Origin of the sequence: Bradyrhizobium sp. 41S5, from assembly GCF_011516665.3 — a bacterium.
In the GTDB taxonomy this organism is placed as follows: domain Bacteria; phylum Pseudomonadota; class Alphaproteobacteria; order Rhizobiales; family Xanthobacteraceae; genus Bradyrhizobium; species Bradyrhizobium quebecense.
Genome location: NZ_CP083721.1, coordinates 6737139 through 6794460 on the forward strand (window position 1 = coordinate 6737139; position 57322 = coordinate 6794460).

General features: G+C 63.8%; 53 protein-coding genes (2 of these 53 only partly in view). 25 read left to right on the forward strand and 28 right to left on the reverse strand.

Going from position 1 to position 57322, the window contains the following annotated elements; translation table 11 throughout:
- A protein-coding gene (locus HAP47_RS32385) for a response regulator transcription factor (RefSeq protein WP_021075850.1) crosses the window boundary here: on the reverse strand, positions 1-251 show its start. It extends 442 nt beyond the left edge of the window; the window shows 251 of its 693 coding nt (coding positions 1-251); its start codon is at positions 249-251; its stop codon lies off the left edge, out of view.
- 146 nt (positions 252-397) lie between these two features.
- A complete protein-coding gene (locus HAP47_RS32390) occupies positions 398-919 on the reverse strand; it encodes a hypothetical protein (RefSeq protein WP_173641084.1) in 522 nt (173 codons plus the stop codon).
- A 394-nt stretch (positions 920-1313) separates the two neighbouring features.
- On the opposite strand from HAP47_RS32390, the gene ppk2 reads away from it, so the two are divergent.
- On the forward strand, positions 1314-2435 hold the full coding sequence (gene ppk2 / locus HAP47_RS32395) for a polyphosphate kinase 2 (protein ID WP_210285612.1): 1122 nt from the start codon (positions 1314-1316) through the stop codon (positions 2433-2435).
- A gap of 107 nt (positions 2436-2542) precedes the next feature.
- Here ppk2 and HAP47_RS32400 read toward each other — a convergent pair whose 3' ends face one another.
- The 3 genes from HAP47_RS32400 to HAP47_RS32410 all read right to left on the reverse strand — a co-directional run bounded on the left by HAP47_RS32400 (position 2543) and on the right by HAP47_RS32410 (position 6896).
- Positions 2543-4882, reverse strand: coding sequence for a Tex family protein (locus HAP47_RS32400; RefSeq protein WP_173641083.1), 2340 nt, complete (start codon positions 4880-4882; stop codon positions 2543-2545).
- A 119-nt stretch (positions 4883-5001) separates the two neighbouring features.
- Positions 5002-5856: an amidohydrolase family protein gene (locus HAP47_RS32405; protein WP_173641082.1), complete on the reverse strand. Its 855-nt coding sequence runs from the start codon at positions 5854-5856 to the stop codon at positions 5002-5004.
- The gene (locus HAP47_RS32410; RefSeq protein ID WP_173641081.1) at positions 5853-6896 is read right to left on the reverse strand and encodes an aldo/keto reductase; all 1044 of its coding nucleotides are present in this window, start codon (positions 6894-6896) and stop codon (positions 5853-5855) included. Before HAP47_RS32410 ends, HAP47_RS32405 begins: the two co-directional genes overlap by 4 nt.
- 352 nt (positions 6897-7248) lie before the next feature.
- On the opposite strand from HAP47_RS32410, the gene HAP47_RS32415 reads away from it, so the two are divergent.
- A complete protein-coding gene (locus HAP47_RS32415) occupies positions 7249-8379 on the forward strand; it encodes a hypothetical protein (RefSeq protein ID WP_173641080.1) in 1131 nt (376 codons plus the stop codon).
- A 27-nt stretch (positions 8380-8406) separates the two neighbouring features.
- On the opposite strand, the gene HAP47_RS32420 is transcribed toward HAP47_RS32415, so the two are convergent.
- A complete protein-coding gene (locus HAP47_RS32420) occupies positions 8407-8721 on the reverse strand; it encodes a monooxygenase (RefSeq protein ID WP_173641079.1) in 315 nt (104 codons plus the stop codon).
- 89 nt (positions 8722-8810) lie between these two features.
- On the opposite strand from HAP47_RS32420, the gene HAP47_RS32425 reads away from it, so the two are divergent.
- Positions 8811-9380 (forward strand): TetR/AcrR family transcriptional regulator, encoded by a 570-nt coding sequence (locus HAP47_RS32425; RefSeq protein WP_231168515.1) that lies wholly within the window; start codon positions 8811-8813, stop codon positions 9378-9380.
- 9 nt (positions 9381-9389) lie between these two features.
- On the opposite strand, the gene HAP47_RS32430 is transcribed toward HAP47_RS32425, so the two are convergent.
- Positions 9390-9590 carry a hypothetical protein gene (locus tag HAP47_RS32430; RefSeq protein ID WP_173641077.1) on the reverse strand — a complete coding sequence of 67 codons (201 nt, stop codon included), beginning with the start codon at positions 9588-9590 and terminating at the stop codon, positions 9390-9392.
- Between the two features lie 305 nt (positions 9591-9895).
- Between HAP47_RS32430 and paaG the strand changes: the two genes are divergently transcribed.
- On the forward strand, positions 9896-10687 hold the full coding sequence (gene paaG, locus HAP47_RS32435) for a 2-(1,2-epoxy-1,2-dihydrophenyl)acetyl-CoA isomerase PaaG (RefSeq protein WP_173641076.1): 792 nt from the start codon (positions 9896-9898) through the stop codon (positions 10685-10687).
- Between the two features lie 116 nt (positions 10688-10803).
- On the forward strand, positions 10804-12831 hold the full coding sequence (paaZ, locus tag HAP47_RS32440; protein ID WP_173643014.1) for a phenylacetic acid degradation bifunctional protein PaaZ: 2028 nt from the start codon (positions 10804-10806) through the stop codon (positions 12829-12831).
- 8 nt (positions 12832-12839) lie between these two features.
- Here the strand turns inward: paaZ and HAP47_RS32445 are convergent, their stop codons facing one another.
- A complete protein-coding gene (locus HAP47_RS32445; RefSeq protein ID WP_173641075.1) occupies positions 12840-13493 on the reverse strand; it encodes a TetR/AcrR family transcriptional regulator in 654 nt (217 codons plus the stop codon).
- 150 nt (positions 13494-13643) lie between these two features.
- Between HAP47_RS32445 and HAP47_RS32450 the strand changes: the two genes are divergently transcribed.
- Positions 13644-13946 (forward strand): hypothetical protein, encoded by a 303-nt coding sequence (locus tag HAP47_RS32450; RefSeq protein ID WP_173641074.1) that lies wholly within the window; start codon positions 13644-13646, stop codon positions 13944-13946.
- A gap of 46 nt (positions 13947-13992) precedes the next feature.
- On the opposite strand, the gene HAP47_RS32455 is transcribed toward HAP47_RS32450, so the two are convergent.
- Positions 13993-14751, reverse strand: coding sequence for an SDR family NAD(P)-dependent oxidoreductase (locus HAP47_RS32455; protein ID WP_092124364.1), 759 nt, complete (start codon positions 14749-14751; stop codon positions 13993-13995).
- Positions 14752-14830: 79 nt separating this feature from the next.
- On the reverse strand, positions 14831-16102 hold the full coding sequence (locus tag HAP47_RS32460; protein ID WP_173641073.1) for an ROK family protein: 1272 nt from the start codon (positions 16100-16102) through the stop codon (positions 14831-14833).
- A 241-nt stretch (positions 16103-16343) separates the two neighbouring features.
- Between HAP47_RS32460 and HAP47_RS32465 the strand changes: the two genes are divergently transcribed.
- The 7 genes from HAP47_RS32465 to HAP47_RS32495 all read left to right on the forward strand — a co-directional run bounded on the left by HAP47_RS32465 (position 16344) and on the right by HAP47_RS32495 (position 24519).
- A complete protein-coding gene (locus tag HAP47_RS32465) occupies positions 16344-17309 on the forward strand; it encodes a sugar-binding protein (protein WP_173641072.1) in 966 nt (321 codons plus the stop codon).
- Between the two features lie 63 nt (positions 17310-17372).
- Positions 17373-18899, forward strand: coding sequence for a sugar ABC transporter ATP-binding protein (locus tag HAP47_RS32470; RefSeq protein WP_176396276.1), 1527 nt, complete (start codon positions 17373-17375; stop codon positions 18897-18899).
- Complete coding sequence (locus HAP47_RS32475; RefSeq protein ID WP_173641071.1) at positions 18896-19954, forward strand: ABC transporter permease; 1059 nt, start codon at positions 18896-18898, stop codon at positions 19952-19954. The genes HAP47_RS32470 and HAP47_RS32475 overlap by 4 nt, the downstream gene beginning before the upstream one ends.
- A gap of 306 nt (positions 19955-20260) precedes the next feature.
- A complete protein-coding gene (locus tag HAP47_RS32480) occupies positions 20261-21610 on the forward strand; it encodes a carbohydrate porin (RefSeq protein WP_173641070.1) in 1350 nt (449 codons plus the stop codon).
- A gap of 40 nt (positions 21611-21650) precedes the next feature.
- A complete protein-coding gene (locus tag HAP47_RS32485) occupies positions 21651-22415 on the forward strand; it encodes an ATP-binding cassette domain-containing protein (protein WP_173641069.1) in 765 nt (254 codons plus the stop codon).
- Positions 22415-23497 (forward strand): ABC transporter permease, encoded by a 1083-nt coding sequence (locus tag HAP47_RS32490; protein ID WP_173641068.1) that lies wholly within the window; start codon positions 22415-22417, stop codon positions 23495-23497. The genes HAP47_RS32485 and HAP47_RS32490 overlap by 1 nt, the downstream gene beginning before the upstream one ends.
- A gap of 89 nt (positions 23498-23586) precedes the next feature.
- The gene (locus HAP47_RS32495) at positions 23587-24519 is read left to right on the forward strand and encodes a sugar-binding protein (protein WP_173641067.1); all 933 of its coding nucleotides are present in this window, start codon (positions 23587-23589) and stop codon (positions 24517-24519) included.
- Positions 24520-24919: 400 nt separating this feature from the next.
- Here HAP47_RS32495 and HAP47_RS32500 read toward each other — a convergent pair whose 3' ends face one another.
- The 4 genes from HAP47_RS32500 to HAP47_RS32515 are packed head-to-tail and all read right to left on the reverse strand — an operon-like array spanning position 24920 to position 28634.
- Positions 24920-25363: a hypothetical protein gene (locus HAP47_RS32500; protein WP_173641066.1), complete on the reverse strand. Its 444-nt coding sequence runs from the start codon at positions 25361-25363 to the stop codon at positions 24920-24922.
- 36 nt (positions 25364-25399) lie between these two features.
- Positions 25400-27058, reverse strand: coding sequence for a cation/acetate symporter ActP (gene actP, locus HAP47_RS32505; RefSeq protein ID WP_210285322.1), 1659 nt, complete (start codon positions 27056-27058; stop codon positions 25400-25402).
- Complete coding sequence (locus HAP47_RS32510; RefSeq protein WP_173641065.1) at positions 27055-27354, reverse strand: DUF485 domain-containing protein; 300 nt, start codon at positions 27352-27354, stop codon at positions 27055-27057. Before HAP47_RS32510 ends, actP begins: the two co-directional genes overlap by 4 nt.
- A gap of 29 nt (positions 27355-27383) precedes the next feature.
- Entirely contained in the window at positions 27384-28634 is a 1251-nt protein-coding gene (locus tag HAP47_RS32515) for an FAD binding domain-containing protein (RefSeq protein WP_173641064.1), read from the reverse strand.
- Positions 28635-28832: 198 nt separating this feature from the next.
- On the opposite strand from HAP47_RS32515, the gene HAP47_RS32520 reads away from it, so the two are divergent.
- Positions 28833-29504 carry a TetR/AcrR family transcriptional regulator gene (locus HAP47_RS32520; RefSeq protein WP_173641063.1) on the forward strand — a complete coding sequence of 224 codons (672 nt, stop codon included), beginning with the start codon at positions 28833-28835 and terminating at the stop codon, positions 29502-29504.
- A gap of 16 nt (positions 29505-29520) precedes the next feature.
- On the opposite strand, the gene HAP47_RS32525 is transcribed toward HAP47_RS32520, so the two are convergent.
- Genes HAP47_RS32525 through HAP47_RS32535 form a run of 3 tightly spaced genes read right to left on the reverse strand, consistent with a single transcriptional unit; the run spans position 29521 to position 33584 of the window.
- Positions 29521-31749 carry a xanthine dehydrogenase family protein molybdopterin-binding subunit gene (locus HAP47_RS32525; protein WP_173641062.1) on the reverse strand — a complete coding sequence of 743 codons (2229 nt, stop codon included), beginning with the start codon at positions 31747-31749 and terminating at the stop codon, positions 29521-29523.
- On the reverse strand, positions 31746-32234 hold the full coding sequence (locus tag HAP47_RS32530) for a (2Fe-2S)-binding protein (protein ID WP_173641061.1): 489 nt from the start codon (positions 32232-32234) through the stop codon (positions 31746-31748). Before HAP47_RS32530 ends, HAP47_RS32525 begins: the two co-directional genes overlap by 4 nt.
- A 42-nt stretch (positions 32235-32276) precedes the next feature.
- Complete coding sequence (locus HAP47_RS32535; protein WP_173641060.1) at positions 32277-33584, reverse strand: cytochrome c; 1308 nt, start codon at positions 33582-33584, stop codon at positions 32277-32279.
- A 419-nt stretch (positions 33585-34003) separates the two neighbouring features.
- On the opposite strand from HAP47_RS32535, the gene HAP47_RS32540 reads away from it, so the two are divergent.
- From HAP47_RS32540 to HAP47_RS32550, 3 genes are all read left to right on the forward strand, one after another.
- Positions 34004-35206 carry an MFS transporter gene (locus HAP47_RS32540; protein ID WP_173641059.1) on the forward strand — a complete coding sequence of 401 codons (1203 nt, stop codon included), beginning with the start codon at positions 34004-34006 and terminating at the stop codon, positions 35204-35206.
- A 76-nt stretch (positions 35207-35282) separates the two neighbouring features.
- Positions 35283-36356 (forward strand): FAD binding domain-containing protein, encoded by a 1074-nt coding sequence (locus HAP47_RS32545; protein ID WP_371821691.1) that lies wholly within the window; start codon positions 35283-35285, stop codon positions 36354-36356.
- Positions 36357-36395: 39 nt separating this feature from the next.
- On the forward strand, positions 36396-37544 hold the full coding sequence (locus HAP47_RS32550) for an FAD binding domain-containing protein (protein WP_173641058.1): 1149 nt from the start codon (positions 36396-36398) through the stop codon (positions 37542-37544).
- A 7-nt stretch (positions 37545-37551) separates the two neighbouring features.
- On the opposite strand, the gene HAP47_RS32555 is transcribed toward HAP47_RS32550, so the two are convergent.
- A complete protein-coding gene (locus HAP47_RS32555; protein WP_173641057.1) occupies positions 37552-38445 on the reverse strand; it encodes a LysR family transcriptional regulator in 894 nt (297 codons plus the stop codon).
- Positions 38446-38568: 123 nt separating this feature from the next.
- Here HAP47_RS32555 and HAP47_RS32560 point away from each other — a divergent pair, with 123 nt between their 5' ends.
- Positions 38569-39507 (forward strand): ring-cleaving dioxygenase, encoded by a 939-nt coding sequence (locus HAP47_RS32560; protein WP_173641056.1) that lies wholly within the window; start codon positions 38569-38571, stop codon positions 39505-39507.
- Positions 39504-40133 (forward strand): alpha/beta hydrolase, encoded by a 630-nt coding sequence (locus HAP47_RS32565; RefSeq protein WP_173641055.1) that lies wholly within the window; start codon positions 39504-39506, stop codon positions 40131-40133. Before HAP47_RS32560 ends, HAP47_RS32565 begins: the two co-directional genes overlap by 4 nt.
- A 59-nt stretch (positions 40134-40192) precedes the next feature.
- Here HAP47_RS32565 and HAP47_RS32570 read toward each other — a convergent pair whose 3' ends face one another.
- The 8 genes from HAP47_RS32570 to HAP47_RS32605 all read right to left on the reverse strand — a co-directional run bounded on the left by HAP47_RS32570 (position 40193) and on the right by HAP47_RS32605 (position 48278).
- On the reverse strand, positions 40193-41794 hold the full coding sequence (locus HAP47_RS32570; protein ID WP_173641054.1) for a Na+/H+ antiporter: 1602 nt from the start codon (positions 41792-41794) through the stop codon (positions 40193-40195).
- A gap of 6 nt (positions 41795-41800) precedes the next feature.
- Positions 41801-42496 (reverse strand): YoaK family protein, encoded by a 696-nt coding sequence (locus HAP47_RS32575; protein ID WP_173641053.1) that lies wholly within the window; start codon positions 42494-42496, stop codon positions 41801-41803.
- Between the two features lies 1 nt (position 42497).
- The gene (locus HAP47_RS32580; RefSeq protein ID WP_371821692.1) at positions 42498-43928 is read right to left on the reverse strand and encodes an alginate export family protein; all 1431 of its coding nucleotides are present in this window, start codon (positions 43926-43928) and stop codon (positions 42498-42500) included.
- Positions 43928-44881 carry a glyoxalase gene (locus tag HAP47_RS32585; protein WP_173641051.1) on the reverse strand — a complete coding sequence of 318 codons (954 nt, stop codon included), beginning with the start codon at positions 44879-44881 and terminating at the stop codon, positions 43928-43930. Before HAP47_RS32585 ends, HAP47_RS32580 begins: the two co-directional genes overlap by 1 nt.
- 25 nt (positions 44882-44906) lie before the next feature.
- Positions 44907-45347 carry a DoxX family protein gene (locus tag HAP47_RS32590; RefSeq protein ID WP_173641050.1) on the reverse strand — a complete coding sequence of 147 codons (441 nt, stop codon included), beginning with the start codon at positions 45345-45347 and terminating at the stop codon, positions 44907-44909.
- A 1-nt stretch (position 45348) separates the two neighbouring features.
- Entirely contained in the window at positions 45349-47226 is a 1878-nt protein-coding gene (locus HAP47_RS32595) for an amidohydrolase (protein ID WP_173641049.1), read from the reverse strand.
- The gene (locus HAP47_RS32600; protein WP_173641048.1) at positions 47223-47507 is read right to left on the reverse strand and encodes a XapX domain-containing protein; all 285 of its coding nucleotides are present in this window, start codon (positions 47505-47507) and stop codon (positions 47223-47225) included. The genes HAP47_RS32595 and HAP47_RS32600 overlap by 4 nt, the downstream gene beginning before the upstream one ends.
- Before the next feature lie 132 nt (positions 47508-47639).
- The gene (locus HAP47_RS32605; RefSeq protein WP_173641047.1) at positions 47640-48278 is read right to left on the reverse strand and encodes a hydrolase; all 639 of its coding nucleotides are present in this window, start codon (positions 48276-48278) and stop codon (positions 47640-47642) included.
- A 344-nt stretch (positions 48279-48622) separates the two neighbouring features.
- On the opposite strand from HAP47_RS32605, the gene HAP47_RS32610 reads away from it, so the two are divergent.
- Both HAP47_RS32610 and HAP47_RS32615 read left to right on the forward strand, forming a co-directional pair.
- The gene (locus HAP47_RS32610; protein WP_173641046.1) at positions 48623-49438 is read left to right on the forward strand and encodes an alpha/beta fold hydrolase; all 816 of its coding nucleotides are present in this window, start codon (positions 48623-48625) and stop codon (positions 49436-49438) included.
- 14 nt (positions 49439-49452) lie between these two features.
- Positions 49453-50079: a hydrolase gene (locus tag HAP47_RS32615; protein WP_173641045.1), complete on the forward strand. Its 627-nt coding sequence runs from the start codon at positions 49453-49455 to the stop codon at positions 50077-50079.
- A 17-nt stretch (positions 50080-50096) separates the two neighbouring features.
- Here the strand turns inward: HAP47_RS32615 and HAP47_RS32620 are convergent, their stop codons facing one another.
- On the reverse strand, positions 50097-51020 hold the full coding sequence (locus tag HAP47_RS32620; protein WP_173641044.1) for a helix-turn-helix domain-containing protein: 924 nt from the start codon (positions 51018-51020) through the stop codon (positions 50097-50099).
- 189 nt (positions 51021-51209) lie between these two features.
- Between HAP47_RS32620 and HAP47_RS32625 the strand changes: the two genes are divergently transcribed.
- On the forward strand, positions 51210-51641 hold the full coding sequence (locus HAP47_RS32625) for a hypothetical protein (RefSeq protein WP_173641043.1): 432 nt from the start codon (positions 51210-51212) through the stop codon (positions 51639-51641).
- 91 nt (positions 51642-51732) lie between these two features.
- The gene (locus HAP47_RS32630; RefSeq protein WP_173641042.1) at positions 51733-54594 is read left to right on the forward strand and encodes an ATP-binding protein; all 2862 of its coding nucleotides are present in this window, start codon (positions 51733-51735) and stop codon (positions 54592-54594) included.
- On the opposite strand, the gene HAP47_RS32635 is transcribed toward HAP47_RS32630, so the two are convergent.
- Complete coding sequence (locus HAP47_RS32635; protein ID WP_173641041.1) at positions 54591-55532, reverse strand: ring-cleaving dioxygenase; 942 nt, start codon at positions 55530-55532, stop codon at positions 54591-54593. The genes HAP47_RS32630 and HAP47_RS32635 overlap by 4 nt on opposite strands.
- 440 nt (positions 55533-55972) lie before the next feature.
- On the opposite strand from HAP47_RS32635, the gene HAP47_RS32640 reads away from it, so the two are divergent.
- Positions 55973-56842 (forward strand): alpha/beta fold hydrolase, encoded by an 870-nt coding sequence (locus HAP47_RS32640; protein ID WP_173641040.1) that lies wholly within the window; start codon positions 55973-55975, stop codon positions 56840-56842.
- 24 nt (positions 56843-56866) lie between these two features.
- Positions 56867-57322: the 5' portion of an MBL fold metallo-hydrolase gene (locus HAP47_RS32645; RefSeq protein WP_210285320.1), read on the forward strand. 552 nt of this gene lie beyond the right edge of the window; only the first 456 of its 1008 coding nucleotides appear in the window; its start codon is at positions 56867-56869; the stop codon falls past the right edge of the window.

A 57322-nucleotide genomic window follows, 5' to 3' on the forward strand; every position in this document is an offset into this window, starting at 1 on the left:
CTGATGATCAGGAACGGCACCGCGATGCCGTCATCGCGCATCTGGCGCATCACCGTGATACCGTCGATGTCGGGCAGCATGCGATCGATCGTGATCACGGCATAGTCGCGCGCCGCCCCCTGGCTCAGCGCCTCGCGGCCGTTCGCCGCCAGATCCACGTCATAACCGCTGGTGGTGAGCTCCTCGACGAGCTGACCCGCGGTTTCCGGATCGTCCTCGACGACGAGAATGCGGCGGTGAGCTCCGGTCATGTTCTTGAACTCTCCGAGTTGTCCTGAACTCCCCGAGTTCTCAAACTCTCCGAGCGCCCCGCAACGGTCGCCGCCAGACTATCCCATTCCGGGGCTGGATGGAACGCCTGGCGACGACCGCGACAACGGTGCGGTCGGTTGGGCGATCACCAATAGTCGCCGCACACATTGACCCATTGCAGACCGTAAGACGTCCATACCCTGCGCCAGCAGCCGTCATAGTAATCGGCATAGACGACGGGCCCGCCGAAGAAAGCGAAGCGATGGAAGCGGTGGTGGTGGAATAAGCCGCCATGATGGAAGAAGTGCGAGCCGTGGAATCCGGCGCCGGCGAATCGCGGGCCGAACGCCGGTGCACCGGCAAAGCGCGCGCCGCCAAAATGCCCACCGACAAAATGTCCGCCGCCGCCCATGGCGGCAAACGCCATGCCTCCACCGCGCATGCCGCCACCGAAACCACCGCCATGCATTCCGCCACCAAAGCCGCCACCGTGCATGCCGCCGCCCATGGCGCCACCAAAACCGCCGCCATGGCCGCCGCCGAAGCCACCGCCACCGCCGTGCCCACCACCGCCACCGCCGCCACCTCTGGCGAAGGCTACGGGTGCAAGCGCAACGCTGACAGCGAGCGTCGCCGTCGTGAGAAACGTGAAGAGCCTGCTCGTCATGAAATCCTCCCTGATTGGGACCGCGGCGAACCTCTCATCGCCGCATGCAGAGGATGACCAAAAGACGCAAGCACGAGGCCGACTTCAACTGACAAATGCGCCAGATTCTGACGCGGGATTTAAGATTGGCGAGGGGCCCTTTGCTTTGCGTAGCCAGCTTTCGAGTCCGGATCACGCGCGAGGGTGTCGGCTCATACGGAGAAAAACCAGGCGACGCCCGTCCTGGGTCCAGAAGCCGACTTCGGCGGACGAAGAAAGGACGTCGTTGCGCGATACAACGGCAGCCACCCGCGCCTCGCAGGCGATCGCGGGATGCGTGTTTGATCTGGCTCAAGTAAGGAGGCAGGTAACGCAGGATATCATGGCCGGAATTTGGGGCCAGAAGAAAACCTGCATGACACTGAATAGAAAGAAATCGAAGCGAAAGGCCGGCAATGCACGCACGGCAACGCTGACTAGGCGTGGAGAGACTGTTGTGGCCAGCGATAGCCTCACTCCAATCGAGCGCTCGCTGGCCAAGGAGTCCGCGGAGAGCGCTGTAGAGAGCGAACTAGCCGCGCTTGATACGATCCTCAAAGGACCTCCGCGACTCGCCGCGACCAGCGCCCCGGTGAAGGCGATGCTGACGGGAGCCTCACCGGATGACGCTAAGCGCTTGGAAGCTTTGCTGGCCGGTAAGGAAGCCAAGCGTGCCAAGCACACCAGCGATGAACTGGCCGATGACTGGCGATTCGGCGCCTATCCTTACAAGTTTCGGATGTTCCGGACAGACTACGAGGAGCAGAAATTCGGTCTGCAGACCGAACTTCTGAAGGTGCAGAACTGGATGAAGGAAGCGCGCCAAAGGCTGGTGTTGTTGTTCGAGGGACGCGATGCCGCCGGAAAGGGCGGCGCTATCAAGCGCTTTATGGAGCATCTCAACCCGCGCGGAGCTCGCGTCGTCGCGCTGGACAAGCCGAGCGACGTCGAGCGCGGTCAGTGGTATTTCCAGCGTTATGTGGAACACCTGCCCACCGCAGGCGAAATCGTTCTGTTCGACCGAAGCTGGTACAATCGCGCCGGCGTGGAGCGGGTGATGAGTTTCTGCTCGCAAGCGGAGTATGACGAATTCCTTCGTCAGGTTCCGGAGTTCGAACGAAACCTTGTTCGCAGCGGCATCCACCTCATAAAGTTCTGGTTCTCTGTTAGTCGCGAGGAGCAGCGGCGGCGTTTCAAGGAACGCGAGGCTCATCCTCTCAAGCAATGGAAATTATCGCCGGTCGATCTGGCGTCGCTCGACAAGTGGGAGGATTACACCCGGGCCAAGGAAGCTATGTTCTTCCATACGGACACCGCGGACTGTCCTTGGATCGTCATCAAGTCCGATGACAAGAAGCGGGCGCGGCTGAATGCGATGCGCTACGTGCTGCATGCGATGCCCTACGCAGGAAAGGATACGACGCGCGTCGGCCCAGTCGACGACCTGCTCGTCGGTCGCGCGAATGTAATTCACGAGCGGGAGGAGCACGCTCAATAGATAGGGCGAATGGGTGCCAGGCGCGACCTATCCAAGTTCCGAATGCCCTCGGCGGTTGCTCCGCCTACGGCGCGAAAGCCGACACTTTTTATTCCATGAACACAGCCTCAGGTCGGCTTGCCGCGCCCGCTCTTCTCGGCCGCGCGGCGCAGCGCCTCGGCGAGCGCGCCGCCGCCGGACTGCTCCTGCGGACGGCGCGGAGCCGACGACGTCATCTTGGCCGAGCCGCGCGAGAAATCGCGCGACGGGCCAGCGTTGTCCTTCTTCGGACCGATCTCGTCGTCGAGCCGCAGCGTCAGCGCGATGCGCTTGCGCGCGACCTCGACGTCCAGAACCTTGACCTTGACGATGTCGCCCGGCTTCACCACTTCGCGCGGGTCCTTGATGAAATTCCTCGACATCGCCGAGATGTGCACCAGGCCATCCTGGTGCACGCCGATATCGACGAAAGCGCCGAAGGCGGCGACGTTGGTCACGGTGCCCTCGAGGATCATGCCCTTCTTGAGGTCCTTGACCTCTTCGACGCCGTCCTTGAACACCGCCGCCTTGAACGCCGGACGCGGGTCACGGCCGGGCTTTTCCAGCTCGCGCAGAATGTCGGTGACGGTCGGCAAACCGAACGTGTCGTCGACGAAGGATTGCGGCCTGAGCCCGCGCACCACGTCGGCGTTGCCGATCAGCGCCTTGATGTCGCTCTTAGTCGCCTCGAGGATGCGGCGCACGACGGGATAGGCTTCGGGATGCACGCCGGATGAATCGAGCGGATCCTCGCCGTTGCTGATGCGCAGGAAGCCGGCGCATTGCTCGAACGCCTTCGGCCCGAGCCGCGGCACCTCCTTCAGCGCCTTGCGCGACTTGAACGGGCCGTTGGCGTCGCGATGCTGCACGATGCTCTGTGCAAGCCCCTGCCCGATGCCCGACACCCGCGAGAGCAGCGGCACCGAGGCGGTATTGGCATCGACGCCGACCGCGTTCACGCAGTCTTCCACCACGGCATCGAGCGAGCGCGCCAGCTTGGCCTCGCCGAGATCGTGCTGGTACTGGCCGACGCCGATCGCCTTCGGATCGATCTTGACGAGCTCGGCCAGCGGATCCTGCAGGCGCCGCGCGATCGAGACCGCGCCGCGAATGGTGACGTCGAGGTCGGGCAATTCGTTCGAGGCGAAGGCGGAGGCCGAGTAGACCGACGCGCCGGCTTCGGAGACCACGATCTTGGTCATCTTGCGCTCGGGCAGCCGCTTCACGAGCTCGGCGGCGAGCTTGTCGGTCTCGCGCGAGGCCGTGCCGTTGCCGATCGCGATCAGCTCGACGCCATGCTCGATCGCGAGCTTGCCGAGGATGGCCAGTGCCTCATCCCAGCGCCGTTGCGGCTCGTGCGGAAAGATCGCCGTATGCGCCACCACCTTGCCGGTGGCATCGATCACCGCGACCTTGACGCCGGTGCGATAGCCGGGGTCGAGCCCCATGGTGGCACGCGGGCCGGCCGGCGCCGCCAGCAGCAGGTCGCGCAAGTTCGACGCGAACACGCGCACCGCCTCGGTCTCGGCCGCGGTCCACAGCCGCATCCGCAGGTCGATGTTGAGATGGATCTGGATCTTGGTGCGCCAGGCCCAGCGCACCGTCTCCGTCAGCCACTTGTCGCCCTTGCGGCCCTGGTTGGAGATCGCAAAGCGGTTCATGATCCGGAGCTCGTAGAGGCCGGGCACGCCGACCACAGGCTCCTGCGCCTCCGGCTTGATCGCGAGGTCGAGGATCTCTTCCTTCTCGCCGCGGAACAGCGCCAGGATGCGATGCGACGGCAGCTTCGGCAGCGGCTCGGAGAAATCGAAATAGTCCTTGAACTTCTCGCCTTCGGTCTTCTTGCCGGTGCGGACGGTCGAGGCCATGATGCCGTTCGACCACATCTCCTCGCGCAGCGCGCCGATCAGGTCGGCATCCTCGGCGAAGCGCTCGACCAGGATCGCGCGCGCGCCGTCCAGCGCGGCGGCGACGTCGGCGACCTGCTTTTCGGCATTGACGAAGGGAGCAGCGGCCTCGTTCGGATCGTTCTGCGGCTGGGTCAAGAGGAGATCGGCGAGCGGCTCCAGGCCGGCCTCCTTGGCGATCTCGGCCTTGGTGCGGCGCTTCGGCTTGTACGGCAGATAGATGTCTTCGAGGCGCCCCTTGCTGTCGGCAGCCATGATCTGGGCTTCGAGCGCGGCGTCGAGCTTGCCCTGCTCGCGAATCGAGTTGAGCACCGCGGTGCGACGTTCCTCGAGCTCGCGCAGATAGGTCAGCCGCTCTTCCAGTGTGCGCAGCTGGGCGTCATCGAGCGCACCGGTGAGCTCCTTGCGGTATCGCGCGATGAACGGCACCGTGGCGCCGCCGTCGAGCAGCGTCACCGCCGCCTCGACCTGCTCGTCGCGAACTCCCAGCTCCTGCGCAATCTGATGATGGATCTTTGCCACGCTTGTCTCTCTCACCCCGTTGCGCCGCCAAATCACCGATGGCGCGGACGCCGCTTATGGACCATCCCGGAATGATTCATCAAGGCGCGCTGTGGATCAAATTTGGCGCGCCGCACGCGCTATTTCCGGGATGTTGGCCGTCCGCGGCTTGACAAATAGACCCGCGCCGCATTGCCGCCGAAAATCGCAGCTCTTGCCTCACTTGACAAATCAGCAAGCAAGGCCTCTGCCGCCGCGAACCATTGTGCATAGCCGCCGGCAAGATTGACGACGGGCCAATCGCTGCCCCACAGCATCCGCTGCGGCCCGAAACATGCCAGTGCATGATCCACGGCCTCGCGCAAATCGGCGACCTGCCAGTTCGGCGCGGCCTCAGTCGCAAGGCCCGACAGCTTGCAGACGACGTTGGACCGCGCGGCCAAGCTTGCGATGTCGTTCTTCCAGACCGAGATGTCGCCGGTCGCGAGTTGCGGCTTGCCGAAATGGTCGAGCACGAATAGCAGGTCCGGATGGCGATCAACCACCTGAACAAGCCGTGGCAAATGGCGCGGCAGCGCCAGCGCGTCGAAGACCAGATCATGCCGCACCATGGCCTCGAGCGGCGCCGCCAGTTCCGGCCGCAGCAGCCAGTCGTCATCGGCGATGTCCTGCACCATCGGCCGCAGGCCGACCAGCAGTTCGCGATCGGCGATCGCATCGATCCGCGCCGCGGCATCGGCGGCATCGAAATCGATCCAGCCGACCACGCCGCGCACCAGCTCCGAGCCTTTGGCGACGTCGAGCATGAACGCCGTCTCCGCCTCGGTCGGTGCCGCCTGCACCAGGATCGTGCCCTCGATGGCAGCCGCGGCGAGATGCGGCATCAGGTCGGCCAGGCCGAAGTCGCGGTAGATCGGCCCGCGTTCAGGCGTCAGCCAGCCGTAATCGGCGCGCGCCAAGGTCCACACATGGTGATGGGCATCGATCCGCATCATGCCGGCACCGGCGCGTGCAGATCGAGCAGCCCCTCGGCCTTCAGGTCACGCCACAGCGTGGCGGGGATGGACGACGACAAGGCGGCGGCGTTGCGCTCGACCTCCTGCGGCGTCTGTGCGCCGAGCACGACACTCGCGACCGCCGGATGGCCCAGCGCGAAATGCAGCGCGGCGGTCGCGAGCGCCACGCCGTTGATACGGCAGACGCGCTCGATCGCCGCCACCTTCTGCATCACGTCGGGCGGCGCGTCCTTGTAATTGTACTTGGCGCCAGCAACCACGCCTGTCGCCAGGATGCCGGAGTTGAACACGCCGCCGAGCATCACGCCGATGCCCTGGGCCTCAGCGAGCGGCAGGAATTCGGCAAGCGCGGGCTGCTCCAGCAGCGAGTAACGGCCGGCGAGCAGCATGGTGTCGAACCTGCCGGCCCTGGCGAAGCGCACGCACATCTCGGCCTCGTTGACGCCGATGCCGATGCCCTTGACCACGCGCTCGGCGCGCAATTTGTCGAGCGCGACATAGGCGCCCTCCATCGCCTCGCGGAACCTGGCTTCGATCGCATCGGCACCATGGGTCCAAACGTCGACGTCGTGGATCAGCAGCAAGTCGATATGATCGGTACCGAGCCGCAGCAGCGACTGCTCGACCGAGCGCATCGTGCCGTCATAGGAGTAATCGACCACCGCCCGATGCGGCTGGCCGCCGACGAAGTTCGAGCCGTCGCCGCGGCCATGGAACGGGTCCATGCAGCGCCCGACCTTGGTGCAGACGACGATGTCGTCACGCGCCACGCGGCGCAGCGCGGTGCCGCAGCGATGCTCGGCGAGGCCATGCCCATAGAGCGGTGAGGAATCGAGCAGGTTCACACCCAGTGCGAACGCCCGCTCCGCCGCCGCGATCGCGGTGGCGTCGTCGAGCCGCGCGAAGAGATCGCCGAGCGGCGCGGTGCCGAAGCCGAGAATGGAGACATCGAGCCCGGTGCCGCCGAGCCTGCGGCGTGGCAGCGGGGAACCTGGACCGGAGGGTTGTTGTTGGGTCATTGGAGTTTCCCACCTACGTTTCTTGTTAGCCCCTCTGACAAGACTAGCGTCGTTGACCGGGATCGTGAAGAGACCTTGGTCACCAACTTCGCGGTGAGACTCATCGCACACAGGACGTATCGCTGAAATGCGATCGACAACTTCACGTTGCCTATTGGCAGGAAATGGGCTATGGGAGCGCTCCGCAATTCCAATGGAGGAGGCGATGATGTTCAGGTCTGCACGCTTCCCGGGTTCGCCGCGCGATATTTGACGCGCGTCCCGGGATCGAATCCCGGGTGAAATCGCAACACTCATACGCAATCTAGTCTGCCGCGGGCCATACGGCTCCGCGCTTGCGGAAGCCATTGTCATGACCTTGCCGCTTCTGGTGGCCTCTCGTCGGGAGGCCAAACGCTCTGCGCTGCTCGAACGACAGCTGCGGAGATATCACCCGCACGTTCAGGGAAAAATCCGCGCGCTCGCCATGCGGCACACGCGTCTTGCCGACCTTGCCGCAAGCTTTCCTGCTCTGCTGCTTGCGCTGGCCGTGCCGCGGACCGCGCTCGATCCTGCGCGTGCAATCACACGCGTCATCGATGGCCAATCCCTCGCGGATGCCGCAGCCGCGGCAGGCATTCCGCTTTGGCTGCGAAGGCTGCCTCCGGAAGCGTTCACACGTCCGATCACGGAGCTACCCGATGACGAGCTGTTTCGCCGACAGATCGCGAACCACCTGCCACAATTGCCCAGGCTCGCGCCGATCTGGCTGCAATCCGTCGCCACGGTTGCCGAACTCGCACATGCACCGGCAGCCGTCTGGATCGCGCGCGAGCTGGTCCGGGTGCCGCCGCGTACCGATCCTGCGCGACTGCGGCTCGTCAGTCTGTGGACGTGGTTCTCCACCCAGCCGACCACGCTGGGGCATACGCTGATCGACCGGAGATGGACACCGAACATGCAGATCGGCTCGGCGCTCGCGGCCGCCAACGCGTGGCGCACAATGGTTGCGCTGCATGTCAGCCTCGGCTCTCAGCCGATCGCAGATATGTGGCTGCAGCCAGGTCACGTTGCCGGTTACCACTTTATCCCACTGAATTCGACGGCGGATATCGCAGAGGAAGCCGAGGCCATGCAGAATTGCCTCCGCACTTACGGCTCCAATCTCGCTCACAATCGCTCGCGGCTCTGGAGCGTCAGGCGTTGTGGACAACGCGTCGCCACCCTCAGGATTGCGGTCCAGTTTGCGGATCCACTGCCAAGCATCGTCGAGCTCAATGGAATCCGAAACACCGCCGTCCCGCGCGAGGTTTGGTGGGCAGCGCGCCAATGGCTGCATGCGCACGACCTGTTGCGGATCGACATAGCGCAACGCAAATGGGGCACTGCGCCACTCGACCGCCCAACCTGGCGCGCAATCTGGCGGCCATACTGGCTCGCCAAGCGACAGATTCCGGAATGGCTCCCGCTCGCTCCGTCGCGCAGAGTGCTCAATGCGCTGTGATGCGCTTCCGTCGCCGCTGCGTTGTTGCTACCGGTCGGCAACAATCTGCTCGGCGACATTGTCGACCACGACGGGGCTCTCGAAATATGTGACCGTCGGATCCGCGCCGTATTTCTCGCGGGCGCGGGCCCGCCACGCAGCGGTGTACAGCGCTTCCGCCTCACCCCTCGAGTTCCAGAAATAGATGCCGCCGGCCGTCATGCCGTCCTCGGACAGCACATAGGTCTTGCGAAACAGCCCCGGCACGTCGCGATAGAGCGGTGCGGTGCTCAGGAAGATGCTGCGCGCTTCCTCGCGCGTGACCGGCTTCGGCAATCTGAACGTCGTGACGGCGGTGATCATTTGGACCTCATGGGCATCATTCTTGACATGATTGTCAATCTTGACGATAGTGTCAACAATGGTCTGCTGGAGCAAACCGAATGGTAGGCATGCGTCAGTTTGACGAGGACGAGGTGATCGCAACCGCGCTCGACGTGTTCTGGCGCAAGGGGCTGCACGACGCGACCATGCAGGACCTCGCCGCGGCGACCGGCGTGCAGCGCGGCAGCCTCTACAACGCCTATGGCGACAAGGAAGCGATCTTTCTGCGCGCCTTCGATCAGTATACCGGGCAGTTCCTGGAGGCGGCCGGCAACGCGTTGTCCCACGGCGACGCCGCGGCGGGGCTGAGGCGCTTCTTCGACATGATCATCGTCAACATGACCGCCGGTTCGCCGCCACGCGGCTGCCTGACCACGCGCACGGCGCTCGACGCGGCCATTTCAAGCACGGATGTGCGTCAGCGGGTGCAGGATGTGCTCACGCGGCTCGAACAGCTGATCGGCAAGGCCATCGGTACGGCGCCGGGTAAGCGCAGCGCGGCCGATGCGAACCGGCTGGCGCGCGTCATCGTGACGTACACGCGCGGGCTGGCCGTGATGGAGCGCGCCGGATACAGCCGCAAGCAGTTGAGAGAATTGGCCACGACGTTCATCGACGCGGTCGTCGGTAACGCCTGAGATCGCGGTTCAGCCCGGCCGCCGCCGCGACCATGCGCCGACGAAGGTCGGCAGCGCAAAAACGCCCTGCGTGGCGACCACCTCCCTGCGCAGGCGCTCGGCAAAACTGTCCAGCGCACGATCCGCTTCCGTGGCAACGCCGAGCTTGACGGCGGTCGCCGTCCACATGCGGCTGATTTGTGGCGGCGCACAGCGCAGCATGGGCGCCATGCAGCACGGCTGCAAACATGAACCTTTCGCGGGTTCCGCCGATGGCTCGATCTGACAAATGTCAAGCATCGCGCATGAGCTGCGCAAATACGCAGCCAGGTGCAGCGCCCGCAAAAATTCCTTCGATCTTGATGCGTTTGTCGCGACCGAGTTCGCGACCGGGACTAAAATTGTCCTCGCTCGATAAGCCGGAAGACGCCGCCTGCATTGGAACGCGAATTAAATTGACTGACCGGACGGTCAATAGTAATCCAGACGCAGGTCACGCGACCTTCGGTCATCAGAAGCCGCAACGGGAGGTAATCATGGTCAGCGATTTGGTGTTGACCGATATCCGCGACGGATATCGCGTCCTGACGCTGAACAGGCCCGATCGCCTGAATTCATTCAGCGCCGAACTGCACACCGCCTTGCTCACCGCGTTGACGGACGCCGAGCAAGACAGATCCTGCCGCGCGCTGATCCTGACCGGGGCCGGACGCAGATTCTGCGCCGGGCAGGATCTTTCGGACGGCGTGTTCACGCCGGGAGAAACGCCTGATCTCTCAGCGCCGATCGAGAAATACTACAACCCGCTGGTGCGCAAGCTGCGCAGCATCCCGATGCCGGTCGTGTGCGCGGTCAACGGCGTCGCGGCAGGCGCCGGCGCCAATGTCGCCTTTGCCTGCGACATCGTGATCGCCGCGCGGTCGGCCAAGTTCATTCAGGCCTTCGCCAAGCTCGGCCTGGTCCCGGATTCCGGTGGCACCTGGTTCCTGCCGCGGCTGGTCGGGCCGGCGCGGGCGCGCGCTCTGACCCTACTGGCCGAGCCGGTCAACGCGGAGCAGGCGCAGTCATGGGGCATGATCTGGAAGATGGTTGAGGATGCGGATCTGTTGACCGAGGCTCACGCCCTCGCCGCCAACCTCGCGACGCAACCCACGGATGGCCTCGCGCTGATCAAGCAGGCGCTCGATGCGTCCGAGACCAACACGCTCGATGCGCAGCTCGACCTCGAGCGGGATTTCCAGGGCCGCGCCGGGCGGACGCCGGATTTCGCTGAAGGAGTTACGGCCTTTCTCGAGAAACGCGCGCCGCGGTTCGTCGGACGCGCTTAAGGCGCAGAATTGAACATTCCGCCGCCAAGGCAAGACGCAACATCGATCACAGGTCAAAGGGTTCGATTTCAATGACACAGCCTCCATCCGGCAGCCCGCGAACGGGAGAGTCCGTCATAAAGCTCAATAGCTTCGTCCGTGGACATTGGACCGGTTCCGGCGAACCGGCCGCCGAAATTCACAGCGCAGTCACCGGCGATGTGGTGGCGCTCGCGACCAGGAGCGATCTCGACATGCGCGAGATCCTCGCCTATGGCCGCGCGGTCGGCGGCAAGAATCTCCGCAAGCTGTCGTTCCATCAGCGTGCGGGCCTGCTGAAGACACTGGCCGACTATCTGAGCCAGCACAAGGACCGGCTCTACAAACTGTCGCTCCATGCGGGCGCAACCCGCACCGACGCCATGATCGACGTCGATGGCGGCATCGGCACGCTGTTCGCCTATGCCAGCAAGGGACGCCGCGAACTTCCGAACACCAGGTACCTGCTCGACGGCAACGTCGAGGGGCTCTCCAAGGGCGGCGCATTCGCCGGTCAGCACATCGTAACGCCATTGCACGGCATTGCAGTGCATATCAACGCGTTCAACTTCCCGTGCTGGGGCATGCTGGAGAAGCTGGCGCCCGCGCTGCTCGCCGGCGTTCCCGTCATCACCAAGCCCGCGACCGTCACCTCCTATGTCGCCTACGAACTGGTGCGGATGATCACCGAATCCGGAGCACTGCCGGAAGGCGTCCTGCAGTTCGTCGTCGGATCGACCGGCGACCTGTTCGACCATCTCACCTGCCAGGATGTGGTGTCGTTCACGGGCTCGGCCGACACATCGCAGAAGCTGCAGCGGCATCCGGTCATCGCGCGCGAGGCGGTCCGCTTCATCGCCGAGCGGGATTCGCTCAATGCCGCAATCCTCGCGCCGGACGCCGTGCCGGGAAGTCCAGAGTTCGACCTCTTCATCAAGGAGGTGGCGAAGGAGATGACGGTCAAGGCCGGCCAGAAATGCACCGCGATCCGCCGCGCGCTGGCCCCGGTGGCGCAGCTCGATGCCGTCATCACGGCTCTGCGCGAGCGTCTCGCCAAGGTCACGATCGGCAATCCCGAGAACGAGAAGGTCAGGATGGGACCGCTGGTCGGACTTGCCCAGCGCAGCGATGTGCTTGCTCACGTGGCGAGGCTTCGCACCGAGGCCGAACTGGTGGCCGGCGATCCCGACAACTTCCCGCTCGTCGACGCCGACGCCAAACGCGGCGCCTTCGTCCCGCCGCTGCTGCTGCATTGCCCCAAGCCGCTCACCGCAACCGCGGTGCACGAGATCGAGGCGTTCGGACCGGTCTGCACCGTGATGGGCTATGACGATCTGGACCAGGCCATCGCGCTGACCAATCGCGGCGGCGGCAGCCTGGTCGCATCGGTCTACACCCACGACATTCCGACCGCGACCGAGCTCACGTTCGGCATCGGTAGCTTTCACGGCCGTGTCGCGATCATCGACCGCGACTGCGCGACCGAGCATACCGGGCACGGCTCGCCGATGCCGCAGATGGTTCACGGCGGACCGGGCCGTGCCGGCGGCGGCGAGGAACTCGGCGGCATCCGCAGTCTCCAGCACTACATGCAGCGCACCGCGTTGCAGGGCTCGCCTCGCGTGCTGAGCGGCGTCACCGGCCGCTGGTTCAAAGGCAGCCCGATGCTCGAAGGTGATCTGCACCCGTTCCGCTATCACTACGACGATCTCGAGATCGGCCGCACGCTGGTCTCGAGGGCACGGCAGATCACGCTCGACGACATCGAGCACTTCGCGCATTTCACGGGCGACACCTTCTACGCTCATATGGACGAAGAAGCGACCAAGGGACATCCGTTCTTCCCGGGCCGCGTCGCGCATGGCTATCTGCTGCTGTCGTTCGCGGCCGGCCTGTTCGTCGATCCCGACTACGGACCGGTGCTGGCAAATTACGGCCTCGACTCGCTGCGCTTCGTCAAACCGGTCCAGCCGGGCGAACAGATCCAGGTGCGGCTGACCGCGAAGGAGAAGACGCCGCGCAACAAGCAGTATGGCGAGGTGCGCTGGGACGTCGAGATCACCACCGGGACCGGCGAGACCGCGGCAACATATGAACTTCTGACGATGAATGCGATGCGGGCGTAACGCGCAGCTCAGAGCAACGCGGCCTGCCGGCTTCGGCCGGCGGGCCTTGCCTTGCTGCGCGGCCGGGTGGCGACGGCATCCGCGGCACCCGCCAACACCAGTTGCGCGACGAAGTCGGCGTACTCGGCGCGGGTCATCGGTCCGCCCTCGCGAAACCACATATAATGCCAGTTCAGCATGCCGAAGACGCTCATTGTCAGCGGCTTGAGGACGCGCTTCTGCTTCGCCGCCGGCACGGCCGCGGCGAGCGCATCCGACATCATTGCGACGAGAATCCGCTCGCTGGCGAGCAGCGGCTGCTGCTTGTCCTTCGGCAACAGCTTGAGACTGGCAATCTGGACCTGATGCTCGGCGTCGGCATGCCGGTAGAGCTCGAGCAGGGTCGCCACGATCGTCCTGAAGCGCTCGACCGGATCGCCGGCCTGCGCGCTCGCCTTCCGCACCGCCGCCACGAGCTTCTCGATATGCGACGACAGGATGTCGAACAGGATCGCCTCCTTGTCGGGATAATAGTGATAGAGCAGCGCCTTCGAGACGCCGCATGCATCCGCGATCGTGTTCATCGACGTGCCGACATAGCCCGATGCGGCAAACAGCTCGGCCGAGCGATGCAGCATCATGAGGCGCTTGTCGTCATAGTCCTTGGCGCGCGATCGGGCCATGTCCTATCCGTTCCACCAGCCGGCTATTCGGCTCTCGTCTTTAGGTGCAAACTACGAGTCCAGCGCAAACATCCCTGCGCACCCACAGGGCCACGTCCGGGACGCCCATTCATTGACCATCCGGTCGGACAATTCTACGACATATACGGAATGGGCCGCGGCGTTGCAATCCAGCCGTTGCAGTCCTGGCCCGCGGGAACATGGCGGCACGTTGCCGATGTGATCGCGCACGGCGGTCGGCTGATCGCCGGAAACTGCGGCCCTCCGACCGCAGCGAACGAACGGCAGGTCGGAGTCCATCTGACCGACAGCGGCAAGGCGATGCAATCGCGCACCGGCTGCCTGACCGATACCTTGCTGGAGCGGTCCGGCCTGACCGTCGACGAACTCATCTCACTTAACAAGCGCGTCCAGGCGCTTCGCAACGCGCTGGCTGCTTCGAGCGACGACTAGTCTCATCGACGAGGGCCGTCGCTCCGAGTTGCGGCGCGATCGCTAGCTAGACCCAGCCCCCGTCGACGATATGGCTCTGGTTGGTGCAGGCGCCGCTGTCATCAGCGGCGAAAAAGAGGACGACGCGGGCGATGTCGTCAGGCACGAGCTTGCGCTTGAGGCATTGGCGCTGCATCAGCTCGGCCACGCCTTCGGGCGTCAACCACAGATCCTGCTGCCGCCGGGTCATGATCCATCCGGGCAGGATGGAGTTGACCCGCACGTTGTGCGGCCCGAGATCGCGGGCCAGCGCCCGGGTGAGGCCCTGAACCGCTGATTTCGCCGTGGTGTAGCAGGGCATGTTGCCCTGACCGATCACCCAGCTCACCGAGCCGATGTTGACGATCGAACCGCCCCCCGCCTGTTTCATGTCGGGTGCGACCGCCTGGGCGCTGAAGAACTGATGCTTCAGGTTGACGGCGATCCGCTCGTCCCAGAATTCCGGCGTCACGTCCTCGATCGCGTGACGGTCGTCGCGCGCCGCATTGTTGACCAGGATGGTGATCGGCCCGAGCGCCTCGCGGATGCCGGCAACCGCGCGTCGCAGTGCGGCGATGTCGCGCAGGTCGGCGTGCTCGAAGTGCACGCGGGCATGCGCTCCCAAATCGGACAGCAGCTGCTCCGAGGACGTCACATCGATGTCGATGAATCCGACCCGTGCGCCCTGGCTGATGAACTGGCGGACGATGGCCTCGCCGATGCCGGAACCGCCACCGGTCACTAGGACGGTCCGGTCCTTGAGGCTTGGATAGATGGCACCCTGCATTGGCATTCTCTCGCTTTGGCGCCTGAAGCGCGTCGGTTGCGTTGCTGCGGCTCCAGCCAAGAGCCACGGCTCCCGAGGTTCACTCGGTCGTCTCCATGTGGTTTCGGTCCACGACCCGCAGCGTCCGCCGCACCATGCCGTCGACAATCGTCGCCGACTCGCTTGGACGCACATGGATCGCGGTAGACTTGAGCAGCCACGGCAACACTGCCCGCTCGAGCCGCTCCTCATAGGCACTGCGCATCATGTCGAATGCCTGCAGGCCCGGACCCGCGAGGATGATGTGATGCGGGCGCAGCACCGATATCGTCGTGGCGACCGCATCGGCAAGCGCGTGGCCTGCCTGCCGGAATAACTGCTCGAGACGGGGATCGCCGGCGCGCGCCCGCGCGCGCAGCAGAGCCATCTGCGCCTCGGACGGCTGCTGCGACACCGCCGGCGGCAGGTCGAGAAAGGTACGCGCGTCGCGGTAGAGCGCATAGTCGGCGAGATGGGCCTCGATGCAGCCGCGCTGACCGCAGCGGCATTGCGGACCGTTCGGCGCCAGCTTGACATGGCCGATCTCACTGCCTGCGCCGGCACCGTCGCGCGCTTCACCGTCGACAACGACGCCCATGCCGACGCCGTGGCCGACCATGATCGTGGCCGTGAGGCCCTGCGCCAGCGCCGGTTCGGCGGCTGCGAGGGCCAGCGCAACCGCAACCGCGTCGTTCGCCGTCACGACTTCGACGCCGAATGCCTGGCGGACCGGCGTCGCCAGATCGACGTCGGTGATCGACAGCGCCGGGCTCCACAGATGCCGGCCGGTGTCGGAGTCAACGATGCCCTGCAACGCAATCCCGATTCCCAACAGCCGATGTCGCGGCGTGGCCGTCGCATCAAGCATGGCGTCGATCTGCGCGATCACGAGATCACACAACGCGGCTGCATCGAGCGCGCGTGTCGTCAGCTCAAGTCGCGACTGCGCCAGGGCAGAGCCGCTGAAATCGGCGATCAATGTCTCGATCAGATTCATGCGCAGCGAGACGGCAATGATGCGGCCAAACTCGGGGTTCAGGGTCAGCAAGACCGCCGGCCGGCCGCGGCGGCGGCCGTTCAGGCCATCCGTATCCTCTTCGTCGGTATCGTCGGGCCACAATGTCGCCGTCTCAGTCACGGCTTCGCACAGCAGGTCTTCCGCCATCAGTTTCGATGTGATGGCCGATATGGCCGGGAAGCTCAGCCCCGTGCTGCGGGCAAGTTCGACGCGCGGCAATGGCCCCTGACGCCGCAAGACTTCGACGAGCCGGCCGCGGTTCGATCCGCGGGCCAAACTCGAAGCGCGCCTCAGCGGTTCGGGCTGTTCATTCATATCGGCTTCTTTAATTCGATTAATGAAATTATTCAACGCGAGTAACTCATATAATGACCAAAAGGCGCCTGTCGTGGCAACAATACATCACCAAAACACTATTATTGCTTGAAGGTACGGGCAACAACATCCTTGACTGGACATTTTGCCGCGCTAATTTATTAGTTACGTGAATAAAATAAGGCGTGAAAAGCGCCGAGCGTGAAAACCCCTCACCAGGGGTGTCGACAGGGAGGTCCATATGAGTGACTCAATGAGAAGATTGATCGTGCCGCTGTTGGCGGGCGCGGCCGCGCTCGCGATGGCCACAGGGATAGCACAGGCACAGCAGAAAAAGACCATCGCGCTGGTGACCAATGTCGCGGCCGACTTCTGGACCATCGCGGGCCGCGGGCTCGAGAAGGCGCAGAAGGAGCACCCGGAATACAATATCGAGCTGATCGTCACCAACGAAGGCACTGCGGCTGGCCAGCGGCGCGAGTTGGACGACCTCTTGGTGCGCGGCGTCGCCGGCATCTCGATCTCGGTCGACGATGCGCCGCATGCAACCGAAGAACTCAACAAGGTCGCGGCCAAGACCGTGCTGATTACGACGGACAGCGACGCGCCGCAGAGCAACCGTCTCGCCTATATCGGTACCGACAACGTTGCGGCCGGGCGGCAGGCCGGCGAGGAGATCAAGAAGGCACTGCCGAACGGCGGCAAGATCGCGCTGTTCGTCGGAACGATGGACGCCGACAATGCCCGCGAGCGCGTACAGGGCATCAAGGAATCGATCGCCGGCACCAAGGTCGAGCTGGTCGACGTGTTCACCGACCAGGTGGACTTTGCCAAGGCCAAGGCGAACATGGAGAATGTGCTCGTCAAATATCCCGACATCGCGCTGCTCTCCGGCCTGTGGAGCTACGAGACCCCGCTGATCTATGACGCGGTGAAGGCCGCGGGCAAGGCCGGCAAGGTGAAGATCGTCGGCTTCGACGAGGACCAGCGGACGCTGCGGGGCATTTCCGACGGCACGATCGAATCCACGGTCGTGCAGCAGCCCTACGAGTTCGGCTATCTCTCCGCCACCAACATCATCAAGACGTTGAACGGCGACAAGTCCTGGATTCCGAAGGACAGCAAACTGATCGTGCCGACCAAGGTGATCAGCAAGACCAACGTCGCCGAGTTCGCCGGGCAACTGAAGGAACTGCTGAAGAAGTAACTTCAGTCGACTTCGCCGCCCGGCCGCCACAGGCCGCCGGCGGGATGCAGGAGGACATGCCGAATGCCGGAGACGCTGCTCGAACTCAGCGGTATCAGCAAGACCTATCCCGGCGTCAGGGCGCTCGACGACGTCAATCTGCACGTCCGCCGCGGCGAGGTGCTGGGCCTGATCGGCGAGAACGGCGCCGGCAAGTCGACGCTGATGCGCGTGCTGGCCGGCGTGATCGCACCGAGCGCGGGCGTGATCCGCATCGGCGGCAACGACCACGCAAGGATGACGGTGAACGAGGCGACCCTCGCCGGCATCGCCTTTGTGCACCAGGAGCTGAACCTGTTCGAGAATCTCGACGTCGCGGCCAATGTCTTCATCGGGCGCGAGAAGCTCGCCGGCGGCCCGCTGAAGCTGGTGGACAACGCGGAGATGCGCGCCCGCGTGATGCCGCTGCTGCAACGGCTGGGCGCCGATTTCGCGCCGAACACGCTGGTCGACAATTTGTCGATCGCGGAGCGTCAGATGGTGGAGATCGCCAAGGCGCTCTCGATCGATGCCCGCGTGATCATCATGGATGAGCCGACCTCCAGCCTGACGATTTCGGAGACGGAGCGGTTGCTGGAGGTGATCGCCGACCTGAAGGCCCACGGCATCTCGGTGATCTACATCTCGCACCGGCTCGGCGAGATCATGAGCTGCGCCGATCGTGTCGTGGTGCTGCGCGACGGGCGCACGGTGGGCGAACTGGCGCGGGACGAGCTGAGCCATGCCGCGATGATCCGGCTGATGATCGGCCGCGACCTGAAGGCGCTGTACACGCCGCCGGCACGCTCGCCGCAGCCGGGCGGCTGCGATATCGCCGGCGTCGTGACGACCGCCTTTCCAGACCGGCAGATTGACCTTTCCGTGCGGCGCGGCGAGATCCTCGGCCTCGCCGGACTCGTCGGCGCCGGCCGCACCTCCCTTGCCCGCGCGGTGTTCGGCGTTGACCCGCTGCTGGGGGGCGAGATCAGGATCGACAACGAACCGGTCGGGGTCTCCTCGCCGCGCGATGCGATCAGGCAAGGAATCTATCTGGTGCCGGAGGACCGCAAGAAGTCCGGGCTGGTGCTGGAATTGCCGATCCGGGAGAACGTGACGCTCGCGAGCCTGCTGGATCACGCGCGGATGTGGCTGGTCAACGGCGCGGCCGAACGCAAGATCGCGAAGGAACAAGCTCGGAGCCTCTCGATCAAGACGCCGAGCATCGACATCGAAGCCGTAACGCTCTCCGGCGGCAACCAGCAAAAGGTGGTGCTGGGCAAGTGGCTTTCCATGCAGCCGCGCGTGATGTTCTTCGACGAACCGACCCGCGGCATCGATGTCGGCGCCAAGAGCGAGATCTACGCGCTGATGCGCAGCCTCGCCGACCGGGGCGTCGCGATCGTGATGATCTCCTCGGACATGGAGGAAGTCATCGGCGTCTCCGACCGCGTCGCGGTGATGCATGAAGGCAGCGTCAGCGGCGTGCTCGAGCGCGACCAGTTCAGCGAATACAACGTGTTGAGGCTGGCGGTCGGCCAAGCGCTCGAAACCCTGGAGGCCGCTGCGCCATGATTAAGAAGGAACTCGGCCTGTTCTTGCTGCTGGCGGTGATCTCCGCCATCACCGGCGCGATCAATCCGGCCTTCCTGTCGTTCGTTAACTTGCTGAACATGGCCAATCTGATCGGCCTGTTCGGCGTGTTCGCACTGGGCGAAGGTCTCGTCATCATAACCGGAGGCATCGATCTTTCGCTCGGCTCGATGTTCGCGCTGCTCGGCGTCGTCTTCATCGACCTTCTGACGACGTATCAGGTGCCCTGGCCCATCGCGCTGTTGCTGGTCCTGATGGGCGGGTTGGCGCTGGGCGGCATCCAGGGTTTCCTGATCACGCGGCTGAAAATGCAGCCCTTCATCGTGACGCTGTGCGGGTTGCTGATCTATCGCGGCGCCGCGCGCTACTACACCAGCGATTCGACACGCGGCTTCGGCTATGGTGACGAGGCCAGCACGCTGGGCAACATCGCCTCCGGCAATATCGCGGGCATTCCGAACACCTTCATCTTCCTGATCATCCTGGCGCTGATCCTCGGCGTGCTGCTGCATCGTTCGGTCTACGGACGCTGGCTTTATGCCGTGGGCAAGAACGAGGAAGCGGCGCGCTTCTCCGGTATCAACACAAATGTCGTGATCGCGACCGCCTATGTCATCAGCGGCGGCCTCGCCGGCGTTTCGACCGTGATGTTCGTCTTCTACACCAACTCGGTCTCTCCGAGTTCCTTCGGCAATTTCTACGAACTCTATGCGATCGCGGCTGCCGTCCTCGGCGGCTGCAGCCTGCGCGGCGGCGAAGGCTCGATTCTCGGCATCGTGCTGGGCACAGCGCTGCTGCAGGTGTTGCAGAACCTCGTGAACATCCTCGGCATTCCGAACTCCCTGAACTTCGCGGTGATGGGGACCGTGATTTTGATCGGCGTTCTGGCGGATCAGCAATTGCAGGTCCGGCGGCGGCGCAAGGCGGCGCTGGCCGGCCTCGCCCGCACGGCGCCTCGAGCAAAGGAAACCACAATTCTGCAAAGCGCTGCGCACGGCGCGACGGCGCTGCCGACGAGCGCGGGCGATCAAGCGTGACTCGACTGCGACGAACCACGATCGGGAATATAGCCACGGCGACTCGAGTAGAGGACAAGGGGAAGAGTTCGATGCGTAAGACTGATCAAGCATCCGAGGCTCACGTCCACGTTGGCGCCGCAGGTCGCGCCTGGCCGGGCCGCTGGCAGACCCTCACCCCAGTCCTCAAGGGCTTTGGTGCGCGTGAATTTTCTATCTCAAGTTGACGGATCGCTACACTGAAAGGAGCGCGTTCCATGCTGAAGGGCTTTGGGCGGGAACGCGACACAAAAATGGACAAAGCCGGGGACGCTGGGAGTGCAGAAAATGTCACTTTGGTCTGTGAACACCGCGCGTGCATGCGGCGTGGGGATCGCTTTGTTATCTCTGTTCAACGGCGGCGCGCATGCGGCCGATCTTCTGACCAAGGCGCCGCCTGTGCCTTACATGGAGACCGACGATTTCTGGACAAGACCGTATCTGTTCGGCGATCTCGGCAGGACGCAGCTAAAGGAGCGGGGTATCTCGCTGGCCCTGACGCTGGGTGACGAAGCCGTCGGCAATCTGTCGGGCGGCAACAGGAACACCGCGACCCAAGCCGGACAGCTGTTCTTTCAAGCCAAGTTCGACATGGCGAAGCTTGCCGGCATCCAGGGCGGCCTGGTCGGCCTCACGCTGGTCGACCGCTTCGGCCACAACCTGAATGACGAGGCGGGTATTCCGGCGTTGCAGCTGACCAACGAAGTGTTCGGCCGCGGCAGTATTCTTCGCCTGACCGAACTCTACTACTCGCAGAAGCTGTTCGATGACCGCCTTGAACTCAAGGGCGGCCGTCTTCCGGTCGGCTCCGACTTCTTCTTCGGCCTGTGCGAGTTCATCAATCTGACCTTCTGCGGCGGCCAGCCCGGCAACATCCAGGGCGGCTACATCTACAACTGGCCAGTGAGCCAATGGGCCGGTGTCGCACACTACAACTTCGCTAAGGAATGGCAGCTTTCGGTCGGCGTCTACGACGCCAATCCGAACTATCTGACGACGTCGGACTCCGCGACCTACTTCCTGCCGGGCGTCCCCGGCTCGAGCCGGGCCTCCGGCGTGCTGGTGCCGGTCGAGCTGGTCTGGGCGCCGAGCGGTCCCCTGAACGGTACCTGGCGATTCGGCGGCTGGTATGACAGCGCGTCGACGATCGACGGTGGCCTTCCGGGTATCATCGCGATCGCCCCGGGCATCGGCGGCGTCTCGGACCAGAATCTGGGCGATCAACGCGGCCGCTATGGCGTCTATGAGTCGATCCTGCAGCGGCTGACCGTTGAGGGTGCAAAGGCACAGGGTTGGTACATGTTCCTCAATACGACGGTCGCCGATCACCGGACGTCGTATCAGGACTACCAGGTCGCCCTGGGCTTCCGGCACACCGGAACGTTCTCCTGGCGTCCGGAAGACGAAGTCGGTTTCGCAGTGGGCACGACCCACGTGAATTCGGCCGCGCTCACCCTGAATGCGGGCGGAAACGAAGTTCCGATCGAAGCCTGGTACGGCTGGCAGGCGACCGGCTGGATGAACCTCAAGTTCGACGCCCAGTACGTGATCAATCCCGGCGGGCGTGGCTATAATGCCGCCGGCATCAAGACCGAGAATGCCTGGGTCCTCGGTCTGCGCACGCTGGTGCACTTCTGAGCCGAAGGTGGTTTGCCAGCATGCCTGAGCGAGACCAGCCATGGTAACCCCTCACGACGCCGGGCTCGCCGTCCTGGAGTTGAAGGGCATCGGCAAGGAGTTCGGCGCCATTCGCGCGTTGCATGGCGTCGACCTGCGCGTTTCTCCCGGCGAGGTGGTCGGCCTGATGGGAGACAACGGCGCCGGCAAGTCGACGCTCGTCAAGATCATCGCCGGCAACTTCCCGCCAAGTCACGGCGAGATCCGCTTTGACGGCAAGCCGGTTCATTTCGCCCGGCCGATCGATGCCCGCGCGGTCGGAATCGAAGTAGTCTATCAGGACCTCGCGCTCGCCGACAATCTCACGGCAGCGGCCAATGTCTTCCTCGGCCGTGAGCTCAAGCGCAAGCTTGGTCCGTTCGCGTTTCTCGACCACAAGGCGATGGCAGCCCGCGCGCTGGAGCTGTTCGGCGAGCTGCGTTCGGAGACCCGACCGCACGATCTCGTCAAGCAGATGTCGGGCGGCCAGCGTCAGGCGGTCGCGATCGCACGGACTCGGCTGTCCAATGCCAAACTCGTGATGATGGACGAGCCGACGGCCGCGATCTCGGTCCGCCAGGTCGAGCAGGTGCTGGGCCTGATCCATCGCCTGAAGGAACAGGGCGTCGCGGTGATGCTGATCTCGCACCGCATGCCCGACGTGTTCGCGGTCTGCGACCGCGTCGTCGTGATGCGCCGCGGCGAAAAACGTGCCGACAAGGCGATCGGCGACACCAGCCCCGAGGAAGTCACCTCCCTCATCACGGGAGCGAGAGAGGCTGCGTAATGGCCACGCCCCTGGAATCTCCCATCACCTTCACCAATGTCGGCAAGACCAAATGGTGGCAGAGCGGCTTCTTTGCCTCGCAGACCGGGTACGTCCTGCTCGCGCTGGTGGCGCTGTTCGTAGTGATGAGCTTCGCCAGCCCCTACTTTCTCACCGAGGGCAATATGCAGAATGTGGCGAAGAACTTTTCCTTCATCGCCATCGCCACGCTCGGCGTGACCTTCGTCATCATCACGGGCGGCATCGACCTCTCGGTGGGCTCGGTGATGTGCTTTTCCGCGATGATCACCTCGATGGTCATGACGCAAATCTCGACACCCGGCATGCCCGGCGCGGAGTGGTTCGTGCATTTGGCCGACGACGGCAAAACCGTGATCGCAAATGTGCCCGGCTTGATCCTGCTCGTATCGGTCCTTGTGGGGCTCGGCGTCGCGCTGATCGTCGGTCTCGTCAATGGCTTCTGCATCGCGGTGCTCGGGCTGTCGCCTTTCGTCACCACGCTCGGCATGCTTTCGATCGTGCGCGGCCTCGGTTACGTCGTCTCCAACGGCCGCGGCAGCTTTCCCAGCGGCCCCGAAGCCGATTATCTCTACGCGTTGACATCCGGCGTCGTATTCGGCATGCCGACGCCGTTCGTCTATCTCGTGGTTCTTGCGGTGGCGATGGCGATCGTGCTGCATCACACCGGTTTCGGCCGCCACGTCTTTGCCGTCGGCGGCAACGAGAAGGCGGCCGCGCTGACCGGCATTCCGGTCGTACGGGTGAAGATCGAGATCTATGTGATCTGCGCGCTCGCCGCGGGCCTGCAGGGCATCATCATCTCGGGCTGGCTGGGATCGGCGCCGGCAAACATGGCGACGTCCTACGAGCTCAACGTGATTGCAGCCGCCGTTATCGGCGGCGCCAATCTCGCCGGCGGCGCCGGCGGCCCGCTCGGGGCGATCGTCGGCTGCGTGCTGCTCGAGGTGATCCGCAACGGCCTCGTGCTCGCGCAGATCAACTCCTACTGGCAGCAGACCTTGGTGGGCGTGATCATCATCGCAGCGGTGCTGGTCGATCGTCTTCGCTCGCGCATGGCCTGAGTTCGTCCTGGAGGATCATAATGTCCGCCTATCCGCCTTCGGGAGCCGCTGATTTCAAGGGATAGGCACAAAGAATGTGGAGGGAAACAATGAAGAAGGCACTTCTTGCCGCCGCGGTCCTCGCCATGATGACGACACCCGGCTTCGCCCAGAGCTACAAATTCGTGATCGTGCCCAAAGCGATGAACAATCCGTTCTTCGACTTCGCGCGCGACGGTTGCCAAAAGCGCGCCAAGGAACTCGGCAACATCGAATGCATCTACAAAGGTCCCGTCGAGCACGAGCCGGCGACGCAAGCGCAGATCATCCAGGATTTCATCACCCAGAAGGTGGACGGCCTGGCTATCTCGGTCGCCGACGTCGCGGCCATGACCAAGTCGATCGAGGCGGCAAATGCGGCCAGCATTCCCGTCATCACGTTTGACGCGGACGCGCCGGGCTCGAAGCGGATTGGCTATATCGGCACCGACAACAAGGAGTTCGGCGTCGCGCTCGGCAAGCAGTTGCTGAAGCTCCGGCCCGATGGCGGCAAGTACGCGATGGTCTCCGGCGGGCCGGGTGCGAAGAACCTGGCCGAGCGCGTCGATGGCGTCCGCGAAGCGCTCAAAGGCTCGAAGTGGACCGAAGTCGGGGGATCGCCGACGTTCTGCAACGACGACCCCGCGCTGGGTGTTCAGCAGATGACCGATCTGCGCACCGCTGTTCCCGATCTCGCTGCGATCATCCCGGTCGGCGGCTGGCCGATGTTCGCCCCGGAAGGCTTCAAGGCGTTCGCCAGCAAGAGCAAGAAGGACCTCGACGCCGGCAAGTTCACGCTCGTCGTGGCCGATACCCTCAAGATGCAGCTTGAACTTCTGAACGAGGGCTATGTAAACGCACTGATCGGCCAGCGTCCGCTCGAGATGGGCGAGAAAGCGATGGATACGCTGCTTGCCATCAAGAAGGGCCAGAAGGTGCCGGAGATCATCCACACCGGTCTCGACGTCGTGACAAGGGACAACGTCGCGGCGATGCTGAAATAGCAGCGTGCGCAACCCGCGGGCAACGGCGCTCTTCGTGGAAAATTGCGGCTCGGCGCACGAAATCGGGACCCTTGGTGACGGGGGAAGGCTACCGCGCCTTTCCCCACACCGACCGAGCCTACGATATCTTATCCAATCCCTTGCATAGTCCGACGCCGAATTCGACGGCCGTGAAGGTAGCGGGGGGGCGCTACAGTCCGAAACCCGCTATCGCTGCGGCCCTGTTTTCTTATCGCAGGGCAGCCTGACTTGGGGCGTAGCATCCTGATGGTCCGCCAAAAGCTGCCGTTCATCCGTACCCCCATCGTTCTGCGGACGGAGCGTCGCAACGATGCCAGGGCCTCCATGGCTCCCGGGATCTCACGCAGACAGCCTGTGCCTCGGCTGCAGTTTAGCTCCCTCAGGAATCGCCCCGTTCGGAGGAAGTTTCGCGCTCGCGCATGCGGCCAAGCTCCAAGGGCGCATTTGCGCTGTCGAGGAACTCAACCGTGGTGAACCACAGGTCGGTATCGCCGACGTTTTCGAGGTCGTGGATCTTGTATTCACCCTTTCCGTAGACGAAGTGACGCGTCTCGCCGGCCGAGTAGACCGCTTCGACGATCGTCCCGTCCTCGGCATGCGATTGCGCCCGGCCCGGCGTTACTGCGGTCCAGAAGTAGTCCAGCACGTGACGATGGAATCCGATGCGCTCACCTGGAGCAAGCCGGATTTCCCAGACGCGCACGCGCTTGGCTTCGGACAGGAGCCGCGTCCCGACCCGCCCGTTGAGCTGATTGGTATCGAACTCCTTGCGAATGGCGTCGGGCCAGGCGGCCCTACCCTTTTCGGTCACGTCGGTGTTCATTGTTGCGCCTCCTTGGGATGAATGATCCACGCTGCGTTACTCGACGCCGAGCCCGGTCTGGGCTCGGACGTGCTGCGCGCCGAACGATGCGCGGACAGAAGCCGCCGCCGCACTGCGGTCCAGCACCGACACCGCCCATGATACGGCGAAGGCGAGAGGAACCGAGACCAGGGCCGGATTGTCGTAAGGGAATGGTGCAGGCCCGAGCTTCAATGCCGCGGTCCATACGCCCGGGCTGAGGGCGACCAGTCCCACCGATGCCAGCAGGCCGGCGAGCGACCCGCTCACGGCGCCGCGCGTCGTCAGGTCAGGCCAGACGATCGAGAGAAGGATCACCGGGAAGTTCGCACTCGCCGCGATCGCAAAGACCAGTCCGACCATGAATGCGATGTTCTGGTTCTCGAACAAGACACCCAGACCCATCGCAATCAGGCTGATCGCAACCGCGGCAGCCTTCGAGACAAACACTTCCTCATGCTCGCTCGCACGGCCCCGGCGGATCACGCGGGCATAGAGGTCGTGGCTCGCCGCCGAGGCTCCTGCGAGCGTCAACCCTGATACGACAGCGAGGATCGTCGCGAACGCCACCGCCGAGATGAACCCGAGCAGCAGCGATCCGCCGACGGCATCGGCCAGGTGCAGAGCCACCATGTTGACGCCGCCAACGAGCCCGCCCGACGCATCCCGAAACTGCGGGTTGGCCGAAACGATCGCGATGGCGCCGAAGCCGAGCACGAACAACAGGCTGTAGAAGATGGAGATGAACCCGGTCGCAACCAGCACCGATGTACGCGCCTGGCGGGCATCGCTCACGGTGAAGAAGCGCATCAGGATGTGCGGCAACCCGGCCGTGCCGAAAATCAGGGCTAGTCCGAGGGAGATCGCCGATACAGGATCCTTGACAAGTCCGCCCGGCGCCATGATGGCGTCGGCCTTCGGATGCAATGTCACGGCTTCACGGAACAGCGCCTCCAGACTGAAGCCGAAGTGCCCGAGGATCAGGATCGACATCAGGACCGAACCCGACATCAGCAGGATGGCCTTGATGATCTGCACCCAGGTCGTCGCGAGCATGCCTCCGACCGTCACATAGATCATCATCAGCACGCCGACGATGCCGACCGCGTAGATGTAGGGAAGCCCGAACAACAGCTGGATCAGCTTGCCGGCCCCCACCAGCTGCGCAATCAGATAGAAGACCACGATCACGAGCGTGTTGACGCCAGCGACGGCCCTCACCGGGACTTCGGCCAACCGATATGCCGCGACGTCGGCAAAGGTGTAACGGCCGAGATTGCGCAACGGCTCGGCAATCAGGAACAGAATCATCGGAAAGCCGACGAGGAAGCCGATCGCATAGATCATGCCGTCGTAGCCCGAGGTATAGACGAGCGCCGTGACGCCCAGGAATGTCGCAGCCGACGTGTAATCACCGGCGATCGCGAGTCCGTTCTCGACACCCTTGAGACCGCCGCCGGCGGCGTAGAAATCCTTGGCCGTGCTCGTACCACGCCGGGCAGCCCACCATGTGATGCCAAGACTGATCGCGACGAAGCCGAGGAACATGGCGATCGCCGTCGCGTTCAACGGTTGCCGCGTGCCTGTCGCCGATGTCAGCGCGTCGGCTGCCGCAGGCTCTGAAAGCAGGACGAACGCAGTTGCAAACAAGGCTGCGCAAGCCGGACGTGACGTCATCGGAGATCCTCCAGAAGCAGCTGATTGAGGCTGTCGAAACGGGAATTGGCGCGCCGCACGTAGACCGCCGTTAACAGGAAGCCGAGCGCGATCAGGCCGACGCCGACCAACACGCCCCAGGTGATCACGGTGCCGCTCCACAACGGATACCCGAGCAGCCGGGGCCAGAACGCGATAGTCAGGATGTAGGTGAAGTAGGCAGCGGCCATGACGATCGACATCGCAACGCCAAGGCGTGCGCGCTCGCTCGCAAGCTGTCTGAATGTCGGATGCTGCTGGATGGTTTGCAGGTCCATGGGTGATTGTCCTCCCTCGTTGAATTCGCCTAGGCGGCAATGCCGGTTGCCACCGCGGTCTCCGCCATCACCGCCTCGGGGCTGCGATGCCGCTCTGCAATCGCCCGTTCCTCGGCCGTGGCGATTTGCGCCTGCATGTACGCGCCGAGATGGCGGGCGCGCCGCACGACTGCGGCCCCAAACGGAAGCCGGCTCGATTCGAATTTCGCGAGCGCCGCCGGCAGATCGGCCGGAAGGGCCCGCAACGCATCGACCAGAGCCGCCGCATCCGCCGCGGCTTTCGTCACGCCCATGCCGACATGGGGCCTCGCCACGAACGCAGCATCGCCAAGGATGACGGTGCGGGATCCGAGCGCCATGCGCGGTGTCTCGAGATCAAGGATGGCCTGGATGAAGGGCTGAGACGTGAGGTGAACGACCTCGGCGAATTGCGGCGCCAGCAGCCGCTCCGCGTCCTGGCGCATCGCGGCAATCACATTGGATCGAATCCTGGTCGGCGGAATCGACAATGGCTGCCTGACACCGTCGATATCCGTCAGCAGATCCGCCAGTCCTTGGTCGGTGTCGGCCGGGCGATACCAGACGAAATTGAACCGGCGCTCGCCGACATCCATCTCTTCGTTGGCCCCGGCAACGGGATAGCCGAGCATCTGCTCCCCGGGAGGCAGGCTGAAGGCGAACCAGTCGCACAATTCCGCCCGCGTCCGAGCTGACAGGTCCCGCTCGTTGACGAGGCCCCGCCAGGCGACGTAACCGGCGTATTTGGGCTGGACGTTGGCCGCGAGCTGCGTCCTGACGCTCGAGAATATCCCGTCGGCGCCGACCAGCAGGTCTCCCGACGCTTCGGTGCCGTCGGAAAAGCGCGCCACCACCCGGTCGCCGAGCTCCGCAACATCCTCGAGGCTCTTGCCGTGATGGTAGTGTTGCGGCGGCAACGCCGCCTTCAACAGCCCGTAGAGGTGTCCCCAGGACGTCAGCACTTGCCGCAACCCGAGCTCGCCTGCGATACGGCCACTCCGGTCCAGCACGCGCCGCCCCGGAACGACGACCCCGACCGCCGCGGCCGCGGTATCGATGCCGGCCCGGCCCAAGACGTCGAACAATTCCGAATGCGTGACGATGCCCGCGCCTCGGCCCGCGAGCTCCGCACCGATGCGCTCATAGACGTCGACGTTCCAGCCTTCCCGCCGCAACAGCAACGCGGCGAACAGGCCGGCCATCGATCCGCCGATCACAAGTGCCTTCGGCGGCACTGCACGCTTCCAGCGGTCGTCGCTCATGAGCATCCTCCTTTCGCTGATCGGTTCGCGCGAACTGACGTTTATTTATCAATTGATCAATTAATGGCATGGCATTGATCCAAGTCAATAGCTATTTATCAAATGATAAACAAAAGGTGATGGCGCCGCTTGCGGTCGGCCCTGGCGGCAAATCGGTGTATGAAGGCACGAAAGTGCCCTCTAACCGACGAATCAGACGTGAAGCAGGCCAGAAGAGCGCGTCTTCCGACGCCGATCCGAGAACAGCAGAGGCTGGACCCGTCCGAGCGGGAAGCCATCATCGCGCGAGAAGCCGTGTCGTTTTTCGCCGAGCACGGGTTCGAGGGACAGACCCGCGAACTCGCAAAGCGGCTTCGCATCACCCAGCCCCTGCTCTATCGCTATTTTCCAAGCAAGGAAGCTCTGATCGAGCGGGTCTATCAGGAAGTTTTTGTCGGACGCTGGAAACCGTCCTGGGAAAAGATCATCACCGATCGCTCGATCCCCCTGAAGGCCAGGCTGATCCAGTTCTATCGCGAATACGCCGAGGTCATCCTCACCTACGAATGGATTCGCCTGTTCATGTTCGCAGGCCTCAGGGACCTCGGACTGAACGCCCGTTATCTCAAGATGCTGCGCGAACGTGCGTTCGAAAGGGTGATCGAGGAGATCAGGTTCGAATACGGACGTCCCTCGACCGATGAGCTGCCGACCACCGATATCGAAGTCGAGATGGTATGGGGCCTGCACGCCGCGATCTTCTATCTCGGGGTTCGCCAGTTCATCTACTCGATGCCGCTGGAAACCGATGTCAATTCGATCATCGATGCAAAGGTGACGACGTTCCTGGGCGGCGTTCGCTTCGTCCTCCCGGCGAAGGCGATCGCCTAGATCCTGCTCCCTCGAGTTACGCGCCAATCGCCTTCCTGATGCGGGCGGGATTGAACGGGAGGTCATGCATCCGAACGCCGGTTGCATCTCTGATCGCGTTCGCAATCGCGGCTCCCGTCGGCCCTTGCGCGGCCTCGGCGACACCATAGAAGCCATCGCCGGGCCGATCTATCAGGTGAACGTCAACCGCGCCCGGAGCGCTGTCGAACCGCATGATGGGATAGGCGGACCAATCGACCGACGTGACACGGGTGCGATCGAACGTGACCTGCTCGAACAGCGTCCAGCTGATCGATTGCAGGATACCGCCCTCGATCTGGTTACGGACACCGTCCGGGTTCACGACCTGCCCCGTATCCACCGCCGCCACGACGCGACGGACACGAACGGCGCCGCTGAGGCGCACGACCTCGATCTCGACGGCCACCGCGCACCAGGCTTCGAGGTTCTTGTAGCGTGCAAAGCCGAAGCCGAATCCGGTGCTGTCCGAGCGCTTGACCCGCGCTGCCCAGCCGAATCGGGATGCCGCCGTTTCGATGACGTCGCGCGCGCGGGGATCGACCGTATGGCGAAGCCGAAACGCGACGGAATCCTGCCCCGAGCGCGCCGCCAACTCGTCCAACATGCTCTCAATCGAAAGCACGTTGAGGTACCCGCCCAGCGAGCGCATGGAGGAGCCACGCAAGGGCATGTCGGGCAGAAAGTGACTGATCACCTTGCAGTTCGGGATTGCATAGAGCGGAATTGCATTGCGATCGCCGCCGCCCTCGGGCTGCGCCAGTGCAACCGGCGGCGCGGGGGGAGAAGCGTCGGACTTCAGTCGGGCGGCCGTCAGCGTTCCCGGAGGTCCGGGCCGCATCATGTGCGACTGGCTCCAGACCTCGTAGTGCCAATCCGCGATCGCACCGTCCGGTCCGACCGCGGCGCGGAGCTTGACCACCATGCCAGGGCCGAATGGATCCCAGGCGTGCTCCTGTTCCCGCATCAGCTGGACCCTGATCGGCCGGCCTGGCATCGCCACGGCGAGCATCGCTGCATCGGCCGCGGCGTCGTCGGCGCCATTGTGACCGTAGCAACCGGCCCCTTCCGCATGAATGCAGCGAACGTTTTCGGCAGGCATGCGCAGCATGCCGGCAATCGCATCGCGAAGGAAGAAAACGCCCTGCGTGTGCGTCCAAACCGTGAGCATCCCGTCCTGGAATTGCGCTATCGCACAGGACGGCCCGATCGATCCGTGGGTGAGATAAGGCCGGCTGAAGGTCGCTTCGACCGCAATTCCCGGCTTGCCCGGACGTCCCTCATCGTGAATCGTCGTGTCGCGCGAAGGCAGGTTGATCAGGGCACCCGGCAGGTCCGCGCTATCAGGCAGAGCTTGCTGTTCGATCCAGGTCGTGGTCGCAGCGAGCGTTCGCATTCCCTGAACGGCGGTCCACTCCCGGTCTGCGATCACGCCGAGGAAATTGCCGTCACGCACGACCTTGGCGATCCCGTTCATCCGCTCGACAGGCGCGACATCGAGATCGCGCAGGATCGCCCCGTAACTCGGGGGACGGACCACACGACCGTGCAGCATCCCATCGGGGCGCAGATCCTGAACATAGGCGCTACCGCCGCTCACCTTGGCCGGAATATCGATCCGCAAAACCGGCTGGTTCATCACCGTGAAGTCTGACGGCGAGGTGAGATGCGACGCTGTGCTCGCTTCCACAGATAACAGTTGATCGCGAACCAGCTCGCCATAGGCCAGGCGAGCGCCGTGCGGGCCGAACACCGCGCCGTTGCGGACCTGGAGCGAGGCCGCCGGCACGCCAAACCTGCGGGCGGCCTCGTCACGGAGGATCTCGCGCGCCTGAGCCGCGGCGTGCCGGATTGCGGTTCCGGAGTCCTGCATCGAATGGCTTGCGGCCGTATAGCCTTCATTCGGCGTCCGTGCGGTATCTGCCGTGACGAGCGATAGCCGATCGAACGGCACCTTGAGCTCCTCGGCTGCGACCTGGAGCAGTGCCGTCTTGAGACCCTGGCCGAGTTCGGCCTTTCCCGTGAGGATCGTCACCGCGCCCGACGCATCGACGCGAATCCAGGCGTCGATGTTTGGCGTGTCGTCGAGACTTCCGGGAAGACCGTGCTTCGAGGGGCCTCCACCGGTCCCGGTTTCGGTCTGCGCGCGCGCTCCGGAGAATTGTAAGGCGACAATGAGCGCGCCGGCACCCGCCAATACGCTCCGTCGAGAGACAGCATGCGTCATCGCTCCGCCCTCACCTCGGCAGATTTCTTCTTCAACTCGTCGGCGGCACGGCGGACCGCGCGCAAGATCCGCATGTGAGTTCCGCATCGGCACAGATGCGGCTGAAGTTCGGCCCTGATCGATTCGTCGGTCACGTTCGGATCACGATTGAGCAGCGCCTGGGCGCGCATCATCATGCCGGGAATGCAATAGCCACACTGCGCCGCCTGCTCGGCAATGAAAGCCTGCTGCAACGGGCCTGGCTCCGCCTGGCTCCCAAGCCCTTCCAGCGTGGTGACGGAGCGCCCCTCCAGCACCATCACCGGCGTGATGCATGAGAAGATGGCCTTGCCATCGACGATCACGGTGCACGCGCCGCACTGGCCGAGGCCGCAACCGTACTTTGCGGCGTTCAGCCCGAGTTCGTCCCGGAGAACATAGAGCAGCGGCGTGTCCGGGCTCGCCTTGATGGATCGGCTCTCGCCGTTAACGGTCAGCGTTGTCATGGCGCGTCAGCGGCCCTTCTGCTCATTGTTCTCTTGCCCGGCTCACCGGTTGGCTCTTGCGTCCGCCACCGCCTTGGCGACCCCGTCCCACTGGGTGTTGCCGACGAACTGGGTACGCAGGTAGTTGGCGAGATCGGAGATCTGCCGGTCATCGAGAGCATCGCCAAAGCCGGGCATCATCGGACGCGCGGAACCGTCGGAGGACGCGGGGATTCCCCGCAGCACGAGATTGATCAGGTTGGCTGGCGTCTCGTCGGCAAGGGCCGTGGAGAGACCAAGGCTGACGCCTCCCAACGGCAAAGGTCTGCCGCCCTCATGGCACGATGCGCAAGCGACACGGTAGATCGCTCCACCCGGATCGGACTGGAGGGGCGGCGTCGCAGCTTGCGCCCCAGCCACCTGCGGCAATCGTCCGGGCCCCGAAGGAGCAGCGATCTTTGCGTCGGTCCGAGCTTCGCTCTTGCCGAGCGAGGCCAGATAGTAGGCCATCGCACTGACGTCGGCGGGATCGACCAGGGACAGATTGTCGGTCACGTTCGCCATGGGCCCTTGAGCTGTCCCATGCTGGGGATGCGAGCCACGTGCGAGATAATCCGTCAGGGCCGCCTCATCCCACGGGACCGGCGACGGCGAGCTTCGACCGAGTGCGTAGGCACGCCAGCCTTCGGCCACGCCGCCTTGGAAGCTAGCCGAGACCTCTTCTGCTCCCATCAGGTTTCGCGGAGAATGGCAGGCGCCGCAGTGCCCGAGCCCGTCGACCAGATACTTCCCCCTGTTCCACTTCGCATCCTTCGACGGGTCGGCGACGAAGCGCTCCTGACGCAGGAACAGCAGCTTCCAGCCGGCGAGCGTCAGGCGGATATTGAGGGGAAACGGCAGTCCGTTTGGCGGCGCCGACGACCTGACCGGATCGAGCGACATCAGAAAGGCATACAATGCGTTCGCATCATCGTTCGTGACGCGCGTGAAGTGGTCGTACGGGAACGCCGGATAAAGGTGACGGCCTTCACGATCCACGCCGGACCGCAAGGCGCGAACGAATGCCTGCTCCGACCATCGACCGATGCCGGTCTCCGGATCGGGCGTGATGTTGGTGGAGTAGATCGTGCCGAACGGCGTCGGCATCGCAAGTCCGCCGGCGTATGGTGCTCCGCCAGTCGCCGTGTGGCACGTGGCGCAGTCGCCAAGCAGCGCGAGGCTTGCTCCACGACGTACCATGACAGTATCGGTGGCCCTGGCTGATCGCGGATCGATCGGAGCGATTGGCGATTCCCAGACGTAGAGAAGCGCCGCCATCCCCCCGGTCGCCCCGACGGCAAGCAGCGCGAGCAGAACTGACCTGAGCTTCATCGCCTTCCTTCCTGAATGGAGACGCCATATCAGGTCGCCGCCGGCGTCATCTTTTCAGTTTGATGCGGCCCTTGAACAATCTCCCGATGAGGATGCGACGGTGCGGCACGCCGGCGTCGTGTCGCCGGTTCGGCAACAAGGTTCGATCGAGACAACGCTGCGATGCGCCTGCGGATCAAAGGCCAGTCCAAAGCGTGCGCATTCAGTCCAATACGTTCGCAAGCCTGCCACGTACGGTGTCGGGCGAGAGCTCTTTCACCCGGAACGCCGCGCGCCGCACAGCCAGCTGCACATGGCAACCGTTCATCTTGGATGGCCCTTGTTATTTATCAATTGATAATTAACTGCCGATCGTGTTTGAAGTCAAGTGTCGGGCGCGGCGAACAGAAGCTGCGCGCGGACAAGCGAGGATTGCGGCCATGTCGACGTCTGCTCTCAGCACAGATCAACGCGTCCCAGAACTCACCCGCGCACGCACGTTTGCCATGGCGGTTTGTGCGGGCATCGCGGTCGCAAACATCTATTACAATCAGCCACTGCTGGGCCTCATCGAAGCGAATTATCCGAACTCCTCTGCGATCGGCCTGATACCCACGGCCACGCAGTTTGGCTACGCGGTTGGTCTCCTCCTGCTCGTCCCGTTGGGCGATCTCGTCGAGCGACGTCGTCTTATCGCCGCGCAATTCGTCGTTCTGGCGGCAGCACTGGCCTTCGCTGCTGTTGCGCCGACCACGCTCGCATTGATCGCAGCCTCGCTTGTGTTGGGGGTAGCGGCCACGGTGGCGCAGCAGATCGTCCCGTTCGCCGCAACGCTCGCCGACGACAAGACGCGGGGCGCCGCGGTCGGAACGGTCGTCAGCGGAATCCTCGGCGGAATCCTTCTCAGCCGCACGATAGCCGGCTTCGTCGGATCGCATTTCGGATGGCGCGAGATGTTTTGGCTTGGCGTGCCTTTGGCGCTCGGCGCCGCCGCACTGGTCCGCACGACCCTGCCCCGCCATCATCCGACGCAGAGCCTGGGATACACCGCTGCGCTGCATTCGCTGCTGCATTTACTGATCGATGAGCCGGCGCTTCGCCTGGCCGCTGCGACGCAAGCGATGCTGTTCGCCTCCTTCATCGCCTTCTGGACCGTCTTGTCCCTGCATCTGCAAGAGCCGGCGTTTGGCTTCGGCCCCGAGATCGCCGGCCTGTTTGGCGTGATCGGCGCGTCGGGGATCCTCGCTGCGCCGCTCGCCGGCCGCACAGCCGACAAGCGCGGCCCTCATCTCGTGATCGCGATCGCCGCCGCCATCTCGCTGTCCTCCTGGGTCGTGTTCGGCGGCTGGAACACCATCGCCGGACTGACCGTCGGCGTGGTGCTCCTGGACGTCGGCGTGAACGCGGCGCTGGTGGCCAACCAGCATCTGATTTTCGCGCTCCGTCCCGAGGCGCGAAGCAGGCTGAACACGGTTTTCATGACGGCCATGTTCATCGGCGGATCGCTTGGATCCCTCGGCGCGAGCTGGGCCTATGCGCACGCGTCGTGGTTCGGCGTTTGCGGCTACGGCGCGGCACTTGCGGCCGCTGGCCTGCTCTTGCAGTTGCCGACACTGTTCGGCCGGAAGGCAGCGCATCACTGACCTCGCCAAGTCGAACGGACGCATTTGGAGATCGCAAGACATGCAAATCGCGGTCGTCGGAGGCTCCCTCGCGGGATTGTTCACCGCAACGCTGCTGGCCCATGATGGACACGACGTCACCGTCTACGAGCGATCGGTCCATGGGCTCGAAGGGCGTGGAGCCGGTCTGCTGGGCAAGCGCGAGACATTTGCAATTCTGCGCGCGGCCGGCTGCGAACATGTCGCACGCGTCGGGGTGGTTGCGCGGGACCGGATCGTGTTCGGCGACACGGGCCCGACCATCGATCAAAAGATGCCGCCCCAGATGCAGCTGTCGTGGGACTCGATCTATCGCGTGTTTCGAAAGCAGATCGCGGACGGCTCATACGTGCTTGATCGAAAGGTCGAACATCTTCGAGAGAAGGCCGATCGGGTCGTCGTTCGCTTCAGCGACGGAAGCGAGACGGCTGCCGATCTCGTCATTGGCGCTGACGGCATAGCGTCCGTCGCGCGCGCCGCGGTCGACGGCCAGGCCGCGGCAAATGTCTACGCCGGCTATGTCGGGTGGCGCGGCCTCTTGCCGGAACGCGACCTGCCGGGCTTCGCGGCCAGCGACCTCCTCGAGCGCTTCGCATACTTCCGCATGCCGCATTCCCACGTGATCGGCTTCCAGGTCCCCGGACCGGGCGGAGAAACCGAACCCGGAGATCGCAGGTACAACTGGGTCTGGTATCGGCCGGCGAACGGACCGGCGGCGCGCGACGATGTGCTCACCGACCGCGAGGGCCGTATCCACCCATACTCGCTGCCTCCGGGCGCGGTCTCCGCACACACTCGCGACGGACTCGTCGAGGACGCCAATCGATTGCTGCCGCGCTCCTTCGCTGCGGCGATCGAAGCGACACCCCAGCCGTTCGTGCAAGGGATCTTCGACTACGAAACGGCGCGAATGACCTCGCGACGGATTGCGCTCGCGGGAGACGCGGCATTCGTCGTGCGGCCGCATACGGGGATGGGCATCGCAAAGGCGGCGGCTGACGCCATGGCGCTGCGAAGGCACCTTGCATCGGCGCCGCTCGGAGAGGCGCTCCAGCAATACGACCGGGAACGCAGACAGGCAGGTGCCGCTATCGCCGCGTCCGGCCGCGAGCTGGGTGCGCACCTCGTGTGAGCCGGCCAGTTGGCGAAACAGCAGGTCAGGGAGAAGCAGATGAGCTGGTATCACGATCATGATTTCACGGTGACGATCAGCGGCGGATCGGTCGCCGGGCTTTGCAATGCAATCACGCTTCGTAAATTGGGCGCGACCATCACCGTGCACGAGCGCGTGCCGGGCCCGATGCTGGCCCGAGGGGCCGGGATCGTCGTTCAGCGAGAACTGATCCAGTTGCTCGAGGAAAACGGTGCAGGTCCGCTCCCGTTCACGACCTGCCGCGGCCGGCGATATCTCGACCCGGACGGTGGCGATGGCGTCCTCCAGGACATGCCGCAGGAATTCACCTCTTGGGAAGCCATCCACAAGGCGCTGCGGGCAGCCGTTCCCGGTGAATGCTATCGGGCTGACTCCGAGGTGATGGCGGTGTCTCAGGCAGGCTCCAAGGTCTCGGCGACGCTTGGCGACGGCTCCATCGTGGAAAGCGATCTGTTCCTGGCCGCCGACGGTTCGGGCTCGGCGGTCCGGCGTCAAATGCTTCCTGATGTCGAGGCGAGATACGCCGGTTATGTTGCTTGGAGAGGCACGCTCGATGAACGCAATGTGCCTTCCGATCTTCTCCCATTCTTCGATGATCGTTTCACCTTCTCGGAAGCCCGCAGCGGCGGCCATATGCTGGCGTATTTCATCCCGGGGCCCGACGGGGCCGTTACGGTCGGATCGCGTCGGCTCAACTGGGTCTGGTATGTGCACGTCGGTGCCGCCGAGCTCGCGACTGTGCTGACCGACAAGGATGGCACGCGGCATCGATCCTCGCTTCCGCGCGGCACGACGCCGGAAAGAACCGTTGCCGATCTGAGGGCGCGTGCCTTGCGCGAGATCCATCCAAAGATGGCCGCGCTGGTCTCGGAGACGCCGGATCCGTTCCTTCAGAGCATCCTTGACGTGACGGTGCCGAAAACCCTGTTCGGCCGCGTCCTGCTGACCGGCGACGCAGCTTTCGTGGTGCGGCCGCACACGGCCGGAGGGACCGCCAAGGCGGCCTACGAGGCCTCGGTTCTCGCACGCGCATTGAAGTCAGCACGCGCGAATGTCGACGTCGCGCTTCAATCCACCGAACGGTTGCAGCTGCAATATGGCAACGCGCTCTACAAATACGGCCTTGCGCTCGGCAATCGCTGGTCACGCGATAGAAGCACCGACTAGCGAGCGCTCAGCCGGCGCCCGAGCCGAACCGATCGACGAGAAAATCGATGAAGAGCCGGACCTTGACGGCAAGATGTCGCGTCGGCGGATAGACCGCGTAAAGGGTGAGCGGCGGAGCCGAATAGTTCGCAAGGACGGCCTGGAGGCTGCCGTTCTTCAGGGCCTCCGCCGCGATGAACTCCGGTATCAGCGCGATGCCCTTGCCTCTGACCGCTACGTCGCGCAGCACCTCGGCGTTGTTGACGCACAGCGACCACGCCGGCTGGATCCAATGGACGTCGTCGTCGCTTGTCAGCTTCCATTGATTGCCCGTCAGCAGGAAGCCGTAGGTCAGGGAGACGTGATCGCGCAGATCCTGCGGATGGAGCGGTGTACCATGACGCTTCAGATAGTCGGGCGATGCGCAGACCAGCCGCGGGATGGGGACGATCTTGCGCGCGATCAGGCTCGAGGATTCCAGTTCGGCAATGCGCAGCGTGACGTCGAAGCCGTCCTGAACGGGGTCCAGAAGATCGTCACTCAGCACGAGTTGAATCTGAAGGTCGGGATATTTCGTCATGAAATCGGCGAGCGCGGGCCCGAGGCGCATCGTGCCGAACGACATCGGCGCATTGACGCGCAACAGGCCGCGCGGCGCCGATTGCAAGTGGGTGACCGCCTGATCCGCGGCATCGACGTCCGAAAGGATGACGACCGCCCGCTCGAAATACATCTGGCCGTTTTCGGTCGGGCTCGCGTGCCGGGTGGTGCGGTTCAGCAATTGCACCCCGAGGCTCTCCTCGAGATCGCCGACATATTTGCTGATCGCCGACCGCGAGAGCCGCATCTGGCGGCCAGCCTCGGCGAAGCTGCCGCTTTCGACGACCTTCACGAAGGCTCTCAGGCTTGCCAGCTTATCCATCTACCCCTCGATTGTCGCCAAATCGTAGACATAGCTGCCACAAAATCATGAATTGTCCCCAAAACAAAGCCGTCCGATATGTATTCGCGAAACGAAGTTGCTCATTCGAGCTGGAGGAAGAACATGTCAGGACTTCATCATGTCACCGCCATTGCCGGTGACCCCATCAGGAATTTCAGCTTCTACACGCGGGACCTCGGCCTGCGGTTCGTCAAGCGGACGGTCAATTTCGACGATCCGGCCACCTATCACTTCTATTACGGCGACGAGACCGGCCGGCCCGGCACGATCCTGACGTTCTTTCCCTGGCAGGGCGTTCCTCCGGGCCGGAGGGGCGTTGGCGAAACCCACCAGACCGCCTTCCGCGTGCCGCAACGCTCGCTCGGCTACTGGACGCAGCGTTTCCTTGAAAAGGGCATCCATTACGAAGCGCTGGAAAAGCGGTTCGGAGAATCGGTCCTGCCGTTCACGGATCCGGATGGCATGGCGCTGGCGCTCGTCGGCGTCCCGGGCGCCGAAGACGAGCCGGCCTGGAGCAATGGCGACGTTCCGGTCGAGCACGCGATCCGCGGCTTTCACGGCGTGACGCTGTTGCTCGACAATGCCGCGAAGACCGCGGCGGTCTTGACTGACGTGTTCGACTTCAAGGAGACGGCTCGAGAGGGCTCCGTGATCCGCTACAAGGCGGCCGGTGACGTCAACGGCAGCGTCGTCGACATCTATGAGGCGAAGGGATTCCTGCGCGGTCATCAAGGCGGCGGTTCGGTGCACCATATCGCCTTCCGCGCGGCCGACGACGCCGAGCAGGGCAGAATGGCGCAGCGGCTCATGGACAATCACGGACTGCATCCGACCGAACAGAAGGACCGCAACTACTTCCGCTCGATCTACTTTCGTGAACCCGGTGGCGTGCTGTTCGAGATCGCGACCGACATCCCGGGCTTTGCCGTCGATGAGCCGGTGGAGGCGCTGGGACGCGAACTGAAGCTGCCGGGCTTCCTCGAGTCGCATCGCAAGGAGATCGAGGGTGTCTTGCCGAAGCTGGAAGGAGCCGTGTCGTGACGGACGCCACCTCATTCGTCTATCGTTTCGAGAATGCCAGCAAGGCTGACGTGCCTCCGCTGCTGCTCCTGCACGGCACCGGCGGCGACGAGAACGATCTGCTGCAACTCGGCGGCATGATATCGCCGGGTTCGGCCCTGCTCTCGCCACGCGGCCGCGTCCTCGAACACGGCATGCCGCGCTTCTTCCGACGCCTCGCGGAGGGCGTGTTCGACGAACAAGACGTGCGCAAGCGCGCGTTCGAGCTTGGGGCATTCGTCGAAGACGCGCGACGACGCCACGGCATCGCAGCGCCGGTCGCCGTGGGATTTTCCAACGGCGCGAACATCGCGGCCGCGCTTCTCCTGATGAAGCCGGACGCTCTCGCCGGTGCGGTGCTGCTTCGAGCCATGGTGCCTCTGTCCGACCCGCCGAAAGCCAGGCTCGACGGCAAACCGGTGCTCATCCTCTCGGGGCAGGCAGACCCGATCGTTCCGGCCGGCAATGCGGCAAGACTCTCGGCCATGCTCGCGGACGCCGGAGCCAAGGTGACCCTCAGAACGCTGCCGGCCGGCCACCAGCTTTCGCAAGCGGACGTCAATCTGGCCCGCGATTGGATTGCCAACGTTGACGCTGAGGTCGCCTAGCTTGATCAGGAGCCAAACTGTCGCTCCGACAGTTCGGCTCCATTGCTGGGGCACGCGCGTCAGTCAACTTCGATCATCTCGACCACACGCGTGGCAAAAAGCTCCTCCTGATCGAGCTCTCCTTCCAGCCTGTGCATGACGCTGTCGTGTATGCGCCCGGCGTTGAAAAGCTCCAGAAGCCTGTTGCGGCCGGCTTCCACCGCGATCAGTACGGCACGGTAGTGCTGAAGCCTGCGTTCCTCATGGACTCCCTTCGCGAGGGCATGGTCCTCGGCGACCGCAAGGCGATGTCCGTATTGTTCGACGAGTCGCGGGTGCGCGTGCTCCCCCTCGGCCCCGACAGAATGCGCGCGGATCGCATCGAACTGCGCACGGGCGATTTCGGCCCGGAGCATTTCTTCAGACAACGTCTCTTCACCGCGGAGCAGGAACTCTTTCCCCACCAGCGTCTTCGCGACCGGACCGAGCGTCAGTCCGAGGACGACGATGGTCGCGGCGACAACGCAGAAGGTCACGAACAGGATGATGTCGCGGCCGGGAAAATGCTCCGGCAATGACAATGCGGCGGCGAGACTGACGACCCCGCGCATCCCGGCCCAGCTCATCACCAGGGGAACGGCCAGCGGTGGATAGGGATCCCGTTCGCGGAGCGACGGGATCAGTGCGCGCGGAATGTAGGCGGTCGGGAAAATCCACGCGAACCGGGCGAGCACCATCACCGCAAAGATCGTCGCGGCTGCCGGCGCAAGCGTACGCACGATCCCCCAATCCGAGCCGAAGCGGTGCAGAACACCGCGAAGCGCCAACCCCACCAATACGAAGACCAGCGCCTCCATCACGAAGGTCGCGACGGACCACACCGCCAGCGCCTGCACGCGGGACGCTGCGCTCAGGGCCTTGTGCTGCAGGCGTCCAAGGACCAGCCCGCACGCAACCGTCGAAAGCACGCCCGACACATGCAGGCGATCGGCCAGCAGATAGGCAGCCCAGGCCGACAGGAAGGTCCAGACTACGGTCAACCTGGCATCCGTCAATCGTCCCGCGACGAAGGCGCATATCCAGCCGAGCGCGAGACCGATACCTATGCCCACGGCCGAAACGTAGACGAAGCTTGCTGCGGCCGCCTCCGCGCTGAAGGCGCCAGTCAGTGCGGCGGCGACTGCGAAACGAAAGAGAACGAGGCCCGATGCGTCGTTGATGAGGCTTTCGCCTTCGAGAAGGACAGCGATTCGCGGCGGGACGTTGAGATGGTCGAGCACGGCCCGCGCCGAGACGGCGTCAGGCGGCGAAACGATTGCGCCAAGCGCAAAGCACGCGGCCCAGGGCAATGCCGGGAAGAAGACGTGCGTCACGACACCGACCAGCAGGGTCGTCAACACGACGGCCCCGACGGCCAACTGCAGGATGATCCTGAGATTGGCGCGAAAGTCAGGCCACACCGTGAAGTAGGCGCCCGAGAGCAAGAGCGGCGGCAGAAACAGCACCATGACGAAGTCCGGGTCGAACTCCACCTCGGGAAGTCCCGGAACCAGGGCCAGCACAATGCCGGCCAGCACCAGCACCGACGCGGACGGCAGGCGCAAGCGACGGGCCACCGTGTCGAGCACGACGGCAATCATCAGCAGCAGAAGGATGGTCTGGAAAGACTCGGCTGAACTCATCGCACGCTAGGCCGTCTTTTCCGGTGCAGGCTCGCCTCCCGCCAGGAACACCGCCGGCAACGCGAGAAGCGGAGGCAGAACGAAGCACCAGGTGCTGAACTTGGCATAGAGGCAGGCGCCGGCCCCGCACCCCAAGGCGAACGCAGCCACACTCGCCGACATCTTGCCCAAGCGGGGCTTTGCAACAGTCAGAACCGAGACGGGTGCGCGCCGCAGGAGGTCAGCGACATCGATCATGATCTGGGTCGTCGTTCCCGTCATCAGAGTACTGGGCGGGTCCGTCCCCATGTGGATGCGATGAGCCGCGTTCTGAATGGCCATCGCGGCAACGAGAAGCATCCCGGTGACAATCGCCTGCCAGCTGTCTCCTTGCACAAACGGTCCGAAATGGACGGCCGCTGCGCCACCTATCGCGAGAAGCAGGGTCTTGATCGCCAGCATCGAGCGGAGGATCGGTAGTCCCATGACGGGGAGATAGAAGCTGAAGATCCTCGTGACGATCACGACCGCGCAGAAAACGGGAAGCGCAAGCAGCTTGGCCAACGCCCCGGACGTCCCAAGGACGATCGCGGCACCGAACGTGACGAAGTTGCCGGTGACATGCGCCGTGAAGAGCCCCTGAAGGGCTAGGAAGCCGGCCGTATCAACGAAGCCTGCGTTGAGGCTCATCAGCAGGGCAAGAAGGGAAATTGGCTTTGACATGCTACCAGCCGTACTGGAGTTGGACACCGAGATAGTTGCTCGTGTGCCCGCCGGCGCCGAGGATCGTATTGCCGACGGCGAAGTGTACCGCTTCGATCGCGCCGGTGAGATGATCGTTGAAGGCGTAGTCGAGGCGTAGCTGCCCGTAAGCACCCGTCCACGCGCTGCCGGTTCCTGCCGTTCCGGCTACCGGCACGTTCGGCTGCACATAGATCGCATCAGCCGTCGTCTGACGCCACTGGAACGCAACCGCCGCCATCACTTTGAGCCGATCCGTGGGGTTGACGAGGATCGCAGGCTTGAGATGGATGAGATTGGTGTACCCCGTATAGCCACCCAGCGTGAAATAGTAGCCGTTCGGAAACAGCGGATTGAAGGTCTCGAGCACACCGTCTCCCGGGCGGCGGTCGCCCGATGCCGCGTCAAATTGCAGGCCGATACGCGGCTGCCATGTCACATCGGAAAAGGTGTAGCCGGTCCGCGCACCGACCGCCCAGGCCCGCACGTCCGTCGTACCGACCTGGCCGGCCTGCCCCATAGCCTCGAGGTCCCAATCGAATCCGGCGCCCTTGCCTGCGAATCGTATGTCCAGGATATGCCGTTGTTCATCGCCGCGCGCGTCGAGATACTTGGCGTCCCTGCGCTCATAAAGCGAATAATAGCCGGACAGCTCGGCGTTTCCGAATACCTTCCGTTCCACGCGCAGGGTGCTGAACTTGAAGCGGTCGTTCGAAGTGTCGTCGAACGGACGCACGTCGAAATATTGAACGGGCCGGCTGACGAATCCGAGGATGCGCCAGGCACCGCTTTCCCAATCGGCCCAGATCGCGTCGAAGGATTGGCGCACGTTCGGTCCGTCCCGCGATGAAACGAAGCGCTGCAGGTCGAACGCAAAATCCTGACGTCCGGCACGCGCCTTCAAGGTGCCCGCCGCAGTGGTGTTGACATACTCGATGAACGCCAGTCGGAGATCGAGACGGTCCTGATCGACCGAGGAGATGTTCAGCTTGTCGAAGGCACGATCGTCCTCGAGCTGGACGAACGCCCGCCAGTTCTCGTCGAAATGCACGTCGGCATGGACCTGAAGCCGCTGCAGGAGGTAGCTGTCCGCGGGGTTGTTGCTGGTTCCGAACGCAGCCGCACTGTTCGACTCGAAGCGCTCGCGCAATGTGGCCCCAAGCGAGACGTAGCTCTTCGGATCCGTGGCCCACAGGGGAATGTATTTGAGCCCGTCAAAAGCTTCGGTCCGCAACCTGGGATCGGCAAGCACCGACCAATCCTCGGCCCACCGGTTGGCCTGGATCGCAGGCCGCTTCGCAATCGCGTCATCCGTGTCCGACGCAACGGCGGCATGGACTGACGACGCGATCGCCAGAAGGGGCAACAGCGCCCTGACAATTCGCCTGTCGATCCATGCCGGCATAACGACCATTACTTCAAGGCGCGTTCAAGAGGCTGCTGGTCTGCACGGGCAGCATGTTTGGCAGGCGTCGCATGTATCTCCGCGATATAACCGCCCGGAAACTGCACGATCGCCGCAGACCTTCCTTCCGACGTGTAGGGTTCGACAAGGACCGTGGCTCCGGCTGTCTTTGCCTTGGCAAGCGTCGCGTCGAGATCCGCCACCTCATAGCCGGTCGTCTCGCGGCCGTAGGGATAGGGCAGCTGACCGTCGGTCTCGAGAACGACCATCTTGCCGAATGCCGATTCGATGCGAATCCTCCTGTAAGTCTGTCCCGTCTTGCCGATTTCGATCCCGGGGGCCTTCGCGGTTTGCGACACCACCTTCCCGCGCGAGAAGGCAAGGAAGCTCCTCACGAACGCATCCGCCCTGTCGGCCGAAACATACACCCGGTTCTCTGGTATCTTCTCGAAGGCGGCGTAGTTCGGCTTGGTCGTGTGCCAGTAGATCTGCATATTGACGCCGCCCGGCCACTGGATCATGGCGTCGCGCCCGATCGGATCCGGAAAGGTCGTGACGATCACGTCGGCGCCCGCCGCACGGGCGGCCTTGATCGCAACGTCGATGTCGCTGACCAGATATCCGTTCCGTTCGGCGCCGAACGGATACGGCACCGGCGTCTTGAAGCCGAACAGCGAGACGGTGCCGACCGACGTCTGAAGCAGCTGCGACGTCGTGCTGCTCGGCGTGGGTGTTACGGTCGCAACCACCTGCTTGGTGCTCTGACCGCCGAAAGTCGCCAGAAAGCTCGACGCGAACTTGTCCACGTCATCAGGCGCGACATAGACATGCGTCGTATCGTATTGCGGCGCCACCGCAACCATCTCCCTGCCGGCCTTTCCCGCATCCCTGGCGACCGCTGGCGCCGCTGCGGCAATAGCTGCAACCGACAAGAGCAGAATCGATGCCGATAGCCGTTTCATGGACAACTCCTTGAGCGAGATTGGACTAGAATTTGCTGATTCGACGAGAATGCGTCTTTTCAGCGCAGATCGTCACGACGACAAGACCGGCGATGAGGCCGAGGTGCTCGAAGAACGCATTGATCGCCATGAACCGTTCGTGGCCTGTGGACAGCCAAAATGCGTTCGCGGTCAGCATCGCCACGAAAGTCAACACGCCAAGTCCGCCGGCGCCAAGCCAGACGAATCGGTTGGCGACGACCAGCAGGGAGCCACCAAGCTCGACGACGATCGCCGCGACGGCCCACAGCCAGGCCGGCTGCAGACCGAAATGCGCCTGCTCGGCGACGGCTGCCGGAAAATCGGCGAGCTTCTGGATGCCGCCGATCAGGAAGGCGGAGACCAGCGCGCCCCTGGCGATCGGCAGCAGCCACGGCCAAGACAGGATGGCTACTATCCAGCGCGGCGTGCCGGCCTTCGCAGGCATCTCAAACCGCCCAGCAGGCGCAGCCGAGCGCGCCCCAGAAGCTCTTGAGGTCCGACACCGGCAGCTTGCCGGTCCAGGCGCGGGCATGGTCATGGCCGTGCACACCGCAGCCACTGCCGCAACCGCACATCTGCATGGCGTTCGCCCGCACCGCCTTTGCCTTGCCGTCAGCTCCGAGCCAGTCGCCGTAGCCGCCAAAGCTGCGTACCGGTGACCAATCCGGCATCGCCGGCGGTGGTGCGTTGGTGTCGAGCGCCTTGAAATCCCCCGCACCGTAAACGATACGGCCGCCGACCATCGTGAGGTCGCTCGCCGTATCGGCGATCTCGGCTTCGCTGCACGAGAAATAGTCGCGATCCGGAACGATCAGATCGGCGAGTTGCCCGACCTCGATGCGCCCCTTCTTGCCTTCCTCATTCGAGAACCAGGTGACATTCTCGGTCCACATCCGCAGCGCTGTCTCGCGGTCGAGGCAGTTGCGCGGCGGATAGAGGCGCAAGCCGCCGACCGTCATGCCGGTCACGAGCCAGGCGAGCGAGACCCAGGGATTGTAGGATGCGACCCGGGTTGCGTCGGTGCCCGCGGACACCTTGACGCCCTTGTCGAGCATCTTCTTCACCGGCGGCGTCGCTTCGGCGGCACCGTACCCATAGCGCTCGACGAAATACTCGCCCTGATAGGCCATGCGGTGCTGCACGGCGATGCCGCCGCCGAGCGCGGCGATGCGATCGATCGACTGGTCGGAAATCGTCTCGGCGTGATCGAAGAACCAGTGCAGGCCGTCCAGCGGCATGTCCTGGTTGACCTTCTCGAACACGTCGAGCGCGCGCGAGATCGTCTCGTCATAGGTCGCGTGCAGCCGCCACGGCCATTTGTTCTGGACGAGGATGCGAACGACGCCCTCGAGTTCGCCCTCCATCTCCGGCGGCATGTCCGGTCGGGCGACGCGGAAATCCTCGAAATCGGCGGCGGAGAACACCAGCATTTCGCCGGCGCCATTGTGGCGGAAGTAGTCGGTGCCCTGCTGGTACTTGGAGGTCGTGGTCCAGTTCAGGAAGTCGTCCTTCTCGCCCTTCGGCTTCTGGGTAAAGAGGTTGTAGGCAAGCCGGATCGTGAGTTGCCCCTCGTCCGAGAGCTTCTGGATGACGGCATAATCCTCCGGGTAGTTCTGGAAGCCGCCGCCGGCGTCGATCGCGCCGGTAACGCCGAGCCGGTTCAGCTCACGCATGAAGTGCCGGGTCGAATTGACCTGATAATCGAACGGCAGCTTCGGGCCCTTCGCCAGCGTCGCATAGAGGATGTTGGCGTTCGGCTTGGCGAGCAGGAGCCCTGTCGGGTTGCCCTTCGCATCGCGCGTGATCTCGCCGCCCGGAGGCTCCGGCGTATCCTTGGTGTAGCCGACGGCGCGCAGCGCTGCGGCATTGAGCATCGCGCGGTCGTAGAGATGGAGGATGAAGACCGGCGTATCCGGCGCGACAGCGTTGAGCTCGTCGATCGTCGGCAGGCGCCGCTCGGCGAACTGGTGCTCGGTGAATCCGCCGACGACACGCACCCATTGCGGCGGCGGCGTGATCGCCACCTGCTTCCGCAACATGGCCATCGCGTCGGCGAGCGACCACACGCCGTCCCAGCGCAGCTCCATGTTGAAGTTGAGCCCGCCGCGAATGATGTGAAGATGATTGTCGATCAGCCCCGGCAGGACGCGCCGTCCTTTCAGATCGATCACCCTGGTCGACGGTCCGGCGAGCTTCATCACGTCGTGGTCGTGGCCGACCGCCGTGAAGCGCCCGTCCTTGATGGCGACGGCGCTCGCGGCCGGGTTGGAACGGTCGAGCGTGGTGAAAAGGCCGCGATGAAGAATCGTATCAGGAGCGCTCATGACGCCTTCTCCGCAACATCTGTGGTTGTCTTGACTTCCTCGGCGTGCCGCCCCGGCAGCAGACCGAACATGTGAGGCGCGCACTTCGCCTGCCGCCATGCGGCGGCAATGCCCTCGCCAACGGCGATCTGCCTGGCGACCGGGACGATCTGCTCGCCGACGAGGATGCCGAGCAGACCGACCAGAGCCACCAAAGGAGGAGCGGGCGAACGTACGTTGAGAAGGCTGTAGATGACGCCGACCAGCAGGCCGGCGCCAAGGGACAGAATGTAGATCTTCATCGCACCCCTCTCGGAGGATGGAGGGAGAAATCAGGCGGCTTACGGCGCGATGAGATCAGGTCATCGCGCGTCAGCCCCTTGTTTGAGCATGATCTATTCGGAAAACCGCTTCGCACTTTTCCGGATCATGCTTTAGCCAGCCTCCGACGCATGCTCGCCGAGCGCCCACTTCGAGAAGCGGATCTGGATACCATAGGGCGAGTGCGCCTTCAGGATCTCCATCATGCCGTCATAGGTCTCGGTGCGCGCCCAGTCCTGCTGCAACTCGAACGCGTACTGGCACGAGGTGATCGGAACCGCGCCAGCCTGCACGAGGCGATCCATCGACCGGTTGTGGCACTCCATGGACAGGTCGCCGCATGCATCAGCCGGGATGTAGACCTCATAGCCTTCCTTCAGCATGTCCAGCGCCGGGAACATCACGCAGGCCTCGGTCCAGAGGCCGCCGATCACGAACTTCTTGCGCCCCGTCGCGGCGACCGCCTTGCGAAAATTGGCATTGAGCCAGGAGTTCATCGAGGTGCGGTCGATGATGTCGTGATTGGGAAACAGCTCGGCGACCTCCGGCATGAATGGCCCGGAAAACGAATCCTTCGCCACCGTGGACAGCACGGTCGGAATCTTGAACAGCTTGGCGGCCTTCGCCAGAATCTGGACGTTGTTGAACACCACGAGGCGGTCGTGCGACTGGACGCCCTGGTACATCGCCGGCTGGTAGTCGATGAGCGCGATAGCGCTGTTGTCTGGGGTCAGCATATCGAGTTTGGACATCGAGATTTCTCCTTGAATTGACGATTGCCGGCGGGAGCGAATGACATCCAGCGTCCGCACGGCTTCGAGTGTATGACCCGAGGTGGCGCCGCCGCTTGGACGGGTTGTTCGCTGCTTGGACGAAGTCGCGATGAGGGCTTGCATGCGACAAGACTGCTCTTGGAGATGTCTCCCTCCGGGATCACGCCCGTCAGAGCTTGCAGACGGCCCGCTCAGCCGAGACCGCGAGGCCGTGCAAACAGCGCCGAGGCCGTCCAAGCCAGAGGGGGCTTCCATCGATGAGTTTGACGGAGGATGGCCCGACGCATCTGTGCGCGGCCATCGCCAACACAAAGGAGCAACTGATGGCGCTGCTGAAACTACGGGACGGTACCGACCTCTACTTCAAGGACTGGGGCAGCGGAAAACCGATCCTGTTCAGCCATGGCTGGCCGCTCAGCGCGGACATGTGGGATGCCCAGATGCTGTTCTTCGCCAGTCACGGCTTCCGTGCCGTGGCGTTCGATCGCCGCGGCTTTGGCCGGTCGGGCCAGCCTTGGGAAGGCTACGACTACGATACGTTCGCAGATGACATTGCCGAACTCATCAAGCATCTCGAGCTCACAGGCGTCGCCCTGGTCGGTTTCTCGATGGGCGGCGGCGACATCGTGCGCTACGTCGCGCGCCATGGCTCCTCGCGGGTGTCAAAGCTGGCGCTGGTGAGCGCCGTGACTCCCCTGTTCGGGAAAACGGCGGACCATGACGGTGTCGACAAGGCCGTCTTCGACGGCATCAAGGCCGGGCTCGCCAAGGACCGTCCGCAATTCCTTGACGACTTCAGCCCGCTTTTCTATGGAACCAACCACGGCACCAAGGTCTCCCAGGGCACATTCAAGCAGACGCTGCAGATCGGCTTGCAGGCCTCCATCAAGGCGACGATCGACTGCGTGACCGCGTTCTCCGAAACCGATTTCCGCCCGGATATGGCGGAGATCAACGTTCCCACGTTGGTGGTCCATGGCGACGACGATCAGGTGGTCCCACTTCAATACACCGGAAAGCTCGCGGCCGAGATGATCAAGTCCGCCACGCTCAAGGTCTATCCCGGAGCTCCGCACGCGACTGCCACGACCCACGCGGACCAGCTCAACGCGGATCTGCTTGAATTCCTCAAGGCGTGACATTGGGTGATCACATGACTGACGCTCCCCTTCTCGAACCGAAAGACTGCGCGCTCCTGTTCGCCGACCAGCAAGCGGGGCTAGCCTTCGGCGTTGGCTCCATCGACCGGCAAATCCTCCTCAACAACGTGATCGCTCTGGCCAAAACCGCCACGGCGTTCAACCTTCCGGTCATTGCTTCGACCTCTGCCACGAAAGTCTACAGCGGCCCGCTGATGCCGGCGGTCAGTGCGGCCTTGCCCGGCATCGTCCCGATCGAACGGCGCAACATGAACGTCTGGGAAGACGACCATGCGCGCGAAGCGATTCTCGCGACTGGCCGGCGGCGCCTCATCGTATCGGGACTGCTGACCGAAGCATGCGTCAGCTTCGCGGTTCTATCGGCGTTGGCCGCCGGGCTCGGGGTCTACGTGGTCGGCGACGCCTGCGGAGGTCTCACCACGGTCGGCCATGACCTCGCGCTTCGGCGCATGGAAGCCGCGGGCGCACGGCCGACATCATGGATCCAGGTGCTTCTGGAGTTGCAACGGGACTGGACCCGCCGGGAGACATACGATCATGCACGAGCCATCGTCGAAGCCCATGGCGGTGGATACGGCATCGGACTGTCGTACGCGCGCGACATGATCCATCCGACCTAAGCTTTGGCGGAAGCCCGTCAGCCTTCGGAACGAGCCCGGCGCCAGGCGCCGGGGCTCGTTCCCACGCTGCGCGAGAAGACGCGGGTAAAGTAGCTCTGGTCACCGAACCCACAGATCAGCGCGATATCCGCCAACGGCAGCCTGGTGGTGGTCATCAGGCGCCTGGCCTCGTCGATCCGGAGCCGGGAGAGGTATTCGTGGGGAGCGATGCCCGTACTGCGCCGGAACGAGCGGGCAAAATGGCTCGGCGTCAGCCTGCACTCGGCCGCGACATCGGCGATCGTCAAACCGCTGGCGAGGCGGGCACGCATGATCTCCTTGGCGCGCCGCTCCTGCCATGGCGCAAGTCCCCCCTCCTGAATGCCTTCGCGCGAGCTGAGATCGCCGTAGGTCTGCGCGAAATGGGCGAGCAAGCTCAGTCCGAGTTGATCGACGAAGAGTTGATTGTTCGCGCTCTCCTCTTCGAGAGCACTCAGGAGAACGTTTGAAAGCGTGGACAGATAGGGATCGCGCCGGTCACGGGTCCACTTCAGCGTGGAGATCGGCTTCGCGCTGTTCTCGTAGGCGAAGTCGTCAAGAGCGCGGCGCGGAATGTAATACTGAAGCGCATCAAACGGACCTCTGAACTCGCACTGCGGATTGTCGCGCAGGTCGATAACGCTCACCGTTCCCGCACCAAACGATCCGGAATACCTCGGGCGGCCGGCGAGCCAGCATGAGTGCCGGTCCAGATCGCCGAGTTGATGGAGGATGCTGAATGCAGGCTCCGACGGAATCGCCGCAGTCCGCTCACGAACAAAGCGGGTACATGTCAATCTCGTGACGGCAAGCGCGAGCTTGCCCTGGCGATTGATCTTGCGAACGCAATCGCCCTCCATTCCGAGGTGCGAGGCGAGCCGACGGCCATAAAAGCCATCGGATGAAGTATCGGTGTCGTCCATCGGAGCCCCGTCGAGATTCTGCACACCGCGACAATGGTTATTCCCCGCCACGTCGCATGGCCAGTAAATCGTTCCAAAAACCACGCGCTGATACGGCGTTGCCATCAACCACATGAAATTTGCAAGGTTTTAGTTGGCTGCGACCTTCCGCCGCGAGAGAGTTGCCTACATCGATGAGACGAGGATTTTATGAACGGCAATTTGGTTCAATTCGGCGGGGATTTGCACCTCCATTTGGCTCGCCTGCAAGTGAGCCTTGGCAACATCAACGGACTGTTCGCCGGGGGCGCTATCGCTCACGAGGCCGAATTCGTGAACCGGACGCAGGAACTGCAGGCAACAATCAAGGAGTCCGTCGAACGCGCCGTTGCGCTTCGCGAGGCGTTGCGCGCGGGCCTCGAACGCGACGCCGCACTCGCGCCCGAAACCCTGTCCAGCTGGGTCAGCAAGCGGCAAACCGCGCAACTGCACGCCCGCGCCGATCTGATCGAGCAGATGGCTACGATCGCGGTGGAATTGGCGGCTCTGTCCACGGTCGAGGCCGAACGCCTCACCGTGACCGCGATCATGGCCCGTCGGCAGGCGATTGCCCTTCAGGTCGAGCGCGAAAAACAGCTGTGACGTCCTCGTTCGCGCCGACCTCGAAGGGGATGGACACCCTTCGGGCTGTGGCGTAGTGAGGTCCCTTGAGAAGGCCATGGCTGACTGAAGGATGCCCGATCGCAACGACAAACCAGAGCGTACGTTTCTATTTGGACCGTTTCGCCTTTCGACCTCCAAACGAATCCTGCTTGATGGCGATCGCGTCATTCGCCTCGGCGGCAAGGCGATCGAAATCCTGATCGCGCTGGTCGAGCGCGCGGGCGAACTGGTGAGTAAGCACGAACTCCTCGAGATCGCGTGGCCCGATACGTTCGTCGTTGAAGCAAACCTGACCGTCCAGGTGGCGGCGCTTCGCCGCGCGCTTGGCGAGGACGATAACGCCAACCAGTACATCGTCAACAGTCCGGGACGCGGGTATCGCTTCGTCGCCCCGATCAAGGTGCTCGAAGAGGAGCGCCCAGCCGTTGATCAGCCGGCGATGCAGCCGGCTCACAACCTGCCGGCACAACTGAACCGGCTGGTCGGACGCGCCGAAGCGCTTCGATCGATGAAGCAAAGACTGACCGACAGTCGCCTGCTGAGTATCGTCGGGCCGCCGGGCGTCGGAAAGACGTCGGTCGCGCTTCGGCTGGCGGAAGCGATGTTGCCGCTTTTTCCCCACGGCGTGTGGCTTATTGACCTCGGCTCGATCACGGATGCCGCGTTGATTTCGAGCGTCATCGCGTCCGCCCTTCCGATCGACGCCCGTTCGAGCGACGTATTGTCCGGCATCGCGGCGGCGTTGCGTTACAAGAGCCTCCTTCTGGTATTCGACAATTGCGAGCATCTGATTGACGGAGCGTCGGCCGCCATCGGCAAGCTGCTGCGTGGCGCCGGCGGCATCAAGGTGCTGACCACGAGCAGGGAGCCGCTGCGCGTCGATGGCGAACAGGTGTTCCGGCTCGCTCCCCTCGAGGTGCCTCCAATCGGTGTGTCCCTCGGACCGAAGGACGTGCTGGGCTATCCGGCGGTTCAGTTGTTCGTGGAGCGGGCCGCCGCCATCGTCAACGATTTCGAGCTTACCGATGCCAATGCCGGCTTTGCCGCGCAGATCTGCCGCGAATTGGACGGCAACCCGCTCGCGATCGAGGTCGCGGCCGCGCGCGTCGACGCGTTCGGCGTCAACGGACTGGCCGCCAGGATCGAGGACCGCGTGCACCTGCTCGCGGACGCGCGCCGCGGCACGCCGGCGCGGCATCGCACGATCGCGGCAGCACTCGACTGGAGCTATCAACTGCTGTGCGAGCGCGAGCGATACGTTCTCCGCTGCCTCGGCATTTTCGCCGGCAGCTTCACGCTGGAGGCCGCCGTCTCCGTGATTCCGGCAGCTGAGAGCGCCGACACCGCATCGATCCTCGCTGATCTGGTCTGCAAATCGCTGGTCTCGGTCGACATCGGCTCCGAGCGCACCCGATTTCGGCTGCTGGAGATCACCAAGGCGTTCGCGCTTGCCAAGCTGGTCGAGCAATCCGAGCGGAACGAACTCGCCGCCCGGCTTGCGGCCTGCGTCACCGAAATGCTCTGCAGATACGCCGACGGCCCGAAACAGGTGCAAACCCTCAGGGATGCGGTCCAGGAGCTCGATAATGTGCGCGGAATCCTGGACTGGGCGTTCTCGGCGGACAGCCACGCGCAAGCGGGCGTTGCGCTCGCGGCCGCCGCCGTGCCCGTGTGGTTGGAGAATTCGCTGCTGACGGAATGTATCGCATGGACGACCAGGGCGATCGATGCTCTCGATCCGGCGATCGAAGGCGAGCGCAACGAGATGGTCCTGAAGGCAGCTCACGGGCTCGCCGTGATGTTCACCCAGGGCATGACGGGCCAGTCGCGTGACGCCCTGAACAGGGCAATCGAGCTTGCGGCTCGCCTGGGCGACCGGCAATGGGAGCTGAGGGCCCGGCTGGGCCTCATTGTGTTCCTGCATCGGCGCGGCGACTTCAAGGGCGCGCTGGAAGGGACGCAGAGGATCGAGACGCTTGTAGCTGACGCCGACGAGCCGGCGGCACTGGCGATGACGAAAAGCGCGAAGAGTGCGTCGCTCTTCTTCCGCGCCGAGTATGCGACGGCCCTGCAGCTCGCGCGCGAGGCCCACGAGTATTTCCGAACTCATAGCGACGTCTCGCAGATTGGTCGATGGGGACTGAACCACTCGGTCTATGCGCAATGCGTGACGGCGCGGGCCTATTGGAATCTGGGACGCTTCGATCGAACTGTTCGAGCCTGCCTGTCGGCGCATTCCGAAGCGGAGGAGACCGGCAATCCGACGTCGATCTGCCAGGCACTCAGCTGGTGCGGCGTTTCGTTGTTCCTGAGCCTGGAGGACCTCGACAAGGCTGCTTGCGCGATACAGCGGTTCAGGCAGGTGGCTCAGGATAACGATATCCAAAGCTACGTGTTTTCGTCGATCGGTTTCGAAGGCAGGCTGCTCTTCTTGCGCGGCCAGATCGAGCCCGCCGAAAGATTGTTGCGAGAGGCGCTCTCGAAGCTGAGCGGCGCACAATACGAAAACGTGTCGATCCCGTTTCTCGGCCGCCTGGCCGAGGTGCTCGCCGCGGACGATCGACCGGAAGAGGCACTGCTGGCATCCGCGGAATGCCTGGAGCGAACCAAGGCTACGGAGGCGCTCTGGTTGCTGCCGGATTCGCTGAGAATCCACGGCGATGTCCTGGCTGCATTGCAGGGACCCGACTCGGAGCCGGCCGAAACCCATTTGCGCGAAGCGCTCGAAGTTTCGGAACGGCAAGGCGCCCTTGGATGGGAGCTTAGGTCGGCCGAAAGTCTTGCAAGCTTCCTGGGCCGGCAGCAACGAAATAGCGAGGCTGCAGCGGTGCTCGAGCGGACGCTCGGAAAATTCACCGAGGGTTTCGACGCCGTTCCTTTCCAGCGGACCAGGGCCATGCTCGACGGGTTGCACAACCGCAAGCCTGGCTAGCTCAGCGGGGGCAGGATGTTTTGCAGTTCCAGACGACGCTCCTCGAGAAAGCCAGGCAATCTAAGACCCTCCCCGAGTTGATCGCGCGGCTCGTCGACCGCGAAGCCGGGCCCATCGGTTGCGATCTCGAAAAGCACGCCGCATGGCGCCCGGAAGCCGATCGCGGTCAGATATGTTCTCTCAATCGGTTCGGTCACGGCGATGTCGTGCCGTCTTTGAAGCTTCCGGATCATTTCGGATTGATCTTCGATATTGGCGGCGCGGAAAGCGACATGCCTGATCGTGCCGCCTCCAAGCCGGCCCCGCGACGACGCGCCCACCGTCCGCAGCGTCAGCGTGCCTCCAGGACCGTCATGTGCGACGAACCGGATCGAATCATCGGCCTGCGAAACGCGCCTGAAACCCAGCACGTCCTGGAGGATATCGACCGTGGCGTCCTCCGCGCGGACGTTCAAGGTCACCTCGTTCAACCCCATGACCGCTCGAACGGCATCGCTGCGCCCGGCTTCGCGGCGATCCTGCACTGCTTCCACCAGAGCAAGCGTCGTTCCGTCCGGATCGGCGAAGCAAAGCAGCGGCTCGCCAAATGGCGAATGATCGAACCGGCACGCGACGTTCGCGGCCTTGAGCCGCCCCGACCACCATTCGAGCGATCCGGCCGGCACACGAAGGGCGGTCTGCACGACTTCGCCGACCCCAACCAATCCCTTTGCGACGCATCGCCATGCCAGGGTGCTCAGCACCGTTCCCGGGCTCCCGGCGTCGTCACCATAGTAGAGATGGTAACTGCCCGGATCGTCGTAGCAGACCGTTTTCTTGACCCGTTTCAGACCGAGAACGCCGGCATAAAAAATCGCGGCGCGCTGCACGTCATCAATGATTGTCGTGACGTGATGAAGTCCACGAGATGGCGAGCACGATCTGTCTGGTTCGGCCACGATATGCGCTCACCGTTGCCTTGCTGAACAGTAGTAAAATGAACCCGTCATAGCCGATACGCAATCCTCGATATGGCGATCCAAATCGCACACGAACGCAATTCGTCGTCCCTGCTCTAGCCATTGGCAGGCGCAGCTGCCTGATCGCTCATTGAGGCCGATACCGGTCGAAATGTCTTGGATTTTCGCCCGATCACGTGGCGGGCCTGACGGACTTGGGAGCCACAACCGGCAGCATCCTCACGTTCAACCTGGACGCAATCGTACAACCGCGCGCCAGGATGTGCAATCAGCGGGATTTGTTTTGGATCAACATCGGAACAAGATCGAGCCCGCCCAGCGAGCTCATGTGCCCGCGCGCCGGCCGGACATGCACGTCAAATTGAGCGCTGTCGCCTCGGCATCGCTCGCCGCCCACACCGGTCAGGGATCCGATCGCAATGGACGACGCAGGACACGATACGATCAGGGCCAACGGCATCCGCCAGCACTATCGCCACGCGGGCTCCGGTCCACCGGTCATCCTGCTCCATGGCTTTCCCGAGACGAGCTACGCCTGGCGCTTCCAGATTCCCGAGCTTGCGCGGCGATATCGCGTGATAGCGCCCGACCTGCGCGGCTATGGCGACACCGACAAGCCTTCGACCGGCTACGACAAGAGGACGATGGCCAATGACATCATCAAGCTGGCAGAGGCTCTTGGCATCGACCGGTTCGCACTGATCGGGCATGATCGCGGCGCGCGGGTTGCTACGCGCCTGGTGAAGGACCATCCCGCGCTGGTCGACATGCTCGTCGTGATGGACAACGTGCCGACGCGGATCGTCGCGCGCGAGATGAATGCGCAGATCGCGCGGCAGTACTGGTTCTTCCTGTTTCACCAGGTGGCCGATCTGCCCGAGGCCCTGCTGGCGGGCCGCGAAGAGATCTGGCTGCGTCACTTCTTCTCCGATTGGTGTCACGATCCGCAGAGCATCTCCGATGAAGCGGTCGCCGCCTATGTGAAGGCCTTTGCCGCCGAAGGCGGCGTCCGCGGAGCCCTGTCCGACTACCGGGCCGGCCCGGAGGACATCGCGCAGGATCTTGCAGATGCCGACAGCAAGATCGCCTGTCCTGTGCTCTCGATCTGGGGAGAGGACTTCGGTGCCGTCGGCAAGCTTTTCGACATGCAAGCGGTCTGGAGCGAGATGGCCGAGAACCTGCAGGTGGCGCCGATCCAGCGCTGCGGCCATCTTCCGCATGAGGAGCAGCCCGAACGGGTGACCAAATTGCTGCTCGACTTTCTCGACGGTTGGACAACGGCCGGCTGATCGCGCACGACAATGGAGAGGATCATGACCCCGGCCCGCACGTTCATCGCGAGCGCAATCGCTTGCCTCCTGCTTGGACGGAGCTGCGAAGCGGCCGCTCCGCTGCAACGTGCGCAAGCGCCCGGCTTCTACCGGATGATGCTCGGTGAGCTTGAGATCACGGCGCTCCTCGATGGCACTCACCCCTTTCACGTTCATGAGGTGATGACCCGGAACGAGGCGGCTGCCGATGGGAGCCGCAAGGCCGTGAGGCTTTCGGATGCACATCCCGGCGAAGCCGAATCCCGTCTCGCTGCGGAGCGGCTTGCAGCCCCCGTGGAAGGTTCGATCAACGCTTTCCTGATCAACACCGGGAGCAAGCTCGTGCTGATCGACAGCGGCGCGGGCAGCCTGTACGGAGACTGCTGCGGCCATCTCGTCGAAAACCTGATCGCTGCCGGCTACCGGCCCGAACAGATCGACGAGGTCTATCTCACCCAC

Bases quoted from the DNA above. Each gene is read 5' to 3' on its own strand.
- HAP47_RS32390 (WP_173641084.1), bottom strand. From the start codon at position 919: ATGACGAGCAGGCTCTTCACGTTTCTCACGACGGCGACGCTCGCTGTC.
- ppk2 (WP_210285612.1), top strand. From the start codon at position 1,314: ATGACACTGAATAGAAAGAAATCGAAGCGAAAGGCCGGCAATGCACGC.
- HAP47_RS32405 (WP_173641082.1), bottom strand. From the start codon at position 5,856: ATGATGCGGATCGATGCCCATCACCATGTGTGGACCTTGGCGCGCGCC.
- HAP47_RS32410 (WP_173641081.1), bottom strand. From the start codon at position 6,896: ATGACCCAACAACAACCCTCCGGTCCAGGTTCCCCGCTGCCACGCCGC.
- HAP47_RS32415 (WP_173641080.1), top strand. From the start codon at position 7,249: ATGACCTTGCCGCTTCTGGTGGCCTCTCGTCGGGAGGCCAAACGCTCT.
- HAP47_RS32420 (WP_173641079.1), bottom strand. From the start codon at position 8,721: ATGATCACCGCCGTCACGACGTTCAGATTGCCGAAGCCGGTCACGCGC.
- HAP47_RS32425 (WP_231168515.1), top strand. From the start codon at position 8,811: ATGCGTCAGTTTGACGAGGACGAGGTGATCGCAACCGCGCTCGACGTG.
- HAP47_RS32430 (WP_173641077.1), bottom strand. From the start codon at position 9,590: ATGGCGCCCATGCTGCGCTGTGCGCCGCCACAAATCAGCCGCATGTGG.
- paaG (WP_173641076.1), top strand. From the start codon at position 9,896: ATGGTCAGCGATTTGGTGTTGACCGATATCCGCGACGGATATCGCGTC.
- HAP47_RS32445 (WP_173641075.1), bottom strand. From the start codon at position 13,493: ATGGCCCGATCGCGCGCCAAGGACTATGACGACAAGCGCCTCATGATG.
- HAP47_RS32450 (WP_173641074.1), top strand. From the start codon at position 13,644: ATGGGCCGCGGCGTTGCAATCCAGCCGTTGCAGTCCTGGCCCGCGGGA.
- HAP47_RS32455 (WP_092124364.1), bottom strand. From the start codon at position 14,751: ATGCAGGGTGCCATCTATCCAAGCCTCAAGGACCGGACCGTCCTAGTG.
- HAP47_RS32460 (WP_173641073.1), bottom strand. From the start codon at position 16,102: ATGAATGAACAGCCCGAACCGCTGAGGCGCGCTTCGAGTTTGGCCCGC.
- HAP47_RS32465 (WP_173641072.1), top strand. From the start codon at position 16,344: ATGAGTGACTCAATGAGAAGATTGATCGTGCCGCTGTTGGCGGGCGCG.
- HAP47_RS32470 (WP_176396276.1), top strand. From the start codon at position 17,373: ATGCCGGAGACGCTGCTCGAACTCAGCGGTATCAGCAAGACCTATCCC.
- HAP47_RS32475 (WP_173641071.1), top strand. From the start codon at position 18,896: ATGATTAAGAAGGAACTCGGCCTGTTCTTGCTGCTGGCGGTGATCTCC.
- HAP47_RS32480 (WP_173641070.1), top strand. From the start codon at position 20,261: ATGTCACTTTGGTCTGTGAACACCGCGCGTGCATGCGGCGTGGGGATC.
- HAP47_RS32485 (WP_173641069.1), top strand. From the start codon at position 21,651: ATGGTAACCCCTCACGACGCCGGGCTCGCCGTCCTGGAGTTGAAGGGC.
- HAP47_RS32490 (WP_173641068.1), top strand. From the start codon at position 22,415: ATGGCCACGCCCCTGGAATCTCCCATCACCTTCACCAATGTCGGCAAG.
- HAP47_RS32495 (WP_173641067.1), top strand. From the start codon at position 23,587: ATGAAGAAGGCACTTCTTGCCGCCGCGGTCCTCGCCATGATGACGACA.
- HAP47_RS32500 (WP_173641066.1), bottom strand. From the start codon at position 25,363: ATGAACACCGACGTGACCGAAAAGGGTAGGGCCGCCTGGCCCGACGCC.
- actP (WP_210285322.1), bottom strand. From the start codon at position 27,058: ATGACGTCACGTCCGGCTTGCGCAGCCTTGTTTGCAACTGCGTTCGTC.
- HAP47_RS32510 (WP_173641065.1), bottom strand. From the start codon at position 27,354: ATGGACCTGCAAACCATCCAGCAGCATCCGACATTCAGACAGCTTGCG.
- HAP47_RS32515 (WP_173641064.1), bottom strand. From the start codon at position 28,634: ATGAGCGACGACCGCTGGAAGCGTGCAGTGCCGCCGAAGGCACTTGTG.
- HAP47_RS32525 (WP_173641062.1), bottom strand. From the start codon at position 31,749: ATGACGCATGCTGTCTCTCGACGGAGCGTATTGGCGGGTGCCGGCGCG.
- HAP47_RS32530 (WP_173641061.1), bottom strand. From the start codon at position 32,234: ATGACAACGCTGACCGTTAACGGCGAGAGCCGATCCATCAAGGCGAGC.
- HAP47_RS32535 (WP_173641060.1), bottom strand. From the start codon at position 33,584: ATGAAGCTCAGGTCAGTTCTGCTCGCGCTGCTTGCCGTCGGGGCGACC.
- HAP47_RS32540 (WP_173641059.1), top strand. From the start codon at position 34,004: ATGTCGACGTCTGCTCTCAGCACAGATCAACGCGTCCCAGAACTCACC.
- HAP47_RS32550 (WP_173641058.1), top strand. From the start codon at position 36,396: ATGAGCTGGTATCACGATCATGATTTCACGGTGACGATCAGCGGCGGA.
- HAP47_RS32555 (WP_173641057.1), bottom strand. From the start codon at position 38,445: ATGGATAAGCTGGCAAGCCTGAGAGCCTTCGTGAAGGTCGTCGAAAGC.
- HAP47_RS32560 (WP_173641056.1), top strand. From the start codon at position 38,569: ATGTCAGGACTTCATCATGTCACCGCCATTGCCGGTGACCCCATCAGG.
- HAP47_RS32570 (WP_173641054.1), bottom strand. From the start codon at position 41,794: ATGAGTTCAGCCGAGTCTTTCCAGACCATCCTTCTGCTGCTGATGATT.
- HAP47_RS32575 (WP_173641053.1), bottom strand. From the start codon at position 42,496: ATGTCAAAGCCAATTTCCCTTCTTGCCCTGCTGATGAGCCTCAACGCA.
- HAP47_RS32580 (WP_371821692.1), bottom strand. From the start codon at position 43,928: ATGGTCGTTATGCCGGCATGGATCGACAGGCGAATTGTCAGGGCGCTG.
- HAP47_RS32585 (WP_173641051.1), bottom strand. From the start codon at position 44,881: ATGAAACGGCTATCGGCATCGATTCTGCTCTTGTCGGTTGCAGCTATT.
- HAP47_RS32590 (WP_173641050.1), bottom strand. From the start codon at position 45,347: ATGCCTGCGAAGGCCGGCACGCCGCGCTGGATAGTAGCCATCCTGTCT.
- HAP47_RS32595 (WP_173641049.1), bottom strand. From the start codon at position 47,226: ATGAGCGCTCCTGATACGATTCTTCATCGCGGCCTTTTCACCACGCTC.
- HAP47_RS32600 (WP_173641048.1), bottom strand. From the start codon at position 47,507: ATGAAGATCTACATTCTGTCCCTTGGCGCCGGCCTGCTGGTCGGCGTC.
- HAP47_RS32605 (WP_173641047.1), bottom strand. From the start codon at position 48,278: ATGTCCAAACTCGATATGCTGACCCCAGACAACAGCGCTATCGCGCTC.
- HAP47_RS32610 (WP_173641046.1), top strand. From the start codon at position 48,623: ATGGCGCTGCTGAAACTACGGGACGGTACCGACCTCTACTTCAAGGAC.
- HAP47_RS32615 (WP_173641045.1), top strand. From the start codon at position 49,453: ATGACTGACGCTCCCCTTCTCGAACCGAAAGACTGCGCGCTCCTGTTC.
- HAP47_RS32620 (WP_173641044.1), bottom strand. From the start codon at position 51,020: ATGGACGACACCGATACTTCATCCGATGGCTTTTATGGCCGTCGGCTC.
- HAP47_RS32625 (WP_173641043.1), top strand. From the start codon at position 51,210: ATGAACGGCAATTTGGTTCAATTCGGCGGGGATTTGCACCTCCATTTG.
- HAP47_RS32630 (WP_173641042.1), top strand. From the start codon at position 51,733: ATGCCCGATCGCAACGACAAACCAGAGCGTACGTTTCTATTTGGACCG.
- HAP47_RS32640 (WP_173641040.1), top strand. From the start codon at position 55,973: ATGGACGACGCAGGACACGATACGATCAGGGCCAACGGCATCCGCCAG.